The sequence below is a fragment of the Janthinobacterium sp. SUN026 genome (assembly GCF_030397625.1).
In the GTDB taxonomy this organism is placed as follows: domain Bacteria; phylum Pseudomonadota; class Gammaproteobacteria; order Burkholderiales; family Burkholderiaceae_D; genus Janthinobacterium; species Janthinobacterium kumbetense.
Map to the genome: position 1 here is coordinate 1358668 of NZ_JAPQNU010000001.1, position 55708 is coordinate 1414375.

Below are 55708 nucleotides of genomic sequence, written 5' to 3' on the forward strand. Positions count from 1 at the left end.
GAATACGTGACCGGTCCTAAAGTCGTGACGTCGGCCACCAAGGATGCGATGCGTCAATGCCTGAAAGACATTCAAACGGGCGAATACGCGAAGAGCTTCATCTTGGAAAACAAGGCAGGCGCACCGACCCTGATCTCGCGCCGTCGTCTGACGTCCGAACACCAGATCGAAGAAGTGGGTGCGAAACTGCGCGCCATGATGCCTTGGATCGCGAAAAACAAGATGGTCGACCAGTCGAAAAACTAAGCATTTTTTGCTGATTCACCATAAAAAAGCCGGCGCAAGCCGGCTTTTTTATGTGCGCCGGCGCCTGGCAGGCAACATCCGTTACAATCAGGCCCATTCAACAATACCGTCAGCCTCATGCTTGTTTTTTCTAAAGTTTTTGTCGGGAATCTTCATGTGGTCAAGCGACCCGTCGCGGTTGCCGTCAGCTGCTGGTTTCTGGTCATCGGCTCGCTGTTGGCGCTGGTGTCGGCTTTCCTCGGCCGCCACGACCCCGCCATGCTGGCCGCAATGGGGGACGGCGTGATTCCCGCCGAAGTGCAATACGCGATTTTGCTCTTCAGCCAGGGCATCACCCTGGTGGCAGCGCTGGCCATGCTGCAACGGCAGCGTGGCGCGCGCACGGTGTATCTGGTGTGGGGCGTGATCGACATTGCGCTCTGCCTGGCGACCTTGCCGGTCAAGATGGACGTCCTGCCTGGCGCGCTCATGTTCGCCGTCATCTGCGCCTTCCTGTACAGTCCGAAATCGAATGCCTGGTTTTCGCCACGCAAGGCGGCCAATGATGCCTGCATGACGCCAGCCTGAGCACGGCTATTTCCCTGCGCACGCCGTCGCGGCGTTTGCGCTACAATTCCGCCCTTCCTTTGCAGTTTCATATCGCTGCATCTGTTTCGGTATCTGCCGACCGCAACGCGCATTACCGCTATTTGATAGCACGCCAGGCTCGTTGAAGCGCTGCCTGCGCAACCCGAGGTATCCACATGACTGACCGTATGACCGCCGCCGTGCCTGTTTCAGGCCCTGCCGGCACTGCCATTTCCCGACGCTTTCCGCTGGCCGCCTTGCTGGCGCTGGCGATGACCAGCTTTATCGCCATCCTGGCCGAAACCTTGCCCGCCGGCCTGTTGCCGCAGATTTCGCAGGGCCTCGGCATTTCCGAAGTCATGACGGGTCAGCTCGTCACGGTGTTTGCGATCGGCTCCATCCTGACCGCCATCCCCCTGACCGCCATGACCAGCGGCTGGCGTCGCCGCAAGGTGCTGTTGCTGGCCGTCGGCGGCTTCCTGGTCTTCAATACCATGACGGCGCTGGCGCCCAATTACATGGTGGCGCTGGCTTCGCGCTTCCTGGCCGGCATGGCCGCCGGGCTGGCCTGGGGCTTGATGGCCGGCTATGCGCGCCGCATGGTCAGCGTGGAGCAGCAGGGCAGGGCGATGGCCATCGCCATGATCGGCACGCCGCTGGCCCTGTCGCTGGGCGTGCCGCTGGGCACCCTGATGGGCGGCGTGCTGGGCTGGCGCAGCATCTTCGGCATCATGTCCGGCCTGGCCGTGGTCCTGGTCGCCTGGATACTGGTGGCCGTGCCCGATTATCCGGGCCAAAAGAATGGCGAACGGCTGTCGATCCGCCAGGTGTTCATGACGCCGGGCGTGCGGCCGATCCTGGCGGTGATCGTCGCCTGGATGCTGGCTCATAACATTCTGTATACCTATATCGCGCCGTTCCTGGCGCCGTCCGGCTTGCGTCCCCGCATCGACCTGGTGCTGCTCGTGTATGGCGTGGGCTCGCTGGCCGGCATCTGGCTGGTCAGCCAGCTGATCGACCGCTGGCTGCGCCCGCTCGTGCTGGGCTGCCTCGCCGCGTTGGCCTGCGTGGTGGTGGCGCTGGGCCTGGCGATGGACTCGCCGGCCGTCATCTATGTCAGCATGGCCATCTGGGGCGTCACCTTTGGCGGCGCCGGCACTTTGCTGCAGACGGCGTCGGCCGACGCGGCCGGCGACGGCATGGATGTGGCGCAGGCGATGGTGGCGACCATCTGGAACGTGGCCATCGCGGGCGGCGGCCTGGCGGGCGGCGTGCTGCTGGACGGCTATGGCGCGGCCTCGTTCCCCTGGGCCATGCTGGGCTTGCTGCTGGTGGCGCTGACCATCGCCTGGCGCGCGCGGCGTTACAGTTTCAAGCCGGGCCGGCGCAGCGGCGGCCCGGTGGCAGGTCACTGATAACATTGTTATTTTGAATGACAGTGTGTTGAAATGTGAGCAGATGTGACTGGCAAGCACATTTTGTGACGATTTGTTAATTTGCGCCACAGGAATGAATGAGGCGTTAGAATCTACACAGTTTGACAAGTTTCTCAAGCGAAAGGCGTGGCAACAGCCACCCCTTTCGCGGGCTGTCAGCCATATTAACTACCTAGGAGTACCCCATGACCGTGATGAAATCCGTCCTTGTTGCCGCCGCTGCCACCGTTGCCCTGAGCGCACAAGCCCAATCCCTGCCGACCAACGGCACCCTGGTGGTCGTACCCGCGTTTGGCGAAGTCAAGCATGTCAATGACCAGGTGGTCGCTACCCTGGCCGTCGAAGAACAGGACAAGGACAAGGCAGCCGCCGCGTCGCGAGTCAACCAGAAGATGAACAAGGGCATCGCCATCGTCAAGCAGGCCGATCCTTCTGCCGCGCTGAAATCGTACGGCTATTACACCTATCCCGTGTATCCGGAAGAGCGCCCATTGCCAGCCGGCGCCGTGGCCAAGCCACGTTTGCCGACGGCCTGGCGCGTGGGCCAGTACCTGGAAGTGACGACGGCGAATCTGGCGACCCTGCCAAAAACCGTGTCGGCGGCGCAAGGCGTGCTGACCCTGAATGGCTTGAATTTCGGCCTGAAGCCGGAAACCATCCGCCTGCTGGACGACCAGCGCATCGCCGCCACGTATAAAAACCTGAACGAGCGCGTCGCCGCCATCGCCAAGGCCATGGGCCGCAACGTTGCCGACGCCGTGCTCGATACGGTGGACTTCGAAGGTTCGGGCAACTATGTCACCGAAAACCGTGCTGCCGCCGCACCGATGATGATGCGCAGCGCCAAGATGGCTGAAGACAGCACCGTCGCCGAACCGAGCTTCGAGCCGGGCGAAACGACGCTCGACATGCGTGTCGTCGGCAAGGTCAAGTTCAAGTAAGTGCATTAGCGTGGAAATAATTCCGCGTTAGACTGTTTTAAAAATCATGGGGCTGTTGGCCCCATGGTCGTTTTTGCCCCATTATTTTTCAGGAGAACACCATGACCGTCATGAAAACCATGCTGGCCGCCGCTGTCGTTACCGCCGCCGCTACCGTTGCCCTGGGCGCACAAGCCCAGGCCTTGCCCACTTCCGGCACCCTCGTGGTGGTGCCCGCGAATGGCGAAGTCGTGCATGCGAATGACCAGGTGACCGTCACCCTGGCCATCGAAGAGCAGGACAAGGACAAGGCCGCCGCCGCCTCGCGCGTGAACCAGAAGATGAACCAGGGCGCCGCCATCGTCAAGAAAGCCGATCCGCAAGCCGTGCTGAAGACCCAGGGCTACTACACGTATGCCGTGTACCCGGAAACGGCGCCGCTGCCGCCAGGCGTCGCCGCCAAGCCGCGCGTGCCGACGGGCTGGAGAGTGGGCCAATACCTGCAGGTCACGACGACCAACCTGGCCACCTTGCCGAAAACCGTTTCCGCGGCGCAAGGCGTGCTGACCCTGAACCGCCTGAACTTCGGCCTGGCGCCCGCCACCATCCGCAAGCTCGACGACCAGCGCATCGCCGCTGCCTACAGGAACCTGAACGAACGCGTGGCCGCCATCGCCGGCGCCATGGGCCGCAACGTCAATGACGCCGTGATCGACACCATCGATTTCGAAGGCTCTGGCAATTACGCGCAGCGCGTCAGCGTGGCCGGCGCGCGCAACATGAGTGCCGACGCCATGGGCTATGGCGGCAATCAGGTGGCCGAGCCGAGCTTCGAGCCAGGCGAAACGACCCTCAACATGGGCCTGGTGGCGAAGGTCAAGTTCAAATAAGGCTAGCTTCGGGATCAATATTGTCAGCTTGACGCCGCTACGCTTTTCTTTGGCGGTAGCTCCTCTATAATGGCAATATCGGCGGGCGCATGGCGAGACAGTCATGCGCCCGCCATCTGGCACCGATTCCCCCGCAGTACACAAGATATGGAACAACATGGCAAACTTCCCCCGTCGTAGAGGCAAGAACGGCACCCCCGCAGCATCCAAAGCGTCCCGCTTCAGCAAATTCGTGCGCCAGCCGGTGACCGATGGCACTGGCAAGAAAACCTTGCGCCGCCGCGGCATCTATCTGTTGCCGAACGCCTTCACGACGGCAGCCCTGTTTTGCGGTTTCTACGCCATCGTCATGGCCATGAACCAGAAATTCGAACACGCGGCCTGGGCCATCTTCATCGCCATGATCCTCGACGGCCTCGACGGCCGCATCGCGCGCCTGACGAATACGCAGAGCGAATTCGGCGCCCAGTACGACAGCCTGTCCGACATGGTGTCGTTCGGCGCCGCCCCGGCGCTGGTGATCTACGAATGGTCGCTGCGCGGCATGGGCAAGCTGGGCTGGCTGGCCGCCTTCGTGTATTGCGCCGGCGCGGCCTTGCGCCTGGCCCGTTTCAACACGAATATCGCCGTGGTCGACAAGCGCTTCTTCCAGGGCTTGCCCAGCCCGGCGGCGGCCGCCATGGTGGCCGGCTTCATCCTGTTGATGAACGACCTGGAATTTGCCGGCAACCAGCTGGCCTGGGTGTCGTGGGCGATCGCCCTGTTTTCCGGCCTGACCATGGTCACCAACGTGCCGTTCTACAGCTTCAAGGATGTGAATTTCCGCAAGTCCGTGCCGTTCATCGTGGTATTCCTGCTGGCATTGTTCTTTGCGCTCATCTCCATCGACCCGCCGAAAGTGCTGTTCCCGATTTTCGTCGCCTATGGCCTGTCCGGCTACGCCGTGTTCTTCTGGCGCATGGCGAAGGGCAAGCCCGTCAGCATTATCCAGACCGACCCCGAGCATTGATGCGCTGAGTCGGTAGCGTCGCCAGTCTTCAGCCAGCCAGGAGCAGCCATGAGCACCAGCAACCGACTCATCATTTTTGACACCACCTTGCGCGACGGCGAGCAATCGCCGGGCGCCTCCATGACGCGCGAGGAAAAGCTGCGCATCGCCAAGCAACTCGAGCGCCTGAAGGTCGACGTGATCGAAGCGGGCTTCGCCGCCGCCTCGCAAGGCGACTTCGAGTCGATACGGGCGATAGCCGGCGCCGTGCGCGAGTCCACCATCTGCTCGCTGTCGCGCGCCAACGACCGCGACATCGCCCGCGCCGCCGAAGCGCTGGCGCCGGCCGAGCGCAAGCGCATCCACACTTTCATTGCCACGTCGCCCCTGCACATGCAGATGAAGCTGCGCATGACGCCAGAGCAAGTGCTTACGCAAGCGCAAAACGCCGTGCGCTACGCGCGCCAGTTCACGGACGACATCGAATTCAGCCCCGAAGACGGCAGCCGCTCCGACGAGGATTTCCTGTGCCGCGTGCTGGAAGCCGTGATCGCCGAGGGCGCCACCACCATCAATTTCCCCGATACGGTGGGTTACGCCGTGCCGGAGATCTTCGGCGCCACCATCCGCCGCTTGCGCGAACGCATCCCGAACGCCGATAAAGCCATCTGGTCTGTCCATTGTCATAACGACCTAGGCCTGGCTGTGGCCAATTCGCTGGCCGGCGTCATGATAGGCGGTGCGCGGCAGATCGAATGCACGATCAATGGCCTGGGCGAGCGGGCCGGCAACACGGCGCTGGAAGAGGTGGTGATGGCGCTGCGCACGCGCGCCGCCTATTACAACTTGACGGTGGGTATCGACACGACGCAAATCGTGGCGGCATCCAAGATGGTGTCGCAAATCACGGGCTTTGCCGTGCAGCCGAACAAGGCCGTCGTCGGCGCGAACGCCTTCGCGCACGCGTCCGGCATCCACCAGGACGGCATCTTGAAGGCGCGCGAGACGTATGAAATCATGCGCGCCGAAGACGTGGGCTGGACGGCCAACAAGATCGTGCTGGGAAAACTGTCGGGCCGCAACGCCTTCAAGCAGCGGCTGCATGAGCTGGGCATCGCGCTGGAATCGGAAGCGGACATCAATGCCGCCTTCATCCGTTTCAAGGAGTTGGCGGACCGGAAATCCGAGATTTTCGACGAAGACATCATGGCCCTCGTCAGCGAGGAACAGCAGGCGCAGGAGAGTGAGCACTACCGTTTCATTTCACTGACGCAGCAGTCGACGACGGGCGCCGTGCCCCATGCGCGCGTGGAATTCCTCGTCGGCGGCAAGCAACTGAGCTGCGAAGGGCGGGGCGACGGCCCCGTCGACGCCACCGTCAACGCCATCGAAAGCGCGGCCGCCAGTGGCGCGGAGCTGGTCTTGTTCTCCGTCAATGCCATCAGCACGGGCACGCAGTCGCAGGGCGAAGTCACCATGCGCCTGTCGCGCGACGGGCGCATCGTCAACGGCGTGGGCGCCGATCCGGACATCATCGTCGCGTCGGCCAAGGCGTATCTGTCGGCGCTGAATAAACTGCATGCCAAGGATGAGCGTATCGACCCGCAGCCGTAAGTCGGGGTCAGACCCGCCGGGTCTGACCCCAGAATTTGATGCTCACCGTACCAGAGTACGGTTGCGCTTCTTAGCCACCTCTCTCTTCCGCTCGCTACGGTTTTATCAGGCGTTGTTGCACAGGTAATGAATCAGCGGAAAAACCGCCGCTCCTCCTTGGCCGGATCGGGTCCGTTCATCATCATGCGCACGATGCCGTCGTGGTCGAAGTGCACGTGCATCATGGAATCCCACACGCCCGATTCCTTGTAGCGGTAAGACCAGACGTGCAGTTTCGGCAGCGACAGATACGAGATTTCCGTCGGGCGGCCCAGGGTGTGCAGCACGTCTTGCTGGGTCGATACGCCCACCTTGATGCGGGCAAAGCCCGGCGTGTCGAGCACTTGCTCGTAGGAAATGAGCTTGTCGTCTGGGCCGAAGCGGGCCATGTACGTGTACTGGCCATAGGGGCCCGTCGCGTATTCCAGTTCCGCGCCCGTGGGCAGCTGGTAGATGTTGCTTGGCCGGCCCAGGCGCGCTTCCACGGCGGCGCGCGGCTCGCCCGGCTGCGGCGGCGGGACGTTCCAGCTGGCGCAGCCGGCCAGGACGGCGAACAGCATGGGTGTTGCTAATTTGAGCAGATTTTTCATGTTTGACCTCCTGAAATGCAGGAAAACCCTATCATGCACCGAGAAAAGCGCGCACGGCAGGATACAGGCGGGCATTTTTCCGATATACTTGCGCGTCTGGTTGGCAGCATAGGCCAGTATTTCAATCATCGTAGTTCACGGTGGATAGGGTTCAGACTCTGTGCACCGCATGTGAAAGGTTTATCATGACAGTAGAAAACATCAACAAAGCCGCTATCATCGCGGACAACGCACGTGGTCAAAACGACACCGGCTCCCCTGAAGTGCAAGTTGCACTGCTGACAGCTCGCATCAACGAACTGAACGGCCACTTCAAAGCCCACTCGAAAGATCACCACTCCCGCCGCGGCCTGATCATGATGGTCAACCGTCGTAAGAGCCTGTTGTCCTACCTGAAGGCTAAAGACGCTACCCGTTATCGCGACCTGATCGCTAAACTTGGTCTGCGCAAGTAATTTTTGCCGTACAAGGTTTATACAGAAATGCCTGCGCCAGTTCGCTGACGCGGGCATTTTGTCATTTGAATTCCGGATTTATGTCGAGAAGTACAGTATTCTCTACCGATATCATGTTTTAAAAGTAAAGTAGCAAAGGTGGCAACAAGTAAAGGCAGCATTTTTACGCCGCCTGTGGTGAGGTGAACGACAGCCCCTGAAAATCTGTCGGCAATTAGAAAAGGGATACCCCATGTTTAACAAAGTTACGAAAACCTTCCAGTACGGTCAACACCAAGTGACCCTGGAAACCGGCGAAATCGCACGTCAGGCATCCGGCGCAGTGCTGGTGTCGATCGAAGATACCGTCGTTCTGGCAACGGTGGTGGCACGCAAAGATGCCAAGCCAGGCCAGGATTTCTTCCCTTTGACGGTTGATTATGTCGAGAAAACCTATGCTGCCGGTAAAATCCCGGGCGGTTTTTTCAAGCGCGAAGGCCGTCCTTCCGAAAAAGAAACACTGACATCCCGTTTGATCGACCGTCCTATCCGTCCGCTGTTCCCGGAAGGTTACCTGAATGAAGTGCAAGTCATCATTCACGTGCTGTCGGTCAACCCTGAAATCGATCCGGACATCGCCGCCATGATCGGCGCTTCGGCTGCCCTGTGCGTATCGGGCGTGCCTTTCAACGGTCCTATCGGCGCCGCGCGCGTCGGTTACGCCAATGGCCAGTACATCCTGAACCCGACCGTCCAGCAGCTGAAAACGTCGGAAATGGACCTGGTTGTCGCCGGTACCGAAACGGCCGTGCTGATGGTCGAATCGGAAGCGAAACAGCTGTCCGAAGAAATCATGCTGGGCGCGGTGGTCTTCGGCCACGACCAGATGAAAGTCGTCATCGACGCGATTCACGACCTGGTGCGTGATGGCGGCAAGCCGGAAGTGGAATGGGCGCCTGCACCGAAAAACGAAGCACTGATCGCCCGCGTCGCGCATTTCGCCAACGCCAAGATCAATGACGCGTATCAAACCAAGGACAAGCAAGAGCGTACGGCCAAGCTGAAAGCGGCGACGTCGGAAGTGATCGCCGACCTGTCGGCCGAAGCGGCTGCCGCCGGCGGCGCATCTATCGACAGCGCTGAAGTCAACAACATCCTGTTCGACATCGAAGCGAAAATCGTGCGTACGCAAATCCTGGACGGCGAGCCACGCATCGACGGCCGCGACACGCGCACCGTGCGTCCGATCTCGATCCGCACCAGCGTGCTGCCACGCACCCACGGTTCGGCCCTGTTCACGCGCGGCGAAACGCAAGCGCTGGTCGTGGCCACCCTGGGCACCGCCCGCGACAGCCAGAAGATCGATGCGCTGATGGGCGAGTTCACGGATTCGTTCATGCTGCATTACAACATGCCTCCGTTCGCCACCGGCGAAACGGGCCGTGTCGGTACGCCAAAACGCCGCGAAATCGGCCACGGCCGCCTGGCCAAGCGCGCGCTGATCGCCGCCCTGCCAGCAGCTGAAGAGTTCAGCTACTCGGTGCGCCTGGTATCGGAAATCACGGAATCGAACGGTTCCTCGTCGATGGCATCGGTGTGCGGCGGCTGCCTGGCACTGATGGACGCCGGCGTGCCGATGAAAGAACACGTGGCCGGTATCGCCATGGGCCTGATCAAGGAAGGCGGCAAGTTTGCCGTGCTGTCCGACATCCTGGGCGACGAAGATCACCTGGGCGACATGGACTTCAAGGTAGCCGGTACCCGCAACGGTATCACGGCGCTGCAGATGGACATCAAGATCATGGGCATCACCAAGGAAATCATGCAAGTGGCACTGGCGCAAGCCAAGGAAGGCCGCGAGCACATTCTGGGCGAAATGCAAAAAGCCATGCCGCACGTCAAAACCGAACTGTCCGATTTCGCACCGCGTTTGATCACGATCAAGATCAACCCGGAAAAAATCCGTGACGTGATCGGCAAGGGCGGCGCCGTGATCCGCGCGCTGACCGAAGAGACGGGCACCCAGATCGACATCAGCGACGAAGGCGTGGTCACCATCGCCTCCGTCGACGCGCAAGCCGGCCAGGAAGCCAAGCGCCGCATCGAAGAACTGACCGCTTCCGTCGAAGTGGGCAAGACCTACGAAGGCACCGTGCTGAAACTGCTGGACTTCGGCGCCATCGTGCAAGTCATGCCAGGCAAGGACGGCTTGCTGCACATCTCGCAGATCGCCAACGAGCGTGTCAACGCCGTGGCCGACTACCTGAAAGAAGGCCAGCTGGTGCGCGTCAAAGTGCTGGAAACGGACGACCGCGGCCGTTTGAAACTGTCGATGAAAGCTGCCGAAGGCAACGAAGCGCCAGCCGCTTAATGTCCTTCAGGTTCGCCTGAGTGCGGCTTCGGCCGCATGCTCAAAAACCGCCGGCGCGCAAGCCCTGGCGGTTTTTTTATGCGTCGCGTTTGCGCTGTATCGAAGGCGTGTGCCGCGTTGCCCGCCTGTCTGCACCGGCCTTGATCCAGCGCGTATCGGCCGCCGCTGCTCTCTGTAGATTCGGCATGGGATCTTCCCCTGAACGAGTCTTCCAAGGAGATGCAGCATGCGCACATTCTGCGGGCTGGCCGCCGCCTTTCTGCTTGCCTTCGCGCCCGGTGTCCGGGCGCAGCTGGACAGCGCACCGACGCCGGTGCCGTTGCCCATCCCTATCGCCGCCGCATCCGCGGCCATGCCGGTGCAAGACCTCGACGCCTTGCGCGCCGTGCATGCGCGCGAAATCAATGACCTCAGCACCTTCAGGACGGCGGGCTTGCAGCGCGAAGCCATCGATCCCTACCTGGACAGCGCGCCGGGCCAGCAATTCCTGCGCGAACTGCGCGCCGCCGATCCTGCCGCCCCGGCCGAGACGATTTACGCGCGCGCGGTCGAGCAGCTCGCCTCTGGCAGCACCTTGCCCGATGTGCAAGCCATGTCGGCCGCGCTGGTGAAGATCGTGCCGCATGGCCAGAATGTGTCGCCGTACTCGCCGTATTTCACCACCAGCGCGCAATTGCAGCTGGCTTCGGGCCAGTGCGCCAGCCTGGCCGACTGTTTCGGCTTGCCCTTGAAGAGCGAGGCGCCGCTGTATGATGTGTATCAGGTCATGCCCAAGGGTACCGTCAGCGTGTTCGTCAGCCAGGTGGCGCCGACGGAAGAGCTGGGCGGGCTGGTGCGGCGCCGTGGCGGGGCGCAGCAGTATTTGCTGCCGAACCGCAGCCTGTGGTCGGCCCCCGTGCTGATCGGCACGATCAAGAATTGAGGAGAGATGATGGATCAACCGCGCCTGCAAGCCCATGCCGCCGAACTGGAACAGTTGCTGGCGCGCCTGGCGCCCGCCGATGGGGAAGTGGCCGACCTGCGCAGCGCGCTGGAGCCGCTGCTGGCCCTGGCGGGCAGCGGCGCCTTGACGGCGCCCCTGCCGTGGGGCGACATCCCCGGCGGGCGTTATTTCACGGAAGGCGGCTTGCGCCGTTACCCCGAGCTGGAGCAGGCATTCGCCCGTTTCCGCATCGAGGCGACGGGTGGCGAATCGCCGGCCCTGCGCAAGCTGCGCGGCGAGATCTGATTAATATATGGTATCAATTGTTGTTTATGGGTAATTGACTGTCAGTATTGCTTGACGACAAAATCTTATTCCCTGACCATGGCGCATCCCTCCCGATTTTCTCTTTTTTATTGGATGCACCATGTTGTCCTCCCTTAAGGCGCGGCTGATCGCCATCGCCGTTTCCATCGTCGTGCTGGCCATGCTGGCCGTCGCCATCGCCAACTTCTTCACTACCCGCTCCAGCACCCTGGCCGCGCTCGACACGCAGATGCTGCAGTTGTCGCACAGCCATGCCGCGGCCATCGCCGAATGGCTGCGTTCCAAGCAGGCCGTCGTGGGCTCGCTTAAGCAGGGCGCCACGGCGGCCGATCCGCTGCCGGCCCTGAAGGCGGCCGAGCAGGCCGGTACCTTTGACATGGCGTATATCGGCTTTGCCGACAAGCACGCCGTCTTTTCGCAGGAGCGCAAGCGCGCCGCCGACTACGATCCCACGGCGCGGCCCTGGTACAAGCTGGCGTCCGAAGTGGGCGGCCCCATCATCACGGCGCCCTACATCGGGGCCAGCACGGGCAAGCTGGTGGTGACGTTTGCCGAGCCGCTGGGCGGCAAGGGCAGCGTGACGGGCGTGATGGCGGCCGACGTGATGATGGATGCGGTGGTGCAAAACGTCGCCTCGATCAAGCCGACGGCGTCCAGCTATGCCTTCCTCGTCGATGGCGGCGGCAAGATCATCGCCCACCCGGACGGCAAGCTGACCCTGAAGCCGCTGGCCGAGCTGGATCCGGGCCTCAGTGCGCAGGCGCTGGCCGATATTGAAAAGAGCGGTGACGGCGCCGCCATTCGCCTGGGCGAACGCAATGGCATCTTGCATGTGAGTAAGGTGCCGGGCAGCGACTGGCTGCTGGCGACCGTGCTCGACCGCGCAGAAGCGACGCAAGCCTTGAGCTCCATGCTGCGTGCCTCGGCCCTGACGGCCTTGCTGGTACTGGCCCTGGCCGCCACGGTGTTGAGCGTGCTGGTGGCGCGCGCCTTGCGCCGCCTGGGCCTGGTGCGCGATGCGATGGAAGCGATCGCCACGGGCGACGGCGACCTGACCAGCCGCCTCGACGCGGAAGGCACGGACGAGCTGGCGCAGATCGCCAAGGCGTTCAACTTGTTCGTCGAAAAGATCGCCACCGTGCTGGTGCAGATCCGCAGCATCAGCACCCTGGTGCGCAGCGAATCGGCCGATATCGCCGCAGGTAATGCCGACCTGTCCTCGCGCACGGAAGCGCAGGCGGGCGCGCTGGAAGAAACGGCCAGTTCGATGGATGAGCTGACGTCGACCGTCAAGCAGAATGCGGAAAACGCGCATGCGGCCAATGAGCTGGCCGTGTCCGCCTCGGAAGTGGCGGCCAAGGGCGGCCGCGTGGTGCAGCAAGTAGTCGGCACCATGGCCGGCATCCAGGAAAGCTCGCGCAAGATCGTCGACATCATCGGCGTGATCGACGGCATCGCCTTCCAGACGAATATCCTGGCCCTGAACGCGGCCGTCGAGGCGGCGCGCGCTGGCGAGCAGGGCAGGGGCTTTGCCGTGGTGGCGTCCGAAGTGCGCAACCTGGCGCAGCGGTCTGCCGGCGCGGCGAAGGAAATCAAGGAATTGATCGGCGATTCGGTGGAAAAAGTCGATGCGGGCGGCCGCCTCGTCGATGAGGCGGGCCAGACCATGGACCAGGTGGTGGCGTCGGTGCAGCAATTGACGACCATCATGAGCGAAATCACGGTGGCCAGCCGCGAACAGAGCGCCGGCATCGGCGAAATCAATACGGCCGTCACGCACATGGATACCATGACGCAGCAAAACGCGGCCCTCGTCGAGCAAGCCGCCGCTGCCGCGGAAAGCCTGCAGGAGCAGGCCGTGGACCTGGCGCAAGCCGTCGGCATGTTCCGCCTCGGCGATGCGGGTCCTGCCGCGGCCCCTGCGCCCGTGACCCGCCTCAAGGCGAAGCCGGCCGTTCGTGCTCCCGCGCCGCGCGCGCCAGCCCGCGTGCTGTCGCCGGCCAAGCCCGTCAAGGCGGCCAAGTCCGGCGCCGACGAGTGGGAAGAGTTTTAAGCGTACAGCAATCGCGACGCTTATTTGGCACGTTCATCCGCGTTTTTGTCAGGCCAGCCTGCCAAAAGCGCAGTTCGTCGCAATCGGCGTGTCTGCCGGGGGCGGTATGGCTATAGTGACACCATACCGCAAGCCCACTGCCAGACACCCGAGGAGATTCAAATGAACGTCGCTAAAAACATGGAAGTCATCGCCGTTGCCGCCGCCATCCTGCTCGGCGCCAGCTGCTACGCCATCGCCCCGGCCGCTCCGGCCCTGCAAGTGGCCAGTTCCACGGTCACCCTGGCCGCGCCAGCGAACAAGGCGGCCATGCAAGTGGTGGTGGTCAAGGCCAAGCGCTTGACCGCCTTGGAAAAAGCCCGTTTTGCATAATTGATTGTCAGCAATTTTTGCTGCTGCTACAGTGGCAGCCAGCGGCAATGCGCGCGAGTCCCACGAGGGCGCCGCGACACATAAAAACAAGATACCGAGGATGCACTACATGAAAAAGACACTGCAATTGGCGCTGCTGTTCCTGGCGACTCTGGGCCTGGTGCGCGGCGCGGCCGCCGAGACCCGCTTGCTGGAAATGCGCAACATCGACGCCCGCGTGGTGCGCGTCAAGCTCGATGGCGTGATGGAAGTGCGCATTCGCCAGGGCAACGTGCCTTCGCTGAGCATCACGGCCGACAAGCGCTACATCGCCGACGTCAGCACGGCGCAAAGCGGCGACACCCTGCACATCGAAACGGAAGTGCGCGGCTTCAAGATCGGCCCTTCGTCGATCCGCGCCGACCTGGTCTTGCCGAATTTGCGCGAGCTGAGCTCGGAAGGCTTCGGCAGCACGGACATCACGGGTTTCAAGGGTGAGGAACTGACCCTGTCGCTGGAAGGGGCGGGCAGCATCAAGCTGGTGGGCGACTACCGCAAGCTCAATGCCAGCCTGGGCGGCGTGGGCAGCATGCAGATATGGATCGGTAACAATGAGCGGGCCGAGCTGGACTTGCAGGGTGCGGGCTCGGTCGTGCTGGGCGGACGCGGACGACTCTTGAAAGCCAGCCTGGGCGGCCTGGGCAGCCTGAATGCGCAGCAATTCGAAGCGGACGCCGTGAACCTGGAATTGAGCGGCCTCGGCAACGCCACGGTGAATGCCCATACGAATGCCAAGCTGAACTTGAGCGGGCTCGGTTCGGTGGTGGTGTACGGCAAGCCGGTCAACCGCGATGTCAGCGTCGAGGGCCTGGGCAAAGTTAGCTGGAAGTAAAAGCATCCTGCCGCAGGCCGTATTGGCAGGACAAGAATAAGTAGTCAGACCACATCCCATTCCGATGAAAAAACTGATCATTACATTACTCATGCTGTTGACGATACAGCTACCCGCGCGGGCTGGCTTCGCCGAAGGCGCCAGTGCCTACAACAACAAGAATTACGCCTTGGCCTACAAGGAAATATTGCCCCTTGCCAAGACCGGCAGCGCCGATGCCCAGCACTTGCTGGGCTTGATGTATTACATGGGGCGGGGCTTGCCGCAGGATTACAAGCAAGCCATGTTCTGGCACCGCAAGGCGGCCGAGCAGGGCAAGGCCGACGCCCAGTATGTGGTGGGCGCCATGTATTACACGGGCAACGCCGTGCTGCAGGATCATAAACAGGCCGTGGGCTGGTTCCGCAAGGCGGCCGAGCAGAATCATGCCGAGGCGCAGCAGGTGCTGGGCCTGATGTACCGCTACCACATGGGCGGCGTGCAGCAAGACAACGTCATCGCCTACATGCTGTGGAATCTGGCGGCCGCGAACGGCAACGCGAATGCGGCCGACCAGCGCTCCGCCGTGGTGCGCAAGATGACGCATGAGCAAGTCGAAGAGGGGCAAGCCCTGTCGGCGAAATGGAAGCCGGGCACGCCCTTGCCGCGCCAGTCGAAAACGGGCGCCGGTTAAGACGGGGCGGTGGTCTGCAGGGGAGGGCGGCTTGGCGTACAATCGCCGTTTTCCCTTGAGAGAGTCCCGCCATGCGTGCAGTTGCCATCAGCCAGCCAGGTCCCGCCGACGTTTTGCAGATCGCGGAACGTCCCATGCCGCAATATAAGGCGGGCGAACTGCTGATCAAGGTGCACGCGGCCGGCATCAACCGCCCTGACGTGCTGCAGCGCCTGGGCAAGTACGCGCCGCCCGCCGGCGCGTCCGACTTGCCGGGCCTGGAAGTGGCGGGCGAAATCGTCGATGGCGACTTCACTAACACCGGATTCAGGAAGGGCGACCTGGTCTGCGCGCTGGTGCAGGGCGGCGGCTATGCCGAATACTGCGCCGCCCCAAGTGGCCAGTGCCTGCCCTTGCCGCAAGGCTTGACGGCGCTGGAAGGCGCGTCCCTGCCGGAAAATTTCTTTACCGTCTGGAGCAATGTCTTCGACCGCTGCGCGCTGGCCGATGGTGAAACGTTACTGGTGCAGGGCGGCACGTCCGGCATCGGCGTGACGGCCATCCAGCTGGCGGCCGCCCTGGGGCATCGCGTGTTCGCCACGGCGGGCAGCGACGAGAAGGCGCGCGCCTGCGAGGCGCTGGGCGCCGAACGGGGCATCAATTACCGCACGGAAGATTTTGTCGCCGTCGTCAAGGAATTGACTGGTGGCAAAGGCGTCGACGTCATCCTCGACATGGTGGGCGGCGACTACTTGCCGCGCGAAATCGATTGCCTGGCCGACGATGGCCGCATCGGCCTGATCGCCGTGCAGGGCGGCACCAAGGCGGAACTGGACCTGGGTAGCTTGCTGCGCCGCCGCCTGACGGTGACGGGTTCCACCCTGCGCCCCCGTTCCGTCGCCTTCAAGGCGGCCATCGCCAGCCATTTGCGCGCGACGGTCTGGCCGCTGATCGAGGCGGGCAAGATCAAGCCCGTGATCTATCAAACTTTCCCGTTGGAAAAAGCCAACGAGGCGCATGCCTTGATGGAGGCGAGCACGCACGTGGGCAAGATCATGTTGCAAGTTGCCTGAAACGGGGCACTGCCTGTTTGACCGGCATCGGTGCCGGAGTTAGAATGACGGGTTATTAGAATTTAGGCTACTATGCGTCGCAAACTCGTCGTCGGAAATTGGAAAATGAACGGCAGTCGCACCTCGAACGCGGTGTTATTGTCTGAAATAGTTGCTGGCCTGGCTGCCTCTGGCGCCGCCAGCGCCGTCTGTGTGCCTGCGCCGTATCTGGCGCAGTGCCAGGCGCAATTGGCAGGCACGGCTCTGGGCTGGGGCGCGCAGGATGTGTCCGCGCACGCCAGCGGCGCCTACACGGGAGAAATCTCGACCGCCATGCTGCAGGATTTCGGCTGCGGCTATGTGGTGATCGGGCATTCCGAGCGCCGCGCCTACCATGGCGAGAGCGATGCGCAGGTGGCGGCCAAGACGGTTGCGGCGCTGGCGGCGGGCATCACGCCCATCGTCTGCATCGGCGAAACCCTGGCGCAGCGCGAAGCGGGCCAGACCAATGCCGTGGTGGCGCAGCAACTGGGCGCCGTGCTGGCGGCGATTTCCGCCGACGACGTGGCGAAACTGGTGCTGGCCTATGAGCCAGTCTGGGCCATCGGCACGGGCAAGACCGCCACGCCGCAAATGGCGCAGGACGTGCATCAGGTATTGCGCGCCCAGCTGGTGGCAAAGAATGCGGTAGCGGCCGCCGGCGTGCAAATCCTGTACGGCGGCAGCATGAAGCCGGAGAACGCGAAAGAATTGATGGCGATGCCGGATATCGATGGCGGTCTGATCGGTGGAGCAGCATTGAAGGCGGCGGATTTCCTGGCGATTATTCACGCCGCTGATTGAATTACTTTAAACTAAGAATGGAATTGCAATGAACATGATGTTCAATCTGGTAGTGGTAGTACAGGTTATTTCGGCATTGTCGATTATCGCGCTGGTGTTGTTGCAGCACGGTAAGGGTGCCGACATGGGTGCCGCCTTCGGTTCGGGCGCCTCGGGCAGCCTGTTTGGTGCGACGGGTTCGTCGAACTTCATGTCGAAATCGACGGGCGTTGCCGCCGCGATCTTCTTCGGCGCCACCCTGGCCCTGTCGCTGATGGCGAATCAACGCGCCACCACGGTCGGCGGCGGCGTAATGGATAAGGTCGTCAAGCCAGTGCCGGTCACCGGCGCGGGCGCGATCCCGACGACGGTGCCAGCAGCAGCTCCGGCTGCCAGCGCTCCGGCAGCGGCGGCTCCGGTTGCCAGCACCCCGGCCGGCGCGATTCCGAAGTAATTCTGTATCAGCTCGATACCTCATCGAGAGTAATTCTCATTACGGGCAGATTATTGCTCAATGTTTTAGCAGTGCGGCAGGAAAAAATCGTGGCGCGCTGGAAGATGTAAAAATTTATCGTTTTTATCTGTGTTTTGATGCATTTGTGCATTAACTTTAGCGGCAAAGCAGAGTAGAATACGGGCCTTACCGCCGACGTGGTGAAATTGGTAGACACGCTATCTTGAGGGGGTAGTGGCGAAAGCTGTACGAGTTCGAGTCTCGTCGTCGGCACCAGAAATCAGAAGCCAGCAACGGCGCACGAGCCATGGCTCGTACAAAGTTGCTGGCTTTTTTTACGAGGATGTGTCGTTCGATCCTGGTCTTAGCTTTGATTGGGGTCGTGCGTTAGATACGCTGCAAATGATCGCAGCGTCCTCATTTAACCGATCGTTCAATATAAGCTCATCAATCGTGAACCTCGAAAATTACTTCCCCGTCCTGCTGTTCATTATTATCGGCCTTGGTGTCGGTATCGCTCCCCAGCTCCTGGGGCGCCTGTTAGGCCCTAACAAGCCCGACGCAGCAAAACTCTCCCCGTACGAATGTGGCTTTGAAGCATTCGAAGACGCGCGCATGAAATTTGATGTGCGCTACTATCTGGTCGCAATCCTGTTTATTTTGTTCGATCTGGAAACGGCATTCTTTTTCCCATGGGGCGTTGCAATGCGCGACCTGGGCTGGGCCGGTTTCGTCACGATGATGGTGTTCATCGCTGAATTCGTGGTCGGATTTTGGTACATTTGGAAGAAAGGTGCCCTTGACTGGGAATAAGCCATGGCTATTGAAGGCGTATTAAGCGAAGGTTTCATCACCACCTCGGCCGACAAGCTGATCAACTGGGCGCGCACCGGGTCTATGTTCCCGATGACGTTCGGTCTGGCCTGCTGTGCGGTCGAAATGATGCATGTGGGCGCAGCCCGCTACGATATGGACCGTTTCGGCGTCGTGTTTCGTCCGTCGCCGCGTCAGTCCGACGTCATGATCGTTGCCGGCACCCTGTGCAACAAGATGGCGCCGGCCCTGCGCAAGGTCTACGACCAGATGGCAGAGCCACGCTGGGTCATCTCGATGGGTTCCTGCGCCAATGGCGGCGGGTACTACCATTACTCCTATTCCGTGGTGCGCGGTTGCGACCGCATCGTGCCCGTCGACGTGTATGTGCCTGGCTGTCCTCCGACCGCTGAAGCCTTGCTGTACGGCATCATGCAGTTGCAGAACAAGATCAAGCGTACCAGCACGATCGCACGCTAACGGGGCCGCTTCAGATTATGACAACACATTTAGAAGTATTGCAAAACGCCCTCGGCACTGCCCTGGGCGATCGCGTTAGCACGACGGTTGCACTGGGCGAAGTCACCCTGGTCGTCAAGGCCGAGGATTACCTGGCCGTGATGCAGACCCTGCGCGACGATCCGGCCCTGCATTTCGAGCAGCTGCTCGACCTGTGCGGCGTCGACTACTCGACCTATGGCGACGGTAGCTGGGATGGCCTGCGTTTCGCGGCCGTCTCGCACTTGCTGTCGGTCAAGCACAACTGGCGCGTGCGCGTGCGCGTGTTCGCGCCGGACGACGACATGCCGCTGCTGCCCTCCGTGGTCGGCATCTGGCGCGCCGTCAACTGGTACGAGCGCGAAGCATTCGACCTGCTGGGCATCCTCTTCGAAGGCCACAACGACTTGCGCCGCCTGCTGACCGACTACGGTTTCATCGGCCATCCGTTCCGCAAGGATTTCCCCGTCTCCGGCTATGTCGAGATGCGCTACGATCCGGAACAAAAGCGCGTGATTTACCAGCCCGTGACGATCGAGCCGCGGGAAAACGTGCCGCGCGTGATCCGCGAAGAACATTACGGGATGAAATAATGGCTGAGATTAAGAACTACACCCTGAACTTTGGGCCGCAGCATCCGGCCGCGCACGGTGTGCTGCGCCTGGTGCTGGAGATGGATGGCGAAGTCATCCAGCGCGCCGACCCGCATATCGGCCTGCTGCACCGCGCCACCGAAAAGCTGGCCGAACAGAAGACCTACCTGCAATCCGTGCCGTACATGGACCGTCTCGACTATGTGTCGATGATGTGCAATGAACATGCGTACGTGATGGCCATCGAAAAGATGCTGGGCCTGGAAGTGCCGCTGCGCGCGCAATACATCCGCGTCATGTTCGACGAGATGACGCGTATCCTGAATCACCTGATGTGGCTCGGCACCCACGCGCTGGACGTCGGCGCCATGGGCCCGTTCCTGTATTGCTTCCGCGACCGCGAAGACTTGTTCGACGCCTACGAGGCGGTATCGGGCGCGCGCATGCACGCGGCCTACTACCGTCCGGGCGGCGTATACCGCGATTTGCCGGATGCGATGCCGCAGCACAAGGCGTCGATCATCCGCAACGCCAAGGCCATCGGCAAGCTGAACGAAAACCGCCAGGGTTCCCTGCTGGACTTCATCGAAGACTTCGCGCGCCGTTTCCCGAACTCCGTGGACGAGTACGAAACCTTGCTGACCGACAACCGTATCTGGAAACAGCGTACCGTCGGCATCGGCGTGGTCTCGCCGGAAGATGCGCTGGCCATGGGCTTCACGGGCGCCATGCTGCGCGGCTCGGGCGTGCAGTGGGACTTGCGCAAGAAACAGCCGTACGAAGTGTACGACTTGATGGATTTCGACATTCCTATCGGCACCAACGGCGATTGCTACGACCGCTACCTGGTCCGCGTGGAAGAGCTGCGCCAGTCGAACCGCATCATCAAGCAATGCGTGGAGTGGCTGCGCAACAATGAAGGTCCTGTCATGACCAGCAACCGCAAGGTGGCGCCTCCGGGCCGCGTCGACATGAAGACCAACATGGAATCGCTGATTCACCACTTCAAGCTGTTCACGGAAGGTTTCCACGTGCCGCCAGGCGAGGCCTACAGCGCCGTGGAACATCCGAAGGGCGAGTTCGGCGTGTACCTGGTGTCCGATGGCGCCAACAAGCCGTACCGCATGAAACTGCGCGCGCCAGACTACGCCCACTTGCAGTCGCTCGACGAGATGGCGCGTGGGCACATGCTTGCCGACGCCGTGACCATCATCGGGACGCAAGATATCGTGTTCGGCAGTATTGACCGCTAAGAGGCAAAAAGTATGTTGTTATCAGAGCAATGCTATAAGAAAATTGACCGCGAGCTGGCCAAGTACCCGGCCGACCAGCGTCAGTCGGCCGTCATGGCCGCGCTGGCCCATGCCCAGGATGAACTGGGCTGGCTGGCGCCGGAAACCATGAAGGAACTGGCCGATTACATCGGCATGCCGGCGATTGCCGTGCAGGAAGTGGCCACGTTCTACAATATGTATAACGTGAAACCCGTGGGCAAGCACAAGATCACCGTGTGCACCAACCTGCCATGCGCCCTGTCGGGCGGCGTGCGCGCTGCAGACTACCTGAAGCAGAAACTGGGCATCGATTTCCGCGAAACCACCGCAGACGGCCAGTTCACCCTGGTTGAAGGCGAGTGCATGGGTGCTTGCGGCGACGCGCCTGTCTTGCTGGTCAGTAATAAAACCATGTGCAGCTGGATGTCGAACGAGAAGATCGACGCCATGCTGGAGGAACTCAAGAAATGACGTCACTCCACAACCGCCATATCGATCCATTGATCCTGAAGGATCTGGATGGCAAGAACTGGCATTTGCAAGATTATGTGAACCGCGGCGGCTATAGCGCCCTGCGGCGTATCCTGGAAGAGAAAATCACGCCGGAACAGATCATCGCCGACCTCAAGGCTTCGTCCTTGCGCGGCCGTGGCGGCGCGGGTTTCCCTACCGGCTTGAAGTGGAGCTTCATGCCGCGCCAGTTCCCGGGTCAAAAATACCTCGTCTGCAATACAGATGAAGGCGAACCGGGCACTTTCAAGGACCGCGACATCATTCGTTACAATCCCCATGCGCTGATCGAAGGCATGGCCATTGGCGCTTATGCGATGGGCATCACCGTCGGTTATAACTATATCCACGGTGAAATCTTCCAGGAATACCTGCGTTTCGAAGAAGCGCTGGAAGAGGCGCGCGCCGCCGGTTTCCTGGGCGACAAGATCATGGGCAGCGAGTTCTCGTTCCAGTTGCATGCGCACCATGGTTATGGCGCCTACATCTGCGGCGAAGAAACGGCACTGCTGGAGTCGCTGGAAGGCAAGAAAGGCCAGCCGCGCTTCAAGCCGCCTTTCCCAGCCTCGTTTGGCCTGTACGGCAAGCCGACGACGATCAACAACACGGAAACCTTCGCGGCCGTGCCTTTCGTGCTGAACATTGGTCCAGAGAAATATCTGGCCATGGGCAAGCCGAACAACGGCGGTTCGAAGATCTTCTCGATCTCGGGCGACGTGGAAAAACCGGGCAACTACGAAGTGCCGCTCGGCACCCCGTTTGCGACCCTGCTGGAACTGGCAGGCGGCATGCGCGGTGGCAAAAAGATCAAGGCCGTGATCCCTGGCGGTTCGTCCGCTCCGGTGATCCGCGGCGACATCATGATGCAGACCGACCTGGACTATGACTCGATCGCGAAAGCCGGTTCGATGTTGGGTTCGGGCGCCGTCATCGTGATGGACGAAACACGCTGCATGGTAAAGGCGCTGGAACGCCTGTCCTACTTCTACTTTGAAGAATCGTGCGGCCAGTGTACGCCTTGCCGTGAAGGCACAGGCTGGATGTACCGCATGGTGCACCGCATCGAGCAGGGGCAGGGTCGTCCAGACGACCTGGACATGCTCAACTCGATCGCCGACAACATCCAGGGCCGCACCATTTGCGCGCTGGGCGATGCGGCTGCCATGCCGGTACGGGCCTTCATTAAGAATTTCCGTGAAGAATTTGAATATCATATCGAGCACAAGCATTGCTTAGTGCCCGCATATATCTAAGCTGCGTCAGGTAACGATCACCATGGTTGAAATCGAAATAGACGGCAAAAAAGTCGAAGTCCCTGCTGGTAGCATGGTGATGGACGCCGCCAACAAATTGGGAACCTACATTCCGCACTTCTGCTATCACAAGAAATTGTCGATCGCAGCGAACTGCCGCATGTGCCTGGTCGAAGTGGAAAAGGCGCCCAAGCCTTTGCCCGCTTGTGCGACCCCGGTCAGTGCCGGCATGATCGTGCGCTCCGCCAGCGATAAAGCTGTGCAGGCGCAAAAGTCGGTCATGGAATTCTTGCTGATTAACCACCCGCTCGATTGCCCTATCTGCGATCAGGGCGGCGAATGCCAGTTGCAAGACTTGGCAGTGGGCTACGGCAAGAGCGAATCGCGCTACAAGGAAGACAAGCGCGTCGTGCAGCCGAAGGAAGCCGGTCCGCTGGTGTCCATGCAGGAAATGTCGCGCTGCATCCAGTGCACCCGTTGTGTACGCTTTGGCCAGGAAGTGGCCGGCGTGATGGAACTGGGCATGATCGGCCGCGGCGAACACTCGGAAATCGTGTCCTTCGTGGGCCAGACGGTCGACTCCGAACTGTCGGGCAACATGATCGACCTGTGCCCGGTCGGCGCACTGACCTCGAAGCCGTTCCGCTACAGCGCCCGTACGTGGGAACTGTCGCGCCGCAAATCGGTCAGCCCGCATGACGGCCTGGGCGCGAACCTGATCGTGCAAGTGAAAGCTGGCAAGGTCAAGCGCGTATTGCCGCTGGAAAACGAAGCCGTCAACGAGTGCTGGATCTCGGACAAGGACCGTTTCTCGTACGAAGCGCTGGACAGCGCCGAACGCCTGACGTCCCCGATGCTGAAACAAGGCAACGAGTGGAAAGAAGTCGATTGGCAAACGGCGCTGGAATACGTGGCGCACGGTTTGAAAAATATCAAGCACGAGCATGGCGCCGACGCCATCGCCGCGCTGGCCACGCCGCATTCGACGGTCGAAGAGCTGGTCCTGCTGCAAAAAGTGGCCCACGGTCTCGGTTCCGAGCACGTCGACTTCCGCCTGCGCCAGACCGACTTCGCGCTCGACGCGTCCGTCAAACCTTGGCTGGGCATGCCGATCAACGAATTTGGCCAGATCAAGCGCGCCTTCGTCATCGGCTCGTTCCTGCGCAAGGATCACCCGCTGCTGGCCACGCGTTTGCGCGCGTCCGTCAAGGGCGGCGCCAAGCTGTCGATCCTGCACGCGTCCGACGATGATCAATTGATCACCATCGCCAACAAGATGATCGTCGCGCCAAGCGATTGGCTGGCGGCCTTGTCGGAAGTGGTCGTTGCTGTTGCTAAAACGAAAGAAATCGCCGCGCCAGCCGGTTTCGAAGCGGTGAGCGCTTCGGACGTGGCCGTCGCGATTGCCGCCAGCCTGATGGCCGGCGACAACGGCGCCGTGCTGCTGGGTAATGCGGCAACGCAACACCCGCAAGCGTCGCAACTGCATGCTGCCGCGCAATGGATCGCCGAACAGACGGGCGCCAAGCTCGGTTACCTGACGGAAGCGGCCAACACGGTTGGCGCGCACCTGGTCGCCAAGCCGCGCGCCAATGTGCAAGCAGCGTTTGCCGTACCGAAGAAAGCCTACGTGCTGCTGCACGCCGAGCCGGAACTCGATGCCGCCAATCCACAAGCGGCCCGCGCCGCCCTGGATGGCGCCGACATGGTCGTGGCCATGTCCGCATTCAAGCACGGCATGGATTACGCCGACGTCTTGCTGCCGATCGCCCCGTTCGCTGAAACCTCGGGCACCTTCGTCAATTGTGAAGGCCGCGCGCAAAGCTTCAACGGCACCGTGAAACCGCTGGCCGATACCCGTCCAGCCTGGAAAGTGCTGCGCGTCCTGGGCAACATCCTGGGCCTGGCCGGTTTCGACTACGACACGTCCGAAGCGATCCGCGACGAAGCGTTTGGTGCCGGCGTGACCGATTTGTCGGCACAGCTGAACAACATCGCCAAGAACGCCCCAGAAGCGGCCTCGTATGCACCGGCTTCACCAAAGCTGCAACGCATCGCCGACGTGCCGATCTACTTCGCCGACGCGCTGGTACGCCGCTCCGAACCGCTGCTGCGCACGGTCGATGGCGCCGCGCCGCAAGCGCACCTGTCCCTGGCGCTGGCTGACAAGCTGGGCATCAAGGCGGGCGACAAGGTCAAAGTGGCGCAAGGCTCCGGCAGCGCCATCCTGGTGGCGGCAATCCATGCCGGCCTGCCAGCCAATGTGGTGAAAGTGTCGGCGGCGCATGCCTCGACGGCTAGCCTGGGCGGCATGTTCGGTGACATCACAGTTGAAACAGCAGAGGGGAAAATCTGATGGCTCTGCCTGAATTTGTAAACGTCATCAATAGCAGCGGCCAGGATTTGCTGGGCGGCTCCTGGCCGTTCTTCTGGACCCTGATCAAGATCCTGTGCGTGCTGCTGCCGCTGATGGGCCTGGTTGCCTACCTGACCTTGTGGGAACGCAAGCTGATCGGCTGGATCCAGATCCGCGTCGGCCCGAACCGCGTGGGTCCTTTGGGCTTGCTGCAACCGATCGCCGATGCGCTGAAACTCTTGTTCAAAGAGATCATCATCCCGTCCAAGGCCGCCAAGGGCCTGTTCGTGATCGGCCCGATCATGACCATCATGCCGGCCCTGGCTGCCTGGTCGGTCGTGCCGTTCGGCCCGCAAGCCGTACTGGCCAACGTCAACGCAGGCTTGCTGATGCTGCTGGCGATTACCTCGATGGAAGTCTACGGCATCATCATCGCCGGCTGGGCCTCGAACTCGAAGTACTCGTTCATGGGCGCCATGCGCGCTTCGGCACAGATGATTTCGTATGAAATCCCGATGGGCTTCGTGATGGTCATCGTGCTGATGGTCTCGGGCAGCCTGAACTTCATCGACATCGTCGGCGGCCAGCAAATCGGCTTCTTCGCCGACAAGGGCGTGAACTTCCTGTCGTGGAACTGGCTGCCGCTGCTGCCGATGTTCGTCATCTACCTGGTGTCGGGCCTGGCTGAAGCCAACCGTCACCCGTTCGACGTCGTCGAAGGCGAATCGGAAATTGTGGCCGGCCACATGGTCGAGTACTCGGGCATGGCCTACGCCATGTTCATGCTGGCCGAATACGCCAACATGATCCTGATCGGCGCCCTGGCTTCGATCATGTTCCTCGGTGGCTGGTCCGCACCATTTGCTTTCCTTGAGTTCTGGGGTGGTTTCGGCGGCTTCTTCTGGTTGTTCGCCAAGACCTTCTTCATCGTGTCGGTGTTCATCTGGGTACGCGGTACTTTCCCACGCTACCGTTATGACCAGATCATGCGCCTCGGCTGGAAAGTGTTTATCCCGTTGACGCTGGTCTACCTGGTCTTCGTCGCTGCCTGGATGCAGACATCCTGGAATATTTGGAAGTAAGAGAGTGCATACGAATGGATAAGGTAAAAGATTTCTTCAGCAGCCTCTTGTTAGGCGAGCTGATCAAGGGCATGGCGTTGACAGGCAAGTACATGTTTTCGCGCAAGATCACGGTGCAATTCCCGGAAGAGAAGACACCGATCTCGCCGCGTTTCCGTGGCTTGCACGCGCTGCGCCGCTACCCGAACGGCGAGGAACGTTGCATCGCCTGCAAACTGTGCGAAGCGGTTTGCCCGGCGATGGCCATCACGATCGAATCGGAACAGCGTGACGACGGCTCGCGCCGCACCACGCGTTACGATATTGACTTGACCAAGTGCATCTTCTGCGGTTTCTGCGAAGAGTCCTGCCCGGTCGATTCGATCGTCGAGACGCAAATCCTGGAATACCACGGCGAGAAACGCGGGGATTTGTATTACACGAAAGAGATGTTGCTGGCCGTAGGTGATCGTTATGAAAATGACATCGCCGCTGCGCGCGCCGCCGACGCACCTTATCGCTGATGGATGCGCCGCAGCTGACCAGCTGCGGCGCGCCCCTCGTTCATCTGTACGTCTATTGGGTTTTTTATGGACTTTAAAACAATTTTGTTTTACGCCTTCGCGCTGATCTTGATTCTGGCAGCGACGCGCGTCATCACGGCCCGTAATCCGGTCCACGCAGTACTGTTCCTGGTACTGTCCTTCTTTTCCGCAGCGGGCATCTGGATGCTGCTGCAAGCTGAATTCCTGGCCATCGTGCTGGTATTGGTGTATGTCGGCGCCGTGATGGTGCTGTTCCTCTTCGTGGTCATGATGCTCGATATCAATATCGACCGCATGCGCGAAGGTTTCTGGGGCTATCTGCCTTTGTCGGTGACGGTGGGCGTGATCATCGTGCTGGAAATGGCCGCTGTCCTGTGGCACGGTTTCCGCAACTTTGCGCCTAGCATCGCTCCGGTGAACGTCAACCTGGGCGGCACCAAGGAACTGGGCCTGCTGATCTACACGAAATATGTGTTCGCCTTCGAAATCGCCGCCGTCGTGCTGCTGGTGGCCATCGTTGCCGCGGTCGCACTGACTTTGCGCAAACGCAAGGACACCAAGCATTTTGCTCCAGGCGATGCGGTACGCGTCAAGCGCAACGACCGCCTGAAGATCATCAAGATGGACGCGGTTGTCGAGCGTCCTGCGGCTGAGCCGGAAGTTAAGGAGGCACCATGACATTATCGCTCACACATTTTCTGGTCCTGGGCGCGATCCTGTTCGCAATCTCGATCGTCGGTATTTTCCTGAACCGCAAGAACATCATCGTATTGCTGATGGCAATCGAATTGATGCTGCTGGCGGTGAATATGAATTTCATCGCGTTCTCCCATTTCATGGGCGACGCGGCCGGTCAGATCTTCGTTTTCTTCATCCTGACGGTTGCCGCCGCTGAGTCGGCTATCGGTCTGGCTATTCTGGTGGTGATGTTCCGTAATCTGGATACCATCAACGTCGAAGACCTGGACAGCCTCAAAGGCTGATGTTTTTCAGACTCGATCTCTCGAATAATAACGATTAAGGTTCATCATGGCGGGGCAACTCCTCAACCCTAACCTCCTTCTTGCCGTACCGCTGGCGCCGCTGGCCGGTGCCGCGATTGCAGGCTTGCTTGGCACCCAGTTCCTGGGTAATTTGGTCGGACGCAAGACGTCGCATACCGCGACGATCCTGGGCGTACTGATTGCGTTCATCCTGTCCGTGCAGACATTGCTGGCAGTGATGGATGGCGCGACATTCAATGGCACGATCTATAACTGGATGACGATCGGCACCCTGAAGATGGAAGTGGGCTTCCAGATCGATTCGCTGTCGGCGATGATGATGTGCGTGGTCACCTTCGTCTCCCTGATGGTGCACATTTACACGATCGGCTACATGAAGGATGACGAAGGCTACAACCGCTTCTTCGCCTACATCTCGCTGTTCACGTTCTCGATGTTGATGCTGGTCATGGCCAACAACTTCCTGCAACTGTTCTTCGGTTGGGAAGCAGTGGGCCTGGTCTCTTACCTGCTGATCGGTTTCTGGTACCAGCGTCCGACGGCCATCGTGGCCAACATGAAGGCTTTCCTCGTCAACCGCGTGGGCGACTTCGGCTTCATCCTGGGCATCGGCCTGCTGCTGGCCTACGCCGGCACCATGAACTACCAGGAAGTGTTCGCCAAGAAAGACGAACTGGCACTGCTGAGCTTGCCGGGTACCGACTGGGCCCTGCTGACCGTTGCCTGCATCTGCCTGTTCATCGGCGCGATGGGCAAATCGGCGCAGTTCCCGCTGCACGTGTGGCTGCCTGACTCGATGGAAGGTCCTACCCCGATTTCGGCACTGATCCACGCCGCGACGATGGTGACGGCCGGTATCTTCATGGTCTCGCGCATGTCGCCGCTGTTCGAGCTGTCCGACACGGCACTGTCCTTCATCCTGGTGATCGGCTCCATCACGGCGCTGTTCATGGGCTTCCTGGGCATCATCCAGAACGACATCAAGCGCGTCGTCGCTTACTCGACCCTGTCGCAGCTCGGTTACATGACCGTGGCGCTGGGTTCGTCCGCCTACTCCGTGGCCGTGTTCCACCTGATGACGCACGCATTCTTCAAGGCACTCCTGTTCCTGGGCGCCGGTTCCGTCATCATCGGCATGCACCATGACCAGGACATCCGCAACATGGGCGGCCTGCGCAAATACATGCCAATCACGTGGATCACTTCCCTGGTCGGTTCGCTGGCCCTGATCGGCACGCCGCTGTTCTCCGGTTTCTACTCGAAAGACAGCATCATCGAAGCCGTCGAAGCGACGCACATCTGGGGCGCTGGCTTTGCCCAGTTCGCCGTGCTGGCTGGCGTGTTCGTTACCGCCTTCTACTCGTTCCGCATGTATTTCCTCGTCTTCCACGGCAAGGAACGTTTCGGCCAGCCGCATGCGCACGGCCATGACGACCATCACGCACCGAAAGCGGCCCATGGCGCGCACGGCGATGCACATGACGACCATGGTCATGAAGAAGAGGAAGACGACCACGGCCACCACGGTCTGGAACCTGGCCAGAAGCCGCATGAATCGCCGTTCGTCGTGTGGTTCCCGCTGGTGATGCTGGCGATTCCTTCGCTGATCATCGGTTACCTGACGATCGGCCCGATGCTGCATGGCGACTTCTTCAAGGGCGTGATCTTCGTTGGCGAAAACCATCCAGCGATGGAAGAGTTGTCGCATGAATTCCACGGCGCAATGGCGATGGCGATCCACGGCCTGTCGACGGCACCGTTCTGGCTGGCATTGTCCGGCGTGGTGGCAGCCTACTACTGCTACATGGTCAACCCGCGTGTACCGGCCTGGTTCTTTGCCAAGTTCCACGCGATCCACACCCTGCTGGACAACAAGTACTACATGGACAAGTTCAATGAAGTCGTGTTCGCCGGCGGTGCCCGCTTGCTGGGTAATGGCCTGTGGAACTTCGGTGACAAGAAGCTGATCGATGGCCTGCTGGTCAACGGTAGCGCCAAGGTCGTCGCCTGGCTGTCCTCGCTGTCGCGAGTGTTGCAGACCGGCTACATCTATCACTATGCATTCGTGATGATCCTGGGCGTGCTGGGCTTCCTGATCTATTTCCTGCCATTCTGGCCCGCTAAGTAAGCTGACCTGATAAAAGAATACTGAGAACCATGATGCAGTCTACGATTTCTACACTACCTCCTTACCTGAGTCTGTCGATCTGGGTGCCGATCATTTGCGGCGTCCTGGTCCTGGCTCTCGGCCGTGACAGTAAAGCGGGCTTTACCCGCTGGCTGTCGCTGGCCGGCGCGGTGCTCAGCATGCTGTGCACCTGGCCCCTGATCCAGCATTTCGACAACGCCGCACACGGCATGCAATTCGTCGAAAAAGCACCGTGGATTGAAACCTTCAATATCTGGTACTCGCTGGGTATCGACGGCCTGTCCCTGTGGTTCGTGCCACTGACAGCTTTCATCACCGTCATCGTCGTCATTTCCGCTTGGCAAGTGATCGAGAAGCGCATCGCCCAGTACATGGGATCGTTCCTGATCCTGTCGGGCCTGATGATCGGCGTGTTCTGCGCGCTGGACGGCTTGCTGTTCTACTTCTTCTTTGAAGCAACCCTGATCCCGATGTTCATCATCATCGGTATCTGGGGCGGTTCGAACCGCGTGTACGCGTCGTTCAAGTTCTTCCTGTACACCTTCTTCGGTTCGCTGCTGACCCTGGTTGCCATCATCTACCTGCGCAATGTGTCGGGCACTTTCGACATCCTGGCCTGGCATGCGTTCAAGCTGACGATGAACGAACAGATCTTCATCTTCCTGGCCTTCCTGATGGCGTTTGCCGTCAAGGTACCGATGTTCCCCGTGCATACGTGGTTGCCGGACGTCCACGTGGAAGCGCCTACGGGCGGTTCCGCCGTGCTGGCCGCCATCATGCTGAAACTGGGCGCCTACGGCTTCCTGCGTTTCTCGCTGCCGATCACGCCGGACGCCAGCCACTACCTGTCGGGCTTCATGATCGCCTTGTCGCTGATCGCCGTCATCTACATCGGTCTGGTTGCCCTGGTGCAAACCGACATGAAAAAACTGGTTGCCTATTCGTCGATCGCGCACATGGGTTTCGTGACCCTGGGCTTCTTCATGTTCAACGACATCTCGGTGCAGGGCGGTATCGTGCAGATGGTCTCGCACGGCTTCATCTCCGGCGCCATGTTCCTGTGCATCGGCGTGCTGTATGACCGCATGCATACCCGCAACATCGCCGACTACGGCGGCGTCGTGAACCGCATGCCGAAATTTGCCGCCTTCTTCGTGCTGTTCTCGATGGCCAACTGCGGTCTGCCAGCGACGTCCGGCTTCGTCGGCGAGTTCATGGTGATCCTGGGCGCGGTGAAATTCAACTTCTGGATTGGTCTGCTGGCTGCAACGGCACTGATCTGGGGCGCGGCGTACTCGCTGTGGATGGCCAAGCGCGTGGTGTTCGGCAAGATCAAGAACAAGCATGTGGCCGAATTGACCGACATCAACAAACGTGAATTCTTCATGCTTGCTGTGCTGGCCATCGCCGTGCTCGTGATGGGTCTGTACCCAGCCCCGTTCACCGACACGATGCAAACTTCGGTTGCCGACCTGCTGCAGCATGTCGCCATCAGCAAGTTGCCTTAAATAGAAGACCGATAACATGACTAATGCACCTAATCTGGTACCGCTGTACGCGGAAATCTTTCTGCTGATCGCCACGTCGGCGCTCTTGCTGATCGATATGTTCTTGCCTGCGGCGAAGCGTTCGATCACTTACGTGCTGGCCTTGCTGACCCTGGCCGGCTGCGCCTTGCTGACCGTGGGCGACTTCAACGCGGGCACCACCGTCTACACGTTCAATAACATGTTCGTGTCGGACCCGATGTCGCAGTTGCTGAAACTGTTCTCCTACGGCGCCGTGGCGCTGACCCTGATCTACTCGCGTGCCTACGCCACCGACCGCAGCATGCTGTCGGGCAACCTGGGCGGCGAGTTCTACGTGCTGGCCCTGTTTGCACTGCTGGGCCAGATGATCATGATCTCGGCTAACAACTTCCTGATCATCTACCTGGGTCTGGAACTGATGTCGCTGTCGCTGTACGCACTGATCGCCTTGCGCCGTGACAATGCCAAGGCCACGGAAGCGGCCATGAAATACTTCATCCTGGGCGCACTGGCTTCCGGTTTCATGTTGTACGGTATCTCGATGCTGTACGGCGCGTCCGGTACCCTGGACCTGGGCGAACTGCGCGTGGCGCTGGAAAACGGCAAGACCAACGGCACCATCATGGTCTTCGGCCTGGTGTTCCTGGTAGCCGGCCTGGCCTTCAAACTGGGCGTCGTGCCATTCCACATGTGGGTGCCTGACGTGTATCAAGGTTCGCCGACGGCAGTGACCCTGCTGCTGGGCGCGGCGCCGAAACTGGCCGCGTTTGCCATCACCCTGCGCCTGCTGGCCGAAGGCTTGCTGCCGATGGCGCATGATTGGCAGCAAATGCTGCTGGTGCTGGCCGTGATGTCGCTGGCGATCGGTAACTTCACCGCGATCGCGCAAACGAATTTGAAGCGCATGTTGGCGTACTCGACCATCGCACAAATGGGCTTCGTTCTGCTGGGCTTGCTGTCCGGTACCGTGGATGCACCGAACAACACCCTGAACGCGGCTGGCGCAGCCACCGCCTACGGCGCCTCAATGTACTATGTCATCACCTATGTGTTCACCACCCTGGGCACCTTTGGCGTGATCATGTTGTTGGCACGTAATGGTTTCGAAGCAGACGAACTGGCCGACTTCAAGGGCCTGGGCAAACGCAGCCCGATCTTCGCGCTGGTGATGACCCTATTCATGTTCTCGCTGGCCGGCGTGCCGCCGCTGATGGGCTTCATGGCCAAGTACTCGGTGCTGGCATCGGTATTGGCCACGGGCCAGCTGTGGCTGACCATCGCCGCCGTGCTGTTCTCGCTGATCGGCGCCTTCTACTACCTGCGCGTCGTGAAGATGATGTGGTTCGACGAGCCGACGGACAGCAATGCGCTGGTCGTGCATGGCGACATGCGCGTCGTGCTGGCCCTGAACGGCGTGTTCGTCCTGGCGCTGGGTGCGATGCCTAACAGCATCCTGGCTGCCTGCGCGACCGCCATCACCAAGACCCTGGCGTCCTGACCGATGGATGTGACCGTCTCGAGCTGGCTGGTGATCGCCCTGGGCATCCTGGGCGCCAACCTGCCTTTCCTGAACGAGAAACTGTTTGCCGCCGTGCCCTTGAAAAAGGCGGCGCAAGCAGGGCAAGGCTGGCGCAAGCCGCTGGCGCTGCGCCTGCTGGAGATGGTGATTCTGTACTTCATCGTCGGCGCCGTGGCGTTCGCGCTCGAAGCGCGCATCGGCAACGGTTTCCCGCAGACGTGGGAGTTCTATGCCATCACCGGCTGTCTGTTCCTGGTGCTGGCTTTTCCCGGCTTTGTCACACGCTACCTGCGCAAACGACACTAGCCCCATCGACCGAAAGCGGCGCCTCTGGCGCCGTTTTTTTTTATTGAGCATAATCAAGGTATGGATACTGAACGCATGGACATGAATTTAACTGAGACCAAGGTGGACGGCGAGCTCGTCTACCAGGGCGGCTTCCTGCGCGTGCAGCGCGACCGGGTTGCGCTGCCGGACGGCAAGATCACGGCGCGCGAATTCGTCCTGCATCCGGGCGCCGTCGTCATCCTGCCGCTGCTCGACGATGGCACGGTGCTGATGGAACGGCAGTACCGTTATCCGCTGGACCGGGTCTTCATTGAATTCCCGGCCGGCAAGATCGACGCGGGCGAATCGCACCTGGCCTGCGCCCAGCGCGAGTTGCTGGAAGAAACGGGCTATACGGCCAGCGACTGGCAATTCGTCTCCACCATCCACAACGCCATCGCGTATTCGGACGAGCACCTGGAACTGTTCCTGGCGCGCGGGCTCGTGGCCGGCGAACGCCAGCTCGATGAAGGCGAATTCCTGGAAACGTTCACGGCCACCGTGCCGCAGCTGCTCGACTGGGTCAAGGATGGCACCATCACGGACGTGAAAACCGTCATCGGCATCTTCTGGCTCGACAAGATTACCAGCGGCGCCTGGCAGCCGGCTTGATCCTGCGCATGCGCACGGCGATCTTCCTGTTGCTGGCGTCAGCCAGCCTGGGCGCCCACGGGGCGGCGCGCACGCCGTTCCAGGTGCGCTGCGAAGACACGATCAGCAAGACGGTGTCCGTGCTGACGGCGCAGCAGAACGGCTACAGCATCGACACGCATCTGCCGTACAAGGCCCTGACCGTCATGAAGGGCACGGCGCGCGCAAATACCTGGGTGCTGGGCTTGACGAAGACCGAGTCGCGCGTGGCCATCGCCCTGGCCGGTCCCATGCTGCAAGATCCGGCCAGCGGCTACGAATGCGTGGCGCCGCAGATTACCGTCACCCTCACGTATGCGCCCGTGGTGATCTATATCGGCCGCGAATTTGCCCCGGGCACTTGCGCGTATGATGAGATACTGGCGCACGAACTGCGGCACATGAAAACCTATATGGAACACTTGCCGCGCGTGGAAAAGACCGTGCGCGCCGCGCTGGCGAAGCGCTTCGAGGCGCGGCCCCTGTATGCGCCCAGCGGCACGGCCAAGGCGGCGCTGGCGCGCGAGATCGACACGGGCTGGTTGCCGTACGTCAAGGCCGAAATGCGCAAGGTGGAAATTTTGCAGGCGGCCATCGATTCTCCGCAGGAATATGCGCGCCTGGGCAAGGCGTGCAATGGTGAGATCCAGAATATCCTGGCGGGCAAGACAGCGCCCGCCAACTAGACAAGGAATGGCATGACAGCAGCACCGAATCGCCCCCGTTATTTTGCCCTGATCCCCGCCGCCGGCGTGGGCGCGCGCATGGAAGCGGGCAGTCCCAAGCAATATTTACCCATCGCCGGCAAGCCCATGCTGCGCCACGCGCTCGACGCCTTTCTCGCCAGCCCCCTGATCGCGCATACCTATGTCGTCGTCAGCGCCGAGGATGGCCAGATCGACGCCGTCGTGCCGGTGCAGGGCGTAGGCTCGGGCGTCACCGTGCTGCGCTGCGGCGGCGCGACGCGCATGGAAACCATCCTGAACGGCCTGCAGGCCCTGCACGGCAGCATAGCCGCCCACGACCAGGTGCTGGTGCACGACGCGGCGCGCCCTGGCCTGACGCCGGCGCTGATCGCAACACTCATCGCCGAAGTCGCTGACCATCCGGCAGGCGGCTTGCTGGCCTTGCCCGTGGTCGACACCGTCAAGCGGGCAGGGCAGAACAACCTGTCGGCGCAGACGGTGCCGCGCGACCATTTATGGCTGGCGCAGACGCCGCAGATGTTCAGCTATGCGCTGCTGCACCGGGCCCTGTCGCAAGCGCCCGATCCGCAAGCGATCACGGACGACGCCAGCGCCGTCGAAGCGTTGGGCCTGGCGCCCAGGCTGGTCGAAGGCCACCCGCGCAACCTGAAGGTGACCTTGCCGCGCGACATACACACGGCCGAGCTGTACTTGGCCCATCCTTGAATCCTGAACAGAAAGACCGCATGACGACCATCACCACTCCCGTACTGCCTTTCCGCATCGGCCAGGGCTATGACTGCCACGCACTGGTGGAAAACCGCGACCTGATCATCGGCGGCGTGAAAATCCCCCATCACCTGGGCTTGCTCGGCCATTCCGACGCGGACGTATTGCTGCACGCGATTACGGACGCCATCTTCGGCGCCGCCGCGCTGGGCGACATCGGCCGACATTTCCCCGACACGGATGCGCAATTCAAGGGTGCCGATTCGCGCACCCTGCTGCGCGAAGCCGTGCGCCGCGTGCAGGCGACCGGTTATATCATCGGCAATATCGACGCCACCATCATCGCCCAGCGCCCGAAAATGGCGCCGCATATCGCCGCCATGTGCGTCAACGTGGCCGACGACCTGGGCGTGAGTGTGAGCCAGGTCAACATCAAGGCCAAGACGAATGAAAAACTGGGCTACCTGGGCCGCGAAGAGGGTATCGCGGCCGAAGCCGTGGCCTTGCTGCTGCGCGCCTGATACGCCACCGACCATCGACCACTGACAGGAGAGAGCATGTTCCAGCTACGCCGTACCAGCATCCTGCTTGCATGGGCACTGGCCGCCGCGCCAGCGGCCCACGCCGAACTGCAAGCCACGGGCGAACCGCCCGCCGCGAAACAGCCGTGGAAAGCCGTTACCGTGGCCGAAGGCGTGCGTCAGCCGTGGGGCATCGCCTGGCTGGGCGAGGGGCGCGCGCTCGTCACCAGCAAGCAGGGCACCTTGCATTTGCTCAATGGAAAGACTTTTACCGACGTGGCGCTGGAAGGCATGCCCAAGGTGTTTACGGGCGGGCAGGGCGGCTTGCTCGATATCGTCCTGCACCCGCAGGATGCGGGCAAGGCGCAGCAGCGCGTCTACATGACGGTGTCGACTGGCAACAATGACGCCAACCGCACGACCCTCGTGCGCGGCGTGTTCGACGGCAAGAAGGTGACGGGCATCCAGACCCTGTTCAAGGTCGCTACGGACAAGAGCGGCGGCCAGCATTTCGGCTCGCGTCTGCTGTGGCTGCCGGACGGCACTTTGCTGATGAGCGTGGCCGATGGCGGCAACCCGCCGCTGCGCATCGGCGACCGCCTGGCGCGCGAGCAGGCGCAAAACCTGGCCACGCACCAGGGTTCCATCCTGCGCCTGACGGAAGACGGCAAGCCGGCGCCCGGCAATCCGCTGGCCGCCAAGGGCGCCTTGCCGGAAATCTGGTCGTATGGGCACCGCAACGTGCAGGGCCTGGCGCTCGACCCCGTTTCCGGCCGCGTATGGGCCACGGAACACGGTCCGTATGGCGGCGACGAGCTGAACCTGGTGGTGGCGGGCGGCAACTATGGCTGGCCCCTGCAAAGCTATGGCGCCGACTATACGACGCATGAACCCGTCGGCAAGCACGAAGTGGCCGGCATGCTCAACCCAAGCGTGGCTTGGGTGCCGTCGCCGGCCCCGTCCGGATTGGCTGTCTACACGGGCGACAAGATTGCCGCCTGGCGCGGCAGCATCTTCAGCGGCGGCCTGGCGGCCAAGGATATCCGCCGCATCGCCGTCGATGCCAGCGGCAAGGTGACGGGGCAGGACCGCCTGGCCATCGGCGCGCGCGTGCGCGACGTGCGCCAGGGACCGGATGGCTACCTGTATGCGCTGACGGATGAAGACAACGGCCGCCTGCTGCGCATCGTGCCGCAGTAGCACGGCAGGCGCCCACTTCGCTTAAGATGGCGCCTTTACTTCATTCAAGGTGGCGGCATGGCCCGTGATACTTATGCATACCGGCACGTCGCCGTCGAATCGCGCGCGATTAATGGCCGCGTGGAAATCCGGCCCGTGCCGGGCCAGGCCTTTTCGCCGGAGCTGGCCGTGCAGTGCTCGCGCCGCCTGGCCGACCTGCAGCGCCATCCGCTGGGCAGCCGCTTTTTACTTTTTGCCAAGCTGACGGACCGCCTGGGCGGCACGCCCTTCCTGTATGCGTATCACGGCGACGCGGACGTGGTGATGACGCCGGCCGAAGTGACGAAATTCCTCGGAGAATTCCGCCGCGGCCGCATCTGATTCCTAGGAGGCGATGCAGGCCGCGCCGGCCTTGGCGCCGGCCTGCGGCTTGCCGAAGATAGCGATCGTCAAGCCGCAGCCGAGGGCGAACAAGCCGCCGACGACCATCGCGCTGGACACGCCCAGCCGGTCGACGGCCACGCCTCCCAGCAAGGCGCCGGACGCCAGCGACACTTGCACGATGGCAACGAAGAGCGCGCTGCTGCCTTCCATCAGCTCCGGCGCCGCCTTGAACATCCACGTCTGCACGGCGATCGGCATGGCGCCGAAACCGAAGCCCCACACGGCCACCAGCAGCATGGCGGTAAGCGAATGGCTGCCGAACGCGGCCAGGGCAAGGGTGGACACGCCCAGCACGGCGCCCGTCGCCATCAGCGCGGCCCGTTCATAGCGGCCGGCGGCCCAGCCGCCCACGAGGTTGCCGATGAAGCCGGAAGCGCCGTACACGAGCAGCATGGCGCTGACCGTGCCGGCCGCCAGGTGCGAGATTTGCGTAAGGAAAGGCGCGATATACGTGTAGGCGGCGAACTGGCCTGTGAACAGCATGGCCGTGGCGATCAGGCCCAGCCTGGCCTTGCGGATGCCGAAAATCATCGGCAACTGGCGCAGGCGGATGGCTTGTGTCGGCGGCAGCTTGGGCAGCAGCAACAGCTGGCCGAGGAAGACCAGCACGGCAATGGCGCTGGCCGCGCCGAACGCGACCCGCCAGCCCACCAGATCGCCCACCAGCGCGCCGGCCGGCACGCCCGCCACCGTGCCCAGCGAGACGCCGGCGAAGATGATGGACATGGCGCGCGAAGCATGCTGCGGCGCCACCAGGCGCGGGCCGATGGCGCTGCCGATGGCCCAGAAGCCGCCCACGCCCACGCCCAGCATGGCGCGGCCCAGCAGTATCCACGCATACGAAGGGGCCAGCGCCACCAGCAGGTTCGAGGCCACCAGCAGGGCCGTCAGGGCCAGCAGCACGATGCGGCGGTCCAGGCGGCCCGAGCCGACGGTGACGAAGATGGCGGCAAAGGCGGCAACGATGCCGGGCGTGGTGATCATCAAGCCCGCCTGGCCCTTGCTGATGGCCAGTTCGGCGGCCATGGCGGGCAGCAGGCCGACGGGCAGGAATTCGGAAGTGACGAGGGCGAAGGCGCCGATGCCGACGGATAAGACGGCCAGCCACGGCGCCACGGTGGTATCGTCGTCGGTAGCGTTGGAAAGTGTATGCATGAGAGGTTCCTGAAAAGCCGAGAGGTTTTTAACCGGTCGGTATATAATCAGGGCAGGTGGACATTGTTGTCAATAATTTTTTACCGAACGGTATGAAACAAGATAAAAAAGAAGAGGCGGTCAAGGCGAAAACGGGGCGGCCACGCACGTTTGACGCGGACGAGGCGCTCGATTGCGCCATGAAAGTATTCTGGGAAAAAGGCTATGAAGGCAGTTCCTTGCCGGAATTGACGAAAGCCATGGGCATGAACCGGCCCAGCCTGTATGCCGTCTTCGGCAACAAGGAACAATTGTTCCACAAGGCGCTCGAGCGCTACAGCGATACGCGCATGCGGTTTTTCGATGCGGCGCTGGAACAGCCGACGGCGCGCCAGGTGGTGGAAGCCTTGCTGACGCAATATGTCGACGCGCAAACGATGCCGGACGGCCCGCACGGCTGCATGGGCGTCAATGCGGCGCTCGCCTGCAGCGACGATGCCTTGCCGATCCGCGATGAATTGTTCGCGCGCCGGCTGCGCGGTGAAATCAAGCTGCGCGACCGCTTGCGGCGCGCGAAGGAAGAGGGGGATTTGCCGCCCGATTCCTGTCCGGAGCAGCAGGCGCGCTTCGTCGTGACCCTGTCGCAGGGCATGGCCATCCAGGCGGCGGCCGGCGTATCTCGCGAGCAATTGCAGCAGATGGTGGGCTTGCTGCTGCGCAATTGGCCGATGTAACTACTCCGTCGGGGCGATGGTCTTGGCCAGGTCGCTGGGCGCCTTGCGCCGCCAGGCGGCCGTCAGGGCGGCGGCCAGCATGTCCAGCTCGGCATCCGCCAGGCGCACCGTGATACCGGCCAGGCGTTCGCCCCACCACAGCTTCTCGCAGCCGGACGGCGTGATGACGGTGGCGATGTGCGCCGCTTCCGCATCGAGCAGCACATTGATGTGCTCGTCATCGGGCAGGGTGGCGAAGATCTTCCCGCCCACGCGGAAGGCCGGACGGTCGTGGTGTTCTTCCTCGGTGGCGTCGGGAAACGACAGTGCCAGATAGCGTAGTTCTTCCAGGTCGACCATTCCTCTTTCCCCCAGTTCGGATAGATAGCAGCGTGACTACATTTTGCCATGCTGTTTCGCCGCGTGGTGCAGCTGCATGCGAAAAGAAATGCGCAAGATGCGACACTGGCGCGCGCGCTTGTGGCGCTTGCGCGACAGGTCCGGCCAGCGCGCCAGGGGTAAAATGCCCATCCCGGCAGGCTTGTTCAGCCTGTTTCAAGGTACTTATCATATAAATATCTTACATGGCTAAAAGAAAAATACTTTTCTTCTAGGGAATTTAAGATAGAATAGATTCAACGTTTCACCTGACCCGTCAATTGTCTGGTTTTGTCCCGGGAACCCGAACCCTTTCCAGGACGCTTGCAGTGCCGCCATGGCACGCCGCAAGTCCGCGAAGTTTTGCGGAAGCCACGCCCCCGACCGCTCATTCTTGCAATTCTTGCGCTATGCCGACACGCCTCAATGCAGCGTGTATTCAGCTCAAGCGCCTTCACGCCTGTTGCGCCCGTTGAATACTTATTGACTGGATACCCATTATGAAAAACTTGCCTAAAATCGCTTTGTCCCTGATCGCCGTTGGTGTGTTTGCCCACGCGAACGCCAGCACCATCACCGTTTCCACCGGCTACTCGAATGCCGGCGCGCAGGCGTCCGCCGCCGCTTACCAGTCCGTTGTGAATGCCGCCGTGGCCACGCCGGGCGCCGGCTATGGCACGACGACGATTGCCAGCTACAACAATGTCACGAATAGCAGCCTGTTCGGCAGCGGTTCGAATATCGCCTTCAAGTCGGTGATCAACTTTGGCGTCAGCGCGGCCGATGCGGGCGCCTGGAGCTTCCGCAGCGGCGTCGATTTCGGCAAGGGCGGCGCCCTGTTCCTCGACGGCGTGGCGCTGGATTTCAAGAGCAGCGACCTGTGGTGGGCCGGTAACTACAATAGCAGCAGCCAGTTCCTCGCCGGTTCGGGCACTTTGGCTGCAGGCAACCATACCTTGAGCATCTTCGGCCTGGAAGGCTGCTGCGATGGCGGCCAGCAAGTCCAGTTCAAGGCGGGCAACAACAATTTCGCCAGCTTTTCCAGCACCGACGGCCTGGTCTCGGCCGTGCCGGAACCAAGCACCTATGCCATGCTGCTGATCGGCCTGGGCTTGCTGGGCTTCACGGCGCGCCGCAAGCAGGAAGCCAAGTTTTAAGCGCACGTCCCGAGCGCACGTAAAAAAGCCCGCCGCTCCGTCAGGATGCGGCGGGCTTTTTGCTTGATAGCGGCTTAGTCGCCGCTGTCTTCGTCTTCGTCGGCGCCCTTGGCCGCCTGGCCGCGCTCGGCATCGACGGCGCGCTGCAGGCTGGCCGCGTCGCGGAAGAAGGCGTCCGTCGTGTGATCCGGGCCCAGGCGCAAGGCTGGCGGGTAGATCACGGCCATGTAGGCTTCGTCGGCCAGGCGGCCGCTGGCCTGCAGGTTGCTCAGCAGGATCAGGGTCGAGCCGACGATGGCCAGCACGACGGCGACGAGGCCGAAGCGGCGCGGATGCTGCGGCTTGATCGTGCACAAATGGTAATAGATCATCGCGCATACAATGACGATGAACATATGCCGTCCGTAGCGCGTCAGCACTTCCAGCGACAGCGCATACGCCGTCACATTGCTGCCCAGTTCCCACACTTCCATGGCCAGCAAGCCGCAGCCGATGATGAACAGGTGGCGGCCGAAACGCGCCCCATGGCCAAACAGGCGGTTTGCCACGGCCCAGATCGACGCCCACACGAGGCCGCCGGCCAGCGCGTAGGCGATGATCATCAGGTAGGAAATTGGCTCGAAGGCGTCCGCATCGCTCAGCCAGTTGCTGAAGGCTGCCGAGGCGCCGATCATGGCCAGGCCGGCGATGGCGGGGCGCAAGCCTTCCCAGTCGTGCCGGGTCGTGTCGCCCAGTTCGGGCGCCACCGGGTGGTCGCTGGCGCGCACGCGCAGGCGCGTGTGGCCCAGGCGCACGATGCTGTTGCCCGTCATGGCCACCTGCAGTTGCCGCTGGCCCCGGTGGATCACGCCATTCTGGCTGCCCAGGTCGCGCAGCAGCAGGCCGCCTGCGCCGTCGTCTTCGACGATGGCGTGCGCGGCGGCCGTATGCGCGTCGTCGAGGATGAAGTCGTTGTCGTAGCCGCGCCCGATGCGGATCGGCAAGGTGGCTATGCGCTGGCGTTGCCGCACCTCGCCATTGTCGGCGAGGATTTCGATGAAGTATGGTGCTTTCATGGCTTGCGGCGGCTTTCCCGCGACAGCGCTTCGAGGAAGGTGCGCGTGACGCGCATGCCGTTGGCGTAGGACACGCCGCGCGCGTCGATGCGGCTTTGCAGGCTCATGAGTGGCTCATCGGTGCTGGCGGCCAGCAGGGCAAAGTCGTACAGGCCGGTAAACTTGCGGTAGGCGCGCACGCACAGGACGGCGCGCAGGGGCAGGGTCTTGTTCTTGACGAATTGTTCGGTGCATTGCGGGCCCGTCAGGCTGGCGCTCTTGTAACTGCCGAAACTTTCATTCTTGAACGAAGCGCTGGCCAGTTCGGAAAAGCGCAGGGCGCCCAGACCGCTGCTGCGCAAAAATTCGTGGCGCATCGACACTTGCCCCGTCTGCAGGGCGCCGGAGATGAAGATGGCCGATTCCATGGCGCAGCTGGTGTTGTCGAGCATGTAGGGCTTGTCGGACTTGACGTTGGAGCGGCCCCAGCAGCGCATCTGGTCGGACTCGCGCACGGGCACGCGGTACGGGCCCATTGCTTTCAGGCTCAATGGCGTGTCGAGCAGGCGCGCCAGCATGACTTCCTGGTGCGCCAGCAGTTGCGCCGTCACCAGCGGCTTGAAGTCCTTCGGCGCCTTGCCCTGCTGCGCCACCTTGGCCAGCAATTGCTGGGCATAGCGGGCAGGCACGAGAAAACTGACGAGTTCGCCATCGAGGCGTTTCGACACATTCACGCCGGCCACGTCGCCATTCGCCGTGACGCTGGGGCCGCCGCTCATGCCGGAATTGATCGGTCCCGTAAACATCAGCTGATCGTAGAAGCTTCGTGTGACGACGCCATTATAGGAACCTTCCGAAATGGCGAAACCCAGGTCCAGCGGATTGCCCATCGAATACAGGTATTGCCCCTGCGTCAAGGGCGCCAGCCCTTCCGGCATCTTGAAGAAACCCGTGCCATGGCGGTTCACGCGCAGCACGGCCAGGTCGTGCAGCACGTCGACGGCCAGCAATTCCACATTGCCGCGCTGGCCGCTCGTGTCGACCCATTCGCCCACGTAGGTATCGGGGTCGAGCGCGAATTGGGAGACCACGTGATAGTTGCTCACCACCAGGTCGCCCGTGCCGATCAAAAAGCCGGAACCCACGGACGACTGCGTACGGCCGTTTTTCAGCAGCACGCGCACTTGCAGGATGTCGGCGCGCGCCGCCGTGTACAGCTTTTGCGCGGCCGACGAGGGCGGCGGCAGGGCCGCATGTTCGGTGGCGGCGGGCGCGGCGGTGGCCGGCGGCGGCTTGATGGGGGGAGTCGAAGCGGTGGTGGCCGCGGCAGGCGCGGCAGGTACAGGCGCCGCGGCCGCGTGTGCGCCTGCGGCAGCGCACAGGCTGGCCAGCAAGCAGGCGTAGTTAGATAATTTCATGCATCCTTTGTGCGTGAGCAGGAGCGCGGCCGGCGCGGCGCGGTATCGCGCACGCGCCGGCCCGGGGGACTACAGGGCGCCGTCTTCCAGCGCCGGCGCCGTTTGCGGCGTCATCATGTGACCGAGCTTGCTTTGCTTGGTATTCAGGTAGTGCTGGTTGAAGGCGTTGCGGTTGACCAGCAGCGGCACCCGTTCGGCCACCGTGATGCCCAGCGCTTCCATGGCGGCGATCTTGCGCGGGTTGTTCGTCATCAAGCGCAGGCTGTGGATGCCGAATTGCGCAAACATGGGCTTGCACAGGGTGTAGTTGCGCGCGTCGGCCTTGAAGCCCAGCTGTTCATTCGCCTGCACCGTGTCGGCGCCCGCTTCCTGCAGGCGGTAGGCGCGGATCTTGTTGATCAAGCCGATGCCGCGTCCTTCCTGGCGCAGGTACAGCAAGATGCCGCGGCCTTCTTCGGCGATGCGTTTCAAGGCGCCCTCGAGCTGGGCGCCGCAGTCGCAGCGCTGCGAAAACAGCACGTCGCCCGTCAGGCACTCGGAATGCACGCGCGCCAGCACTGGTTCGCCGTTGCCGATATCGCCCAGCACCATGGCCAGGTGTTCTTTACCAGTGGCGTGCTCGACAAAGGCGTGCAGGGTGAACTGGGCCCACGGCGTCGGCAGTGCGCAGGAAGTCGTGTAATCCAATTCGCCTGTCGCCAGGAGGTCTGCGCCGCTTTGCATGGTTGTGCTCATATAGGTTATTGTCAAAAATAAAAGGCGCGCGACACCACTCCGGTGCCGGCGCGCCCTGTCATCATACCAAAAAGCAGGGGAAGCCATTTCCCCTGGCTGAGATTTGAAAGCTGGAATGCCTGGTGATATTGCTCTAATTGCGGCCGGATCAGCCTTTTACAAGACGGCCGGCCTTGCCGAAGCCCCGCTCCACCAGCAACAGCATGCCGCCGAAGATAGACAGGTTCTTCAGGAAGTTCGTCAACTGGTCCTGGAAGTGGGTCGCGTCCGCGCTCCAGAAGGCGTGGAAGATCACGGTGGTGGGAATCAGGAACAGCGCCAGGGCCAGCGCCGCCCAGCGCGCCTGCCAGCCCGTGATCAGCAGCAAGCCGCCGCCCACTTCCAGGACGATCACGCCCACCAGCAAAATATTGGCGATTGGCAAGCCTTGGCTGGCCATGTAGCCGGCCACCCCCGCGAAGGCGCCGATTTTCAGCAAGCCCGAGACAAAGAACAGCACGCCAAGGGCAGCACGGCCGAGGGGGAGCAATACATTGGTTTTGTTTTCCATGATTTTCTCTTTCTGTATATTTATCAATTATTTGGGTAAGTCGAAGACCAGGAATTCCGCGTCCTCGGGTTGCGTGATGATCACACTGGCTTCCTGCGTCAGTTTCAGCGCATCGCCCGCTTTCAAGGGCGTGCCGTTGACCACCAGGCTGCCGCGGATCAGGTGCACATAGGCGAGGCGGCCTTCTTCCAGCGCGTGTTCGGCCTGTTCGCCTTCCTGCAGAATGCTGGCGTAGATGGCCGCATCCTGGTGGATCAGCACGGAACCTTGGCGGCCGTCGGAGGAAGCGATCAGGCGCAGCTTGCCCCGTTTGCTGTCCGGCGCGAAGTGTTTCTCTTCATAGCTGGGCGGAATGCCCGTCACGTTCGGCTGGATCCAGATCTGCAGGAAGTGCAAGCCATCCGTGTTCGAATGGTTGAACTCGCTGTGGCGCACGCCGCTGCCGGCGCTCATGCGCTGCACATCGCCGTAGTGCAGGACGGAGCCGGTGCCCATGCTGTCCTTGTGTTCCAGCGCGCCGTCGAGCACATACGAAATGATTTCCATGTCGCGGTGGCCGTGCGTGCCGAAACCCTGGCCTGGCGTGACGCGGTCTTCATTGATCACCAGCAAGGGGCCAAAGCCCATGTGCAACGGATCGTGATAGCTGCCGAAGGAAAAGCTGTGGTGGGAATTGAGCCAGCCGTGGTTGGCGGCGCCGCGTTCTTCGCTGTGACGAATCTGTAACATGGTGGACTCCGTTTCTATAAGTTAATGTGCGATAATTTCGAAGGACCGTTGCCTGGCGCTACGCCGCGGCTCTTTTCTGCCCTTCGCTGTACGATGAACAAAGTATAGGCCCCTGTGCAGGGAAAGAAAAACGGAAAATCTTGCGACCTATGATCGAAAAAATCGAATGTTAAGACTGAGCCTGGAAGCCCTGCAAATCGTCGACGCCATCGACCGCCGCGGATCGTTCTCGTCGGCCGGCAAGGAGTTGCACAAAGTCCCGTCCACCATTTCCTATACGGTGGCCAAGCTGGAAGATGACCTCGGCGTGCAAGTGTTCCAGCGCAACGGGCCGAAAGTCATGCTGACGGCGGCCGGCCAGGAATTGCTGAAAGAGGGCCGCTACCTGCTGAAGGCAGCGCAGGACCTCGAACACCGCGTGCGCCGGGTGGCGTCCGGCTGGGAAACGGAATTGTCCATCGGCATCGATTCCATGTTTTCCGCCGTGGCCCTGGCCGACGACGTGCGCGCCTTTTATGACGTGGCGCAGCAGACGCGCTTGCGCCTGTCGCAAGACACCCTGTCGGGCACGTGGGAAGCGCTGCTGGACCGGCGCGCCGACTTGCTGGTGGGCGCGCCCGGCGACGGGCCGGCGGGCGGCGGCTATATCGCGCAGCCGATCGGCATGCTCGACTTCGTGTTTGCCGTGGCGCCCACGCATCCGCTGGCGCAGGTGCAGGAGCCCTTGTCGCGCGGCCACCTGCAGCAGCACCGGGCCGTGGTGGTGGCCGATTCGGCGCGCCAGATGGCGCCGCGCACGGTGGGCCTGCTGCTGGGGCAGGATGCCTTGAGCGTGCCGAACATGCAGGTCAAGTTCGACTATCAGGTGCTGGGGCTGGGCTTTGGCTTCCTGCCGGGACCGTGCGCCCGCGCCGCCATCGCGCGTGGCTTGCTGGTGGAAAAGGCCGTGGAAGAGCCGAAACCGTCGGAAACGTTTTACCTGGCCTGGAGAGTGGGTGAGGATGGCGCGGCGCTGCGCTGGTGGATGGCGCGCATGCGCGAACCGGATGTGTTTGCCCGCCTGGCGCAGCATCTGCCGGGCCATTCGGCGTAGGTCTTAAAATGTTGACATACGCCAACATTTTTAAGTTACCATATTCACAGTATTTCCGCCCGACCTCCACGCCCCACAGTGGGATTTTGATGATTACACACACCGCAGCGCCCCTGATCTGTTCCCCTGACCTGGCCCTAGAGTGGGGTTGCCATGCTTGAGGCGAAGGTTGCGCTGTGCCTGCGCCTGGCCCAGGATGCCCGTGAACAGGCGGGGCCGCAGCAGGCCGCCACCCTGGCGCGGCTGGAGGAGGAGCTGGAGCGGCTGCGCGGCGCCAGCCGGCCCGTGGTGCGCGTGGCGCCCCCCGACGCCTTGCTGGAAATCGATCCTGACGGCTTCTTGATCGGCTGGAACCATGGCGCCGAACAGATGTTCGGCTATTCCGAGCTGGAAGCCCTGGGCCAGCACATCCTGTTCCTGTATCCGGAAGACGACGCGGAAGCGAGCGTGCTGGAATTGCATTTCACGCAGGGCGACGTGGCCACCGATGTGCGCCGGCGCAAGAAGTCGGGCATGGTGACGTGGCTGCGCATGCACCGCCACGTGATCCACGACCAGGCGGGCAAGGCGTGCGGCATGGCCGTGCGCCTGTCGGCCATGAGCGAGCCGCTGTCCGACGTGGACAAGGTAAGGTTGCACGCACGCATCATCGAGGACAGCGAGCAAGCCGTGCTGATCACGGATGCGGAAGAGCGCATCGTCTCCATCAACAGTTCCTTCAGCCGCATCACCGGCTATTCGCCGGCCGAAGCCATCGGCCGCACGCCGGACTTGCTGCGCTCGGGCGTGCACGACCCCGATTTCCGCGCCAAGGTGCGCGCCGCCATGCGCGGGCACGGTTCCTGGCGCGGCGAAATCATCGGCAAGCGCAAGAATGGCGAACTGTTCCCGCAAGACGTCACCATCAGCGTCGTGCGCGACGAATTCGGCGAAATCAGCCACGTGTTTTCCCTGTTTTCCGATATCTCCGTGCACAAGGATGCCGAGGCGCGCATGCAGCGCATGGCCAACTACGACAGTCTGACGGGCTTGCCCAACCGCTGCCTGCTGAACCAGCTGGTCGACCAGGGCCTGGCCGAGGCGAAACGCCAGGGCACGCATGGCGCGCTGATGGTCATCGACATCAGCCGCATCGGTTCCATCAGCGACACGCTGGGCCATGAAGTGGGCGACCAGCTGGTGATCGCCATCGGCCAGCTGTTCCGCGGCGCCTTGCGCGACGCCGACATCCTGGCGCGGGTCGACAACAGCAAGTTCGTCGTGGCCCTGTTGCATATCGAAAAGCGCGAACACGCGGCCAACGTGGCGCAAAAGCTGCTCAATTTGCTGGAAGCACCGATCAATATCGATGCGCACGCCCTGCACGTAGGCGCCAGCATCGGCATCACCGTGTATCCGGAAGACGGCCTGGAAGCGCCGGCCCTGTTCCGTTTTGCCGACGTGGCCGTGGCCAAGGCGGGGCAGACGATCGAATCGACCTTCCTGTTCTACCGCGAAGACATGAACCGCCGGGCCAAGGAACATTTGCGCCTGGAAAGCGAAATGCGCCTGGCGCTGGGCGACAAGGAACTGGAATTGCATTACCAGCCGAAAGTGAGCCTGGCGAGCGGACGCATCGTGGGCGCGGAAGCCTTGCTGCGCTGGAAGCATCCGATGCGCGGCATGGTCTCGCCCGGCCTCTTCATCCCCGTCGCCGAGGAAACCAGCCTGATTCTGGAGCTGGGCACCTGGGTGCTGGACGAGGCGTGCCGCCAGATCCGCAGCTGGGAAGACCGCGGCCTGCACATGCCGGCCATCGCCGTCAACCTGTCGGCGCGCCAGTTCGATGAACAGTTGCCGGCGCGCATAGCGGCCGTGCTGGAACGCTACGGCGTGCGGCCCGACCAGATCATGCTGGAAATCACGGAAAGCCTGTTGATGCGCGGCGCCGACAAGGTGATCGACATCATGAACCAGCTGGTGGCCATGGGCCTGGCGCTGGCGCTGGACGACTTCGGCACCGGCTATTCCAGCCTGGCCTACCTGAAGAAATTTCCCATCAGCACCTTGAAAATCGACCGCTCCTTCGTCATCGGCTTGCCGTTCGAGGAAAACGATTGCGCCATCGCCCGCGCCATCGTCACCATGGCGCAGCAGTTGCGCCAGGAAATCGTCGCCGAAGGGGTGGAAACGGCCGAGCAGATGCGCTTCCTGCGCGAACTCGGCTGCGACCAGCTGCAAGGTTATCTGTTCAGCCCGGCCGTGCCGGCGGCCGAATTCGAGCTGATGCTGGGTGAAGGCCGGCAGTTGCGGCTGGAAGAACTGGCGCTTTAAGCGCCACCCAGCTGCACTTTTTCCAGCAGATAATCGAGCATCACGCGCACCCTGGCTGGCACTTGCAAGCCCGGTCCCACGAAGACGGCGTGCACGAGTTCCTTGTCGCCCGGGTTGTAGTCCTGCAGCACGGGTATCAAATCGCCTCGCTCGATGTCGCGCAGCACGTGCTGGCGCGAAAAGCGTCCCAGCCCCATGCCGGCCAGCACCAGCTGGCGCATGCTTTCGCCATCGCTGACGCAGGTATTGCCCTGCGGCGCCACCTGTATCGATCCGCCCGCGCCATCGAGGAAGGGCCAGGTTTCGTTCTGGCAGCGGAAGTTGAATGCCAGCAAATTGTGCTGTGACAACTCCTGCGGCGTGCGCGGCAAGCCGTGGCGCGCCGCGTAGGCAGGCGACGCCACGACGACCATCGCGTCTTCGCCGAGTTTGCGCGCCACCAGGTTTGATTCCTTCAGCTTGCCCGTGCGGATGGCGATGTCGGTGCGGTCTTCCAGCAGATCGACGATGGCGTCGCTGACGACGACGTCGAGCACGATGTCGGGATAGCGCTGCGCGAACTCGGGCAGGATGGGCAGCAGATGGCGCACGCCGAACGGCACGAAACAGTTGATGCGCAAGCGCCCGCGCGGCGCGGCGCCCTGCGATGCTTCGCGCTCGGCGCTCTCGATATCGTCGAGGATGCGCTTGCACTGGATAAAGAAGGCGTCGCCCTCGGGCGTCGTGTGCAGCTGGCGCGTGCTGCGCTGGAGCAGCCGCGCGCCGAGCCGCGCTTCCAGTCGATTGACGAGCTTGCTGACGGCCGACGGCGTCAAGGCCAGGCGGCGCGCGGCGGAGGAAAAGGCGCCCGTTTCCACCACGGCGGCAAACACGGCCATTTCGAACGCGCGGTTGATATCTTGCCTGGCCATTATTGAATCCATTTCACAGGTGTTTCCATTATTGGAGTCTATATCAAAAGCGTTTGCATCGATACACTGGCTGGCTTGAACTCTGCCGGAGAAATACCATGACCACCGCAAACCCTGTTTCCACTTCAGCCAGCAAGATGCCGCCCGGTGTGCTGGCGCTGGCCGTCGGCGCCTTTGCCATCGGCGTGACCGAATTCATCGTCGTCGGCATCTTGCCGACCATCGCGAAAGATTTGCATATTTCCATCGAATCGGCAGGCTCGCTGGTCAGCCTGTATGCGCTGGCGCTGGCCATCGGCACGCCGCTGCTGGTGCTGCTGATGGCGCGCCTGCCGCGCAAGGCTGCCCTGCTGGGGCTGATGAGCGTGTTCCTGGCCGGTAACCTGCTGGCCGCCTTTTCGCACACGTTCGAACTGTTGCTGCTGGGGCGTGTCATCACGGCCGTGGCGCACGGCACCTTCTTTGCCATCGGCGCCACCGTGGCCGCCAGCCTCGTCACCAAGGCGCAGGCGGGCAGGGCGATTTCCGTGATGTTTGCGGGATTGACCTTGGCCATGGTGATCGGCGTGCCGTTCGGCAGTTTCCTCGGCAACTTGATGGGCTGGCGCCTGCCCTTCTTTGCCGTGGTGCTGCTGGCCGCGCTGGGCCTGGCCGCCATGGCGCGCTGGCTGCCGGCCGGTTTGCAGCAAGGCAAGGGCGGCAAGGCCATGACGCAGCTGGCGGCGCTGGGCAGCGGCCCCATCCTGACGATGATGGCGATTACGACGTTTGGCTTTGGCAGCAGCTTTGCCGCGTTCACGTTCATCACGCCCATCCTGACGGACGTGACGGGCTTTTCCGCCACCATGGCCAGCGCCTTGCTGATCGTGTTTGGCGCCGCCACCTTTGCCGGCAACCTGGCGGGCGGCTACCTGACCAGCCACCTGGGCTGGCAAAAGGCCTTGCGCGCGATGCTGCTATTGCTGGCCGTCACGCAAGCGGGCGTGGCGCTGAGCATCAGTTCGCCCTGGATGATGACGGTGATGCTGTTCGTCTGGGGCGTGTTCGCCTTCGGCCTGTCGCCCGCTTTGCAGGCAGGCATGCTGGCCACGGCCGAGCGCTACACGCCGCACGCCGTCGATTTCGCCTCGGGCCTGAACATTTCCGCGTTTAACCTCGGCATTTCCTTCGGTTCCATGCTCGGTGCGCTGATGGTCTCGCGCCAGCTGATGGCGTCGTCGCCCTGGGCAGGCGTGGCCGCCGCGCTGCTGGCCCTGTTGCCGCTGGCCTGGCTGGCGCGCAAGAACCTGGCGTCCCACGTGGCGGGCGCGGCCGCGCACTGAGGTTCAGGTATGCACGGCGACGGCCGGTGCCGGTTTCTTCATGCGCTGCGCCATGTAGGAACTGCCCATCGATGCGGCCATGATCATGGCGATGGCCAGCCATTGCGGCGCGTCCAGCCGTTCGTCGAGCAGGATAAATGCGAGCATGGCGGCCACGGCCGGTTCCATGCTGCTCATGATGCCGAACGCCTGCGGCGTCAGCCGCTTCAGGGCCACCATTTCCAGCGAGATCGGGATGGCGCTGGAAATGAGCGCGACGCCCAGGCCCACGCCCAGCACGACGGGCGAGAGCAGGGCGGCGCCGCTGTGCATCACGCCCACGGGCACCACCACCAGCGCGGCCATGGCCAGGCCCAGCGACACGGAGTGGCCCGCATGCAAATGGCTGGCGCGCTTGCCGAAGACGATGTACGAAGCCCAGCAGACGGCCGCGCCCAGGGCGAACAGCACGCCCGTGGGATCGAGATTGCTGACGTCGTGACCCAGCGGCAACAGTAGCGCCAGTCCCGCCACGGCCAGGGCCACCCAGACGAAGTCGAGCGGGCGGCGCGAGGCCAGTAGGGCCACGGCCAGCGGGCCGGAAAACTCGATGGCGACGGCGATGCCGAACGGTATCGTGCGCAAGGCCATGTAGAAGCACAGGTTCGTCAGCCCCAGCGCCGCGCCGTACAGGGCCACCGTGCGCAAGTCGGCGCGGCTCAGCTGCCAGCGCCACGGGCGCCAGAACAGCAACAGCAGCAGGGCGGAAAAGCCCACGCGCACGGCCGTCGTGCCTTGCGCGCCCACCAGCGGGAACAGGCTGTGCTTGGCCCATGACGTGCCCAGTCCCAGGCAGGTGACGGAGCCGAGGATGGCCAGCAGGGGAATCAAGGAGGAATAGCGGCGTAATGGCATGGTGATAAATGGCTTGATATCGAAGTGGTGAAAGTTTATTGTGTCTGCTCCGATATTTGCACTGCATTTTGACCTTTATGACGCAACTTTCGCTCACGCCTGCTGTCGCCCTCGACGCCTTCGACCTGGCCATCCTCGATATCTTGCAGCGCGATAACACGACCTCGCAGCGGGAAATCGCCCAGGCCGTGCACTTGTCCGCGCCGGCCGTGCAGCGGCGAATCCGCCGCCTGCGCGAGAGCGGCGTGATCCGCAACGAGGTGGCCGTGCTCGACGCCAGCCGCCTGGGCCGCCCGCTGATACTGACGGTGGAAGTGCATTTGCACGACGAGCATCCGTTGCGCACGGCCGGCATGCGCGCCCGCATCATGGCCGAACCCGCCATCCAGCAGTGCTACGGCATCACGGGCGAGGCCGATTACCTGCTGGTCATCACGGCCAGCAGCATGGCCGAATACGAGGCGCTGACGGAACGCCTGTTCGGCGGCGACGACAATATCCGCCGCTACCGCACGTCGGTGGCCTTGACTTGCCTCAAGATGGGCTTGCATGTGCCGCTGACATAGAACAAGGGCCAGGCAGATGAGCATTTCTAACCAGATACAAGCGGCCATGCTGGCCGCCATGCCCGCCAGCATGCGCGCCGCCGTGGCAGGGTACGACTGGGCGCGCGACAGCGTCGGTGAGTCGGACGCTGCCGTCTACCGCTTGCAGGGCAGGGATGGCGCGCCGGACCTGTTCCTCAAACACGGCACGGGTGCCGCCGCTGCCGAACTCACCGAGGAACTGGCGCGCCTGCGCTGGCTGGCGCAGTACCTGCCCGTGCCGGCCGTGGCGCAATTTGCCTGCGCGGCAGAACCGGACCAGGCATGGCTGCTGACGGCGGCCCTGCCGGGCAACACGGCGTGCCAGGTGCTGGAAGACAATCCTGCGTTGGGTCCCGCCGTGGCCGACGCGCTGGCGGCCTTCCTGCGCCGCCTGCACGCGCTTCCCGTCAGCGACTGCCCATTCGACGCCGGCCATGCCGTGCGGCTGGCCCAGGCGCGCCGGCGCATCGATGCGGGCTTCGTCGATGCCGGCGATTTCGATGCCGAGCGGGAAGGCTGGACGGCGCAGCAAGTGTGGCTGGCGCTGCAAGACCACCTGCCGCTCATCCCAGACCTCGTCGTCACGCATGGCGATTTTTCGCTGGAAAATATCCTGATGCACGATGGCGCCGTCGTCGGCTGCCTCGACGTGGGCCGGGCGGGCGTTGCCGACCGTTACCAGGACCTGGCCATCGTTTGGCGTGCTCTTGGTGAGTTGGACGCAGCGCTACCGCCAAGGTTTGTTCAGCAATATGGGATCGTTGATATCGATCAAGGCAAGCTGCAATTCCATCTGCTGCTCGACGAGCTGTTCTGAGTGCTGGCAGTCATCACGGCTCTTCGCGCTCGGCGTCGCGTTCGCGGCAACTCAAGGAGGCGTAATGGCCCTTGGGCAGCGTGGCCTGGATGGCCACTTCGCGCAGGTTTTTCCGGATATCGACGGGGTCGGTCAGGGTGCAGCGCTGGGCGCGGGCGAACGCTTGCAGCTTTTGCGTGCTGCCGTTGACCTTTACCGTCACGCCGGCCCCGGGGCTGACGCAGCAGCCTATGTATTGCGTGATGTATTCCTCTTCGATGAGCACCAGTTCGTGTCCCATGAAGCTGGCCGGTTTCTTGAGCAGGTAATAATCCGTGTAGTCGAAGCGCTGGTTGGGGCGCTTGCCAATAAAACCTTCGCGCATGTAGGCGGCGATGGCCTTGCCGGAGGTGCCCACTCGCTGCGTCGTGCCTTTTTTCAGGTGCAGCGCATGGATCAGGCCGTTTTCGAGTCCCCCATCGGCAGCGGCAGCAAATGCTGCAGCGGCGGCGCTGGCGCAAGTGGCGGCGGCGAGCAGAAGAGCGCCGAGCAGGCGGCGGGTGCGGTATTCAGGCATGGGAATGATTCCTTGCATATATTTCACGGGTGGAGGAGAAGAGGTGCAGTGTAGCCCACGCCCGCCTGGGCGCGTGGCACAATGCGTGTTCCGCATGCCACTCACCCCAGGACTTTCATGACCCGCGCCATCCTTGACCAAGCCCAGATCCATCCCGCCGCCCGCCCTTTGATCGGCAGCAAGCACAAGGACATCGTGCGCGAAGTGCAGGCGGCCATCGCCGCGCACCAGGTGGTCGTCGTCGGCATGGCGCTCAATCCGTTTCCGCGCAAGGCGCGCAAGATCCTCGACGTGCTGGGCACGCCCTACCAGTACTTGCAATACGGCAGCTATTTGAACCAGTGGCACCGCCGCAATGCCCTCAAGATGTGGACGGGCTGGCCCACGTTCCCCATGGTCTTTGTCAACGGCGTGCTCATCGGTGGTGCCAGCGAATTGCACAAGCTCGTGGAAAACGGCGAGTTCAGCGCCATGCTGGCAAAGAAAGTGCGCGAGTTTTAAGCGCTGTCTTACTCGCCCGGCCGCCACGGCGACTTGCGCGTGCGCAAGGGGTCGAGCAAGCTGCGCAGATCGTTGTGGTCGAGCTCGTACATCAGCGCAATGAGACTGCCCAGTTCGCCCGAGGGAAAGCCCTCGCGCGCGAACCAGCCCAGGTAGTGGCCGGGCAAGTCGGCCAGCAAGCGTCCCTGATATTTCCCATATGGCATTTCGCGCGTGACCAGCAGCGCCAGTTTTTCTGAATTCATGGTGGTGACCCCGTGTGGATGCGGCCAGTGTAGCAGACCGCTCTATTATTGAGCTGTGCGCAACTATCTTCTGCCTGATGAGGTATTTTTCGAAACAAAGAAAACCCCGATACTGCATGCCAACATCATTTATCGGAGTTTGCCATGCCCATTGCCTTGCTCGCGCTGACCCTCAGCGCATTTGCCATCGGAACCACGGAGTTTGTCATCGTCGGGCTGTTGCCCACCATCGCCGCGGACCTGGGCGTCAACCTGCCATCGGCCGGCTTGCTGGTCAGCCTGTATGCGCTGGGCGTCGCCGTCGGTGCGCCCGTGCTGACTGCCCTGACGGGGAAGATCCCGCGCAAGACCTTGCTGCTCTCGCTGATGGTCTTGTTCACTCTGGGTAACTTGCTGGCCTGGAAATCGCCGGGCTACGAAACCCTCGTCATCGCCCGCATCCTGACGGGGCTGGCGCATGGCGTCTTCTTTTCCATCGGCTCGACCATCGCCACGTCCCTGGTGCCGAAAGACAAGGCGGCCAGCGCGATTGCCATCATGTTTACGGGCTTGACCGTGGCCCTGGTGACGGGCGTGCCGCTGGGCACCTTCATCGGCCAGCATTTCGGCTGGCGCGAAACTTTCCTCGCCGTTTCGGCGCTGGGCTTGATCGCCTTTGTCGGCAGCCTGCTGTACGTGCCATCGACCATCAAGCACAGTAAACCGGCCTCGCTGCTGCAGCAAGTGCAGGTGCTGGGCCAGCCGCGCCTGCTGCTGGTGTACGCCATGACGGCCGTCGGCTATGGCGGTTCCTTCATCGCCTTCACGTATTTGGCGCCGATTCTGCAGCAAGTGTCGGGTTTCAGCGCCGGCGCCGTGGGCGTGGTGATGCTCGTGTATGGCGTCTCCGTGGCGTTCGGCAATATCTGGGGCGGCAAGCTGGCCGACAAGAAAGGCCCCGTCAGCGCCTTGAAACTGATCTTCCTGCTGCTGGCGGCCGTCTTGTTGCTGCTCACCTTCACGGCGCCGCATCCCGTGCTCGTCGTCATCACCGTGCTGCTGTGGGGCGCCGTGGCCTTCGGTAACGTGGCTGGTTTGCAAGTATATGTCGTGCAGCAAGCGGAGCACTTCACGCCCCGCGCCGTCGACGTGGCGTCCGGCCTGAATATCGCCGCCTTCAATCTGGGCATCGCCGGCGGCGCCTGGGGTGGCGGCCTGATCGTGGAACACCTGGGCCTCGTGCACACGGGCTGGATCGGCGCCCTCGTCGTGCTGGGCGCATTCGGCTTGACGGCCCTGAGCGGCCGCCTGGACCGTTTGAACCCGATCCCCGTGCGGCCCGCTGGCGCAAAAGCGATGCAGGCGACGGGGCATTGAGAAGCGGGGCGTCCGCTTGGCGTCG

The 55708-nt window shown here is 62.2% G+C and carries 60 protein-coding genes and 1 tRNA gene (1 of these 61 cut by a window edge); 49 read left to right on the forward strand and 12 right to left on the reverse strand.

The window, feature by feature from the left end:
- The 7 genes from ilvC to OX459_RS06205 all read left to right on the forward strand — a co-directional run.
- Window positions 1-246: the final stretch of a ketol-acid reductoisomerase gene (gene ilvC / locus OX459_RS06175; RefSeq protein ID WP_034750044.1), read on the forward strand. 771 nt of this gene lie to the left of the window's left edge; 246 of the gene's 1017 nt are visible here — the last part of the coding sequence; its start codon lies off the left edge, out of view; it ends in the stop codon at window positions 244-246.
- Window positions 247-402: 156 nt separating this feature from the next.
- A complete protein-coding gene (locus OX459_RS06180; protein ID WP_099667149.1) occupies window positions 403-813 on the forward strand; it encodes a hypothetical protein in 411 nt (136 codons plus the stop codon).
- A gap of 188 nt (window positions 814-1001) precedes the next feature.
- Entirely contained in the window at window positions 1002-2228 is a 1227-nt protein-coding gene (locus OX459_RS06185; RefSeq protein WP_289904824.1) for an MFS transporter, read from the forward strand.
- 206 nt (window positions 2229-2434) lie between these two features.
- Window positions 2435-3190, forward strand: a complete 756-nt coding sequence (locus OX459_RS06190; RefSeq protein ID WP_251351414.1) for an SIMPL domain-containing protein — start codon at window positions 2435-2437, stop codon at window positions 3188-3190.
- Window positions 3191-3291: 101 nt separating this feature from the next.
- Window positions 3292-4059 (forward strand): SIMPL domain-containing protein, encoded by a 768-nt coding sequence (locus tag OX459_RS06195; protein WP_289904216.1) that lies wholly within the window; start codon window positions 3292-3294, stop codon window positions 4057-4059.
- A 157-nt stretch (window positions 4060-4216) separates the two neighbouring features.
- Complete coding sequence (gene pssA, locus OX459_RS06200) at window positions 4217-5068, forward strand: CDP-diacylglycerol--serine O-phosphatidyltransferase (RefSeq protein WP_077407095.1); 852 nt, start codon at window positions 4217-4219, stop codon at window positions 5066-5068.
- A 48-nt stretch (window positions 5069-5116) separates the two neighbouring features.
- Window positions 5117-6661 carry a 2-isopropylmalate synthase gene (locus OX459_RS06205; protein ID WP_289904217.1) on the forward strand — a complete coding sequence of 515 codons (1545 nt, stop codon included), beginning with the start codon at window positions 5117-5119 and terminating at the stop codon, window positions 6659-6661.
- A 131-nt stretch (window positions 6662-6792) separates the two neighbouring features.
- Here the strand turns inward: OX459_RS06205 and bamE are convergent, their stop codons facing one another.
- A complete protein-coding gene (gene bamE, locus OX459_RS06210; protein ID WP_289904218.1) occupies window positions 6793-7290 on the reverse strand; it encodes an outer membrane protein assembly factor BamE in 498 nt (165 codons plus the stop codon).
- 185 nt (window positions 7291-7475) lie between these two features.
- On the opposite strand from bamE, the gene rpsO reads away from it, so the two are divergent.
- From rpsO to OX459_RS06375, 33 genes are all read left to right on the forward strand, one after another.
- A complete protein-coding gene (gene rpsO, locus OX459_RS06215) occupies window positions 7476-7745 on the forward strand; it encodes a 30S ribosomal protein S15 (protein WP_010399743.1) in 270 nt (89 codons plus the stop codon).
- Window positions 7746-7977: 232 nt separating this feature from the next.
- Window positions 7978-10095: a polyribonucleotide nucleotidyltransferase gene (pnp, locus tag OX459_RS06220; protein WP_071322777.1), complete on the forward strand. Its 2118-nt coding sequence runs from the start codon at window positions 7978-7980 to the stop codon at window positions 10093-10095.
- Between the two features lie 226 nt (window positions 10096-10321).
- Complete coding sequence (locus OX459_RS06225; RefSeq protein WP_289904219.1) at window positions 10322-11017, forward strand: hypothetical protein; 696 nt, start codon at window positions 10322-10324, stop codon at window positions 11015-11017.
- Window positions 11018-11026: 9 nt separating this feature from the next.
- Complete coding sequence (locus tag OX459_RS06230) at window positions 11027-11323, forward strand: hypothetical protein (protein WP_289904221.1); 297 nt, start codon at window positions 11027-11029, stop codon at window positions 11321-11323.
- A gap of 121 nt (window positions 11324-11444) precedes the next feature.
- Window positions 11445-13397 (forward strand): methyl-accepting chemotaxis protein, encoded by a 1953-nt coding sequence (locus tag OX459_RS06235; RefSeq protein WP_289904222.1) that lies wholly within the window; start codon window positions 11445-11447, stop codon window positions 13395-13397.
- A gap of 162 nt (window positions 13398-13559) precedes the next feature.
- Window positions 13560-13769 carry a hypothetical protein gene (locus OX459_RS06240; protein ID WP_077407080.1) on the forward strand — a complete coding sequence of 70 codons (210 nt, stop codon included), beginning with the start codon at window positions 13560-13562 and terminating at the stop codon, window positions 13767-13769.
- Between the two features lie 109 nt (window positions 13770-13878).
- Window positions 13879-14640: a DUF2807 domain-containing protein gene (locus tag OX459_RS06245; RefSeq protein WP_099388387.1), complete on the forward strand. Its 762-nt coding sequence runs from the start codon at window positions 13879-13881 to the stop codon at window positions 14638-14640.
- Between the two features lie 64 nt (window positions 14641-14704).
- Window positions 14705-15313, forward strand: a complete 609-nt coding sequence (locus OX459_RS06250) for a tetratricopeptide repeat protein (protein WP_289904223.1) — start codon at window positions 14705-14707, stop codon at window positions 15311-15313.
- 71 nt (window positions 15314-15384) lie between these two features.
- Window positions 15385-16365 (forward strand): NAD(P)H-quinone oxidoreductase, encoded by a 981-nt coding sequence (locus OX459_RS06255; protein WP_289904225.1) that lies wholly within the window; start codon window positions 15385-15387, stop codon window positions 16363-16365.
- Window positions 16366-16437: 72 nt separating this feature from the next.
- Window positions 16438-17187 (forward strand): triose-phosphate isomerase, encoded by a 750-nt coding sequence (tpiA, locus tag OX459_RS06260; RefSeq protein WP_230520958.1) that lies wholly within the window; start codon window positions 16438-16440, stop codon window positions 17185-17187.
- Window positions 17188-17215: 28 nt separating this feature from the next.
- Entirely contained in the window at window positions 17216-17620 is a 405-nt protein-coding gene (gene secG / locus OX459_RS06265; RefSeq protein ID WP_034749996.1) for a preprotein translocase subunit SecG, read from the forward strand.
- 191 nt (window positions 17621-17811) lie between these two features.
- Window positions 17812-17896: transfer RNA gene (locus tag OX459_RS06270), tRNA-Leu, on the forward strand.
- Between the two features lie 177 nt (window positions 17897-18073).
- On the forward strand, window positions 18074-18433 hold the full coding sequence (locus OX459_RS06275; RefSeq protein WP_010399734.1) for an NADH-quinone oxidoreductase subunit A: 360 nt from the start codon (window positions 18074-18076) through the stop codon (window positions 18431-18433).
- 3 nt (window positions 18434-18436) lie between these two features.
- Entirely contained in the window at window positions 18437-18913 is a 477-nt protein-coding gene (locus tag OX459_RS06280) for an NADH-quinone oxidoreductase subunit B (protein WP_010399733.1), read from the forward strand.
- A 17-nt stretch (window positions 18914-18930) separates the two neighbouring features.
- A complete protein-coding gene (locus tag OX459_RS06285) occupies window positions 18931-19524 on the forward strand; it encodes an NADH-quinone oxidoreductase subunit C (protein ID WP_072452729.1) in 594 nt (197 codons plus the stop codon).
- Window positions 19524-20777, forward strand: a complete 1254-nt coding sequence (locus OX459_RS06290) for an NADH-quinone oxidoreductase subunit D (RefSeq protein ID WP_034749992.1) — start codon at window positions 19524-19526, stop codon at window positions 20775-20777. Before OX459_RS06285 ends, OX459_RS06290 begins: the two co-directional genes overlap by 1 nt.
- A 12-nt stretch (window positions 20778-20789) precedes the next feature.
- The gene (gene nuoE, locus OX459_RS06295; protein WP_034749989.1) at window positions 20790-21269 is read left to right on the forward strand and encodes an NADH-quinone oxidoreductase subunit NuoE; all 480 of its coding nucleotides are present in this window, start codon (window positions 20790-20792) and stop codon (window positions 21267-21269) included.
- Window positions 21266-22561: an NADH-quinone oxidoreductase subunit NuoF gene (gene nuoF / locus OX459_RS06300; RefSeq protein ID WP_010399729.1), complete on the forward strand. Its 1296-nt coding sequence runs from the start codon at window positions 21266-21268 to the stop codon at window positions 22559-22561. The genes nuoE and nuoF overlap by 4 nt, the downstream gene beginning before the upstream one ends.
- Before the next feature lie 22 nt (window positions 22562-22583).
- Window positions 22584-24917 carry an NADH-quinone oxidoreductase subunit NuoG gene (gene nuoG, locus OX459_RS06305; RefSeq protein WP_289904227.1) on the forward strand — a complete coding sequence of 778 codons (2334 nt, stop codon included), beginning with the start codon at window positions 22584-22586 and terminating at the stop codon, window positions 24915-24917.
- The gene (nuoH, locus tag OX459_RS06310; protein WP_071076363.1) at window positions 24917-25999 is read left to right on the forward strand and encodes an NADH-quinone oxidoreductase subunit NuoH; all 1083 of its coding nucleotides are present in this window, start codon (window positions 24917-24919) and stop codon (window positions 25997-25999) included. The genes nuoG and nuoH overlap by 1 nt, the downstream gene beginning before the upstream one ends.
- Window positions 26000-26013: 14 nt before the next feature.
- On the forward strand, window positions 26014-26502 hold the full coding sequence (nuoI, locus tag OX459_RS06315; protein WP_010399726.1) for an NADH-quinone oxidoreductase subunit NuoI: 489 nt from the start codon (window positions 26014-26016) through the stop codon (window positions 26500-26502).
- A gap of 66 nt (window positions 26503-26568) precedes the next feature.
- On the forward strand, window positions 26569-27201 hold the full coding sequence (locus OX459_RS06320; RefSeq protein WP_034779507.1) for an NADH-quinone oxidoreductase subunit J: 633 nt from the start codon (window positions 26569-26571) through the stop codon (window positions 27199-27201).
- The gene (nuoK, locus tag OX459_RS06325; RefSeq protein ID WP_010399724.1) at window positions 27198-27506 is read left to right on the forward strand and encodes an NADH-quinone oxidoreductase subunit NuoK; all 309 of its coding nucleotides are present in this window, start codon (window positions 27198-27200) and stop codon (window positions 27504-27506) included. Before OX459_RS06320 ends, nuoK begins: the two co-directional genes overlap by 4 nt.
- Window positions 27507-27552: 46 nt before the next feature.
- Complete coding sequence (nuoL, locus tag OX459_RS06330; protein WP_099667161.1) at window positions 27553-29655, forward strand: NADH-quinone oxidoreductase subunit L; 2103 nt, start codon at window positions 27553-27555, stop codon at window positions 29653-29655.
- 29 nt (window positions 29656-29684) lie between these two features.
- The gene (locus OX459_RS06335; RefSeq protein ID WP_251351432.1) at window positions 29685-31184 is read left to right on the forward strand and encodes an NADH-quinone oxidoreductase subunit M; all 1500 of its coding nucleotides are present in this window, start codon (window positions 29685-29687) and stop codon (window positions 31182-31184) included.
- A gap of 16 nt (window positions 31185-31200) precedes the next feature.
- Entirely contained in the window at window positions 31201-32703 is a 1503-nt protein-coding gene (nuoN, locus tag OX459_RS06340) for an NADH-quinone oxidoreductase subunit NuoN (RefSeq protein ID WP_099667163.1), read from the forward strand.
- Window positions 32704-32706: 3 nt separating this feature from the next.
- A complete protein-coding gene (locus OX459_RS06345; RefSeq protein WP_289904229.1) occupies window positions 32707-33030 on the forward strand; it encodes a DUF2818 family protein in 324 nt (107 codons plus the stop codon).
- 75 nt (window positions 33031-33105) lie between these two features.
- Window positions 33106-33663, forward strand: a complete 558-nt coding sequence (locus OX459_RS06350) for an NUDIX hydrolase (protein ID WP_070255807.1) — start codon at window positions 33106-33108, stop codon at window positions 33661-33663.
- Between the two features lie 8 nt (window positions 33664-33671).
- Window positions 33672-34367, forward strand: coding sequence for a hypothetical protein (locus OX459_RS06355; protein WP_180278728.1), 696 nt, complete (start codon window positions 33672-33674; stop codon window positions 34365-34367).
- Between the two features lie 12 nt (window positions 34368-34379).
- A complete protein-coding gene (gene ispD / locus OX459_RS06360) occupies window positions 34380-35093 on the forward strand; it encodes a 2-C-methyl-D-erythritol 4-phosphate cytidylyltransferase (protein ID WP_289904230.1) in 714 nt (237 codons plus the stop codon).
- Between the two features lie 20 nt (window positions 35094-35113).
- Entirely contained in the window at window positions 35114-35617 is a 504-nt protein-coding gene (gene ispF, locus OX459_RS06365; RefSeq protein ID WP_289904231.1) for a 2-C-methyl-D-erythritol 2,4-cyclodiphosphate synthase, read from the forward strand.
- A gap of 36 nt (window positions 35618-35653) precedes the next feature.
- Window positions 35654-36817: a PQQ-dependent sugar dehydrogenase gene (locus OX459_RS06370; protein WP_289904232.1), complete on the forward strand. Its 1164-nt coding sequence runs from the start codon at window positions 35654-35656 to the stop codon at window positions 36815-36817.
- 57 nt (window positions 36818-36874) lie between these two features.
- The gene (locus OX459_RS06375; RefSeq protein ID WP_251351441.1) at window positions 36875-37177 is read left to right on the forward strand and encodes a hypothetical protein; all 303 of its coding nucleotides are present in this window, start codon (window positions 36875-36877) and stop codon (window positions 37175-37177) included.
- A 3-nt stretch (window positions 37178-37180) separates the two neighbouring features.
- On the opposite strand, the gene OX459_RS06380 is transcribed toward OX459_RS06375, so the two are convergent.
- Complete coding sequence (locus OX459_RS06380; protein ID WP_289898450.1) at window positions 37181-38395, reverse strand: MFS transporter; 1215 nt, start codon at window positions 38393-38395, stop codon at window positions 37181-37183.
- A gap of 92 nt (window positions 38396-38487) precedes the next feature.
- Between OX459_RS06380 and OX459_RS06385 the strand changes: the two genes are divergently transcribed.
- Complete coding sequence (locus OX459_RS06385) at window positions 38488-39108, forward strand: TetR/AcrR family transcriptional regulator (protein WP_077407037.1); 621 nt, start codon at window positions 38488-38490, stop codon at window positions 39106-39108.
- Here OX459_RS06385 and OX459_RS06390 read toward each other — a convergent pair whose 3' ends face one another.
- A complete protein-coding gene (locus tag OX459_RS06390; RefSeq protein WP_099667171.1) occupies window positions 39109-39447 on the reverse strand; it encodes an MmcQ/YjbR family DNA-binding protein in 339 nt (112 codons plus the stop codon). It lies immediately after the preceding gene.
- Between the two features lie 518 nt (window positions 39448-39965).
- Here OX459_RS06390 and OX459_RS06395 point away from each other — a divergent pair.
- Entirely contained in the window at window positions 39966-40622 is a 657-nt protein-coding gene (locus OX459_RS06395) for a CCXG family PEP-CTERM protein (RefSeq protein ID WP_099667172.1), read from the forward strand.
- 74 nt (window positions 40623-40696) lie between these two features.
- Here OX459_RS06395 and OX459_RS06400 read toward each other — a convergent pair whose 3' ends face one another.
- The 5 genes from OX459_RS06400 to OX459_RS06420 all read right to left on the reverse strand — a co-directional run bounded on the left by OX459_RS06400 (window position 40697) and on the right by OX459_RS06420 (window position 45088).
- Window positions 40697-41677 carry an FHA domain-containing protein gene (locus OX459_RS06400; RefSeq protein WP_289904235.1) on the reverse strand — a complete coding sequence of 327 codons (981 nt, stop codon included), beginning with the start codon at window positions 41675-41677 and terminating at the stop codon, window positions 40697-40699.
- Window positions 41674-43074: a serine protease gene (locus OX459_RS06405; protein ID WP_289904237.1), complete on the reverse strand. Its 1401-nt coding sequence runs from the start codon at window positions 43072-43074 to the stop codon at window positions 41674-41676. Before OX459_RS06405 ends, OX459_RS06400 begins: the two co-directional genes overlap by 4 nt.
- 69 nt (window positions 43075-43143) lie before the next feature.
- On the reverse strand, window positions 43144-43797 hold the full coding sequence (gene ribA / locus OX459_RS06410) for a GTP cyclohydrolase II (RefSeq protein ID WP_077407024.1): 654 nt from the start codon (window positions 43795-43797) through the stop codon (window positions 43144-43146).
- Between the two features lie 160 nt (window positions 43798-43957).
- Entirely contained in the window at window positions 43958-44359 is a 402-nt protein-coding gene (locus OX459_RS06415; protein ID WP_289904238.1) for a DoxX family protein, read from the reverse strand.
- Between the two features lie 27 nt (window positions 44360-44386).
- On the reverse strand, window positions 44387-45088 hold the full coding sequence (locus OX459_RS06420) for a pirin family protein (RefSeq protein WP_289904239.1): 702 nt from the start codon (window positions 45086-45088) through the stop codon (window positions 44387-44389).
- A 166-nt stretch (window positions 45089-45254) separates the two neighbouring features.
- Here OX459_RS06420 and OX459_RS06425 point away from each other — a divergent pair, with 166 nt between their 5' ends.
- Together OX459_RS06425 and OX459_RS06430 are read left to right on the forward strand one after the other, a co-directional pair.
- Entirely contained in the window at window positions 45255-46181 is a 927-nt protein-coding gene (locus OX459_RS06425; protein ID WP_251351450.1) for a LysR family transcriptional regulator, read from the forward strand.
- A 153-nt stretch (window positions 46182-46334) separates the two neighbouring features.
- Entirely contained in the window at window positions 46335-48494 is a 2160-nt protein-coding gene (locus OX459_RS06430; RefSeq protein ID WP_251351451.1) for an EAL domain-containing protein, read from the forward strand.
- On the opposite strand, the gene OX459_RS06435 is transcribed toward OX459_RS06430, so the two are convergent.
- Window positions 48491-49405, reverse strand: a complete 915-nt coding sequence (locus OX459_RS06435) for a LysR family transcriptional regulator (protein WP_289904242.1) — start codon at window positions 49403-49405, stop codon at window positions 48491-48493. The genes OX459_RS06430 and OX459_RS06435 overlap by 4 nt on opposite strands.
- A 98-nt stretch (window positions 49406-49503) precedes the next feature.
- Between OX459_RS06435 and OX459_RS06440 the strand changes: the two genes are divergently transcribed.
- Window positions 49504-50727: an MFS transporter gene (locus tag OX459_RS06440; RefSeq protein ID WP_289904243.1), complete on the forward strand. Its 1224-nt coding sequence runs from the start codon at window positions 49504-49506 to the stop codon at window positions 50725-50727.
- A 3-nt stretch (window positions 50728-50730) separates the two neighbouring features.
- Here OX459_RS06440 and OX459_RS06445 read toward each other — a convergent pair whose 3' ends face one another.
- Window positions 50731-51621, reverse strand: coding sequence for a DMT family transporter (locus OX459_RS06445; protein WP_289904245.1), 891 nt, complete (start codon window positions 51619-51621; stop codon window positions 50731-50733).
- 77 nt (window positions 51622-51698) lie between these two features.
- Here OX459_RS06445 and OX459_RS06450 point away from each other — a divergent pair, with 77 nt between their 5' ends.
- Together OX459_RS06450 and OX459_RS06455 are read left to right on the forward strand one after the other, a co-directional pair.
- Window positions 51699-52187, forward strand: coding sequence for an Lrp/AsnC family transcriptional regulator (locus tag OX459_RS06450; protein ID WP_077406995.1), 489 nt, complete (start codon window positions 51699-51701; stop codon window positions 52185-52187).
- A gap of 16 nt (window positions 52188-52203) precedes the next feature.
- Window positions 52204-53025 carry an APH(3')-I family aminoglycoside O-phosphotransferase gene (locus tag OX459_RS06455; protein ID WP_289904247.1) on the forward strand — a complete coding sequence of 274 codons (822 nt, stop codon included), beginning with the start codon at window positions 52204-52206 and terminating at the stop codon, window positions 53023-53025.
- 13 nt (window positions 53026-53038) lie between these two features.
- Here the strand turns inward: OX459_RS06455 and OX459_RS06460 are convergent, their stop codons facing one another.
- Entirely contained in the window at window positions 53039-53581 is a 543-nt protein-coding gene (locus tag OX459_RS06460) for a hypothetical protein (protein WP_289904248.1), read from the reverse strand.
- 117 nt (window positions 53582-53698) lie between these two features.
- Here OX459_RS06460 and OX459_RS06465 point away from each other — a divergent pair, with 117 nt between their 5' ends.
- Complete coding sequence (locus OX459_RS06465; protein ID WP_251351461.1) at window positions 53699-54082, forward strand: glutaredoxin; 384 nt, start codon at window positions 53699-53701, stop codon at window positions 54080-54082.
- A gap of 8 nt (window positions 54083-54090) precedes the next feature.
- Here OX459_RS06465 and OX459_RS06470 read toward each other — a convergent pair whose 3' ends face one another.
- Entirely contained in the window at window positions 54091-54327 is a 237-nt protein-coding gene (locus tag OX459_RS06470) for a DUF3820 family protein (RefSeq protein WP_034749909.1), read from the reverse strand.
- 144 nt (window positions 54328-54471) lie between these two features.
- On the opposite strand from OX459_RS06470, the gene OX459_RS06475 reads away from it, so the two are divergent.
- Window positions 54472-55683 (forward strand): MFS transporter, encoded by a 1212-nt coding sequence (locus OX459_RS06475; protein ID WP_289904249.1) that lies wholly within the window; start codon window positions 54472-54474, stop codon window positions 55681-55683.
- The last annotated feature ends 25 nt before the right edge of the window (window positions 55684-55708 follow it).

Bases quoted from the DNA above. Each gene is read 5' to 3' on its own strand.
- OX459_RS06185 (WP_289904824.1), top strand. From the start codon at position 1,002: ATGACCGCCGCCGTGCCTGTTTCAGGCCCTGCCGGCACTGCCATTTCC.
- OX459_RS06190 (WP_251351414.1), top strand. From the start codon at position 2,435: ATGACCGTGATGAAATCCGTCCTTGTTGCCGCCGCTGCCACCGTTGCC.
- OX459_RS06195 (WP_289904216.1), top strand. From the start codon at position 3,292: ATGACCGTCATGAAAACCATGCTGGCCGCCGCTGTCGTTACCGCCGCC.
- pssA (WP_077407095.1), top strand. From the start codon at position 4,217: ATGGCAAACTTCCCCCGTCGTAGAGGCAAGAACGGCACCCCCGCAGCA.
- OX459_RS06205 (WP_289904217.1), top strand. From the start codon at position 5,117: ATGAGCACCAGCAACCGACTCATCATTTTTGACACCACCTTGCGCGAC.
- bamE (WP_289904218.1), bottom strand. From the start codon at position 7,290: ATGAAAAATCTGCTCAAATTAGCAACACCCATGCTGTTCGCCGTCCTG.
- rpsO (WP_010399743.1), top strand. From the start codon at position 7,476: ATGACAGTAGAAAACATCAACAAAGCCGCTATCATCGCGGACAACGCA.
- pnp (WP_071322777.1), top strand. From the start codon at position 7,978: ATGTTTAACAAAGTTACGAAAACCTTCCAGTACGGTCAACACCAAGTG.
- OX459_RS06225 (WP_289904219.1), top strand. From the start codon at position 10,322: ATGCGCACATTCTGCGGGCTGGCCGCCGCCTTTCTGCTTGCCTTCGCG.
- OX459_RS06230 (WP_289904221.1), top strand. From the start codon at position 11,027: ATGGATCAACCGCGCCTGCAAGCCCATGCCGCCGAACTGGAACAGTTG.
- OX459_RS06235 (WP_289904222.1), top strand. From the start codon at position 11,445: ATGTTGTCCTCCCTTAAGGCGCGGCTGATCGCCATCGCCGTTTCCATC.
- OX459_RS06240 (WP_077407080.1), top strand. From the start codon at position 13,560: ATGAACGTCGCTAAAAACATGGAAGTCATCGCCGTTGCCGCCGCCATC.
- OX459_RS06245 (WP_099388387.1), top strand. From the start codon at position 13,879: ATGAAAAAGACACTGCAATTGGCGCTGCTGTTCCTGGCGACTCTGGGC.
- OX459_RS06250 (WP_289904223.1), top strand. From the start codon at position 14,705: ATGAAAAAACTGATCATTACATTACTCATGCTGTTGACGATACAGCTA.
- OX459_RS06255 (WP_289904225.1), top strand. From the start codon at position 15,385: ATGCGTGCAGTTGCCATCAGCCAGCCAGGTCCCGCCGACGTTTTGCAG.
- tpiA (WP_230520958.1), top strand. From the start codon at position 16,438: ATGCGTCGCAAACTCGTCGTCGGAAATTGGAAAATGAACGGCAGTCGC.
- secG (WP_034749996.1), top strand. From the start codon at position 17,216: ATGAACATGATGTTCAATCTGGTAGTGGTAGTACAGGTTATTTCGGCA.
- OX459_RS06280 (WP_010399733.1), top strand. From the start codon at position 18,437: ATGGCTATTGAAGGCGTATTAAGCGAAGGTTTCATCACCACCTCGGCC.
- OX459_RS06285 (WP_072452729.1), top strand. From the start codon at position 18,931: ATGACAACACATTTAGAAGTATTGCAAAACGCCCTCGGCACTGCCCTG.
- OX459_RS06290 (WP_034749992.1), top strand. From the start codon at position 19,524: ATGGCTGAGATTAAGAACTACACCCTGAACTTTGGGCCGCAGCATCCG.
- nuoE (WP_034749989.1), top strand. From the start codon at position 20,790: ATGTTGTTATCAGAGCAATGCTATAAGAAAATTGACCGCGAGCTGGCC.
- nuoF (WP_010399729.1), top strand. From the start codon at position 21,266: ATGACGTCACTCCACAACCGCCATATCGATCCATTGATCCTGAAGGAT.
- nuoG (WP_289904227.1), top strand. From the start codon at position 22,584: ATGGTTGAAATCGAAATAGACGGCAAAAAAGTCGAAGTCCCTGCTGGT.
- nuoH (WP_071076363.1), top strand. From the start codon at position 24,917: ATGGCTCTGCCTGAATTTGTAAACGTCATCAATAGCAGCGGCCAGGAT.
- nuoI (WP_010399726.1), top strand. From the start codon at position 26,014: ATGGATAAGGTAAAAGATTTCTTCAGCAGCCTCTTGTTAGGCGAGCTG.
- OX459_RS06320 (WP_034779507.1), top strand. From the start codon at position 26,569: ATGGACTTTAAAACAATTTTGTTTTACGCCTTCGCGCTGATCTTGATT.
- nuoK (WP_010399724.1), top strand. From the start codon at position 27,198: ATGACATTATCGCTCACACATTTTCTGGTCCTGGGCGCGATCCTGTTC.
- nuoL (WP_099667161.1), top strand. From the start codon at position 27,553: ATGGCGGGGCAACTCCTCAACCCTAACCTCCTTCTTGCCGTACCGCTG.
- OX459_RS06335 (WP_251351432.1), top strand. From the start codon at position 29,685: ATGATGCAGTCTACGATTTCTACACTACCTCCTTACCTGAGTCTGTCG.
- nuoN (WP_099667163.1), top strand. From the start codon at position 31,201: ATGACTAATGCACCTAATCTGGTACCGCTGTACGCGGAAATCTTTCTG.
- OX459_RS06345 (WP_289904229.1), top strand. From the start codon at position 32,707: ATGGATGTGACCGTCTCGAGCTGGCTGGTGATCGCCCTGGGCATCCTG.
- OX459_RS06350 (WP_070255807.1), top strand. From the start codon at position 33,106: ATGGACATGAATTTAACTGAGACCAAGGTGGACGGCGAGCTCGTCTAC.
- OX459_RS06355 (WP_180278728.1), top strand. From the start codon at position 33,672: ATGCGCACGGCGATCTTCCTGTTGCTGGCGTCAGCCAGCCTGGGCGCC.
- ispD (WP_289904230.1), top strand. From the start codon at position 34,380: ATGACAGCAGCACCGAATCGCCCCCGTTATTTTGCCCTGATCCCCGCC.
- ispF (WP_289904231.1), top strand. From the start codon at position 35,114: ATGACGACCATCACCACTCCCGTACTGCCTTTCCGCATCGGCCAGGGC.
- OX459_RS06370 (WP_289904232.1), top strand. From the start codon at position 35,654: ATGTTCCAGCTACGCCGTACCAGCATCCTGCTTGCATGGGCACTGGCC.
- OX459_RS06375 (WP_251351441.1), top strand. From the start codon at position 36,875: ATGGCCCGTGATACTTATGCATACCGGCACGTCGCCGTCGAATCGCGC.
- OX459_RS06380 (WP_289898450.1), bottom strand. From the start codon at position 38,395: ATGCATACACTTTCCAACGCTACCGACGACGATACCACCGTGGCGCCG.
- OX459_RS06385 (WP_077407037.1), top strand. From the start codon at position 38,488: ATGAAACAAGATAAAAAAGAAGAGGCGGTCAAGGCGAAAACGGGGCGG.
- OX459_RS06390 (WP_099667171.1), bottom strand. From the start codon at position 39,447: ATGGTCGACCTGGAAGAACTACGCTATCTGGCACTGTCGTTTCCCGAC.
- OX459_RS06395 (WP_099667172.1), top strand. From the start codon at position 39,966: ATGAAAAACTTGCCTAAAATCGCTTTGTCCCTGATCGCCGTTGGTGTG.
- OX459_RS06400 (WP_289904235.1), bottom strand. From the start codon at position 41,677: ATGAAAGCACCATACTTCATCGAAATCCTCGCCGACAATGGCGAGGTG.
- OX459_RS06405 (WP_289904237.1), bottom strand. From the start codon at position 43,074: ATGAAATTATCTAACTACGCCTGCTTGCTGGCCAGCCTGTGCGCTGCC.
- ribA (WP_077407024.1), bottom strand. From the start codon at position 43,797: ATGCAAAGCGGCGCAGACCTCCTGGCGACAGGCGAATTGGATTACACG.
- OX459_RS06415 (WP_289904238.1), bottom strand. From the start codon at position 44,359: ATGGAAAACAAAACCAATGTATTGCTCCCCCTCGGCCGTGCTGCCCTT.
- OX459_RS06420 (WP_289904239.1), bottom strand. From the start codon at position 45,088: ATGTTACAGATTCGTCACAGCGAAGAACGCGGCGCCGCCAACCACGGC.
- OX459_RS06425 (WP_251351450.1), top strand. From the start codon at position 45,255: ATGTTAAGACTGAGCCTGGAAGCCCTGCAAATCGTCGACGCCATCGAC.
- OX459_RS06430 (WP_251351451.1), top strand. From the start codon at position 46,335: ATGCTTGAGGCGAAGGTTGCGCTGTGCCTGCGCCTGGCCCAGGATGCC.
- OX459_RS06435 (WP_289904242.1), bottom strand. From the start codon at position 49,405: ATGGCCAGGCAAGATATCAACCGCGCGTTCGAAATGGCCGTGTTTGCC.
- OX459_RS06440 (WP_289904243.1), top strand. From the start codon at position 49,504: ATGACCACCGCAAACCCTGTTTCCACTTCAGCCAGCAAGATGCCGCCC.
- OX459_RS06445 (WP_289904245.1), bottom strand. From the start codon at position 51,621: ATGCCATTACGCCGCTATTCCTCCTTGATTCCCCTGCTGGCCATCCTC.
- OX459_RS06450 (WP_077406995.1), top strand. From the start codon at position 51,699: ATGACGCAACTTTCGCTCACGCCTGCTGTCGCCCTCGACGCCTTCGAC.
- OX459_RS06455 (WP_289904247.1), top strand. From the start codon at position 52,204: ATGAGCATTTCTAACCAGATACAAGCGGCCATGCTGGCCGCCATGCCC.
- OX459_RS06460 (WP_289904248.1), bottom strand. From the start codon at position 53,581: ATGCCTGAATACCGCACCCGCCGCCTGCTCGGCGCTCTTCTGCTCGCC.
- OX459_RS06465 (WP_251351461.1), top strand. From the start codon at position 53,699: ATGACCCGCGCCATCCTTGACCAAGCCCAGATCCATCCCGCCGCCCGC.
- OX459_RS06470 (WP_034749909.1), bottom strand. From the start codon at position 54,327: ATGAATTCAGAAAAACTGGCGCTGCTGGTCACGCGCGAAATGCCATAT.
- OX459_RS06475 (WP_289904249.1), top strand. From the start codon at position 54,472: ATGCCCATTGCCTTGCTCGCGCTGACCCTCAGCGCATTTGCCATCGGA.